We start from the raw sequence: 57,671 nt of genomic DNA, 5'->3' as shown, positions 1-57,671 counted from the left end.
TTTTTTACTATAGGACAACAAAACCCTGTTAAGTTTTGCGTCCAATCCACTAATTCGGCTCAGTTATTTAATTTTTCACTATAAAAGTACCTAGCAACGATTAATTATGGATTAATATTCCATTAATTGAAAGGGGGTTTTATAAGAAAAAAATAAAAAAAGCTGCTTATTTTCTCGAATTGGAATAAAATCGATGAAATACAAGGGAAAATGAAAAAACCAGCCGGTAAACTTGCTACGCGACTGGCTTAAATGATTCTAGATTTAATTTTGGTTTTTAATGAATACTTATTTTACCATTAGTTTTTTGACTATTTTGTTATCACCATCTTCTAGTGAAATAAAGTAAACGGCTTCGTTCAAACGTCCGGATAAATTCAATTCTTTGTGCGCCGTATCGGTTAAGATTTCTTGATGAATCACTTGCCCTAACAAATTGGTGATTTTAAGTTGGACTGCTTTCGATGCTTCAAAACCAAGAATATCTAGTGACAATGTGCCGTCTTTGTATGGATTTGGATAAACGGTAATGGATTTTGTAGCAGCATTAGTACGCTCATTCGCTACTGTTCCTAAGGTATTTGCTTTTCGTTGCGTACTAGGAGGTATGCTGGCATCCATAACTTGAATTGCGTCGATTCGTGTGGTGATGCTCGCTGTTTTAGTGTCATAAATGCGGAACCAATTCAGGGCGCTCATATTTGGAGTTCCCGCAATACTGGCGTCGGCCGTATTAAGAATGATTTGATTCCACCCATTAGCTAATCCACTCAAAGCCCAGCTTAATTCATTGACATCTGCGGCGCCACCGCTGCCTAATTCGACTCTAACGGTTCCGATTTTGGAAACATCTGACACATAATACCAGAAAGACAAGGCGCCATTGGCGATGGTAGTTCCTGAATTGAAAGGAGTAGAGAATACTTTTTTGAATTCCTCTGTCGTGCTGCCTATCATTTGAATGCAACCCGAGCCTTGTTTTTTGTCGGTAGTAAAATACGAAATAGCGTTAGAGCTTGCTGACCCCCAGTTGGTTATTGCGTCGCAAGTATCTAAATATTTGGCGACGGGAGCCACAGTCAATTCATCAATATTTCCGCCATTGCTGCCAATAGTGGTTAACCTGATGGTATTGCTTCCTGCAATCAAGGTTTGCGTGCTAGTGAGCACGGACCAAGTAGACCAAGATCCTGTGGCAGGAAAATCTAATGAAGCCACTTTTACAGTTCCATTTACTTTGAGTTCAAGAGGGCGGCCAGCAGTTAATAAGGAGTATCTAATACTTAAATCGTAGGATCCTGCGGTGGGGACGTTGACTGTCCATTGTAGATAGTCTCCTGTATTGTTGGTAAAATCAATGAAGCCACTGCCATTGTATCCTGTTTGATTGGTAGCAACAACGGCTCCACTATAAGCAGCGTTTTCAGCCTGAAGCACTTGAGGTCCGGCAATTACTGCAGTTACTGTAATTACCGAAGTATCCGTTTTGCTTCCATCCTGGGTTGTAACTGTTATCGTCGCCGTTCCAGCCGCTATAGCAGTGACCAATCCAGATGCATTTACCGTAGCCACAGCCGTATTCGATGAAGACCAGCTCACTGTTTTATTGCTTGCATTTGTGGGTGCAATAGTAGCGGTAAGTTGTTGGGTATTTCCGTCGATAATTGTTGCAGTTGCTGGAGAAACACTCACACTAGTTACAGGAACAGTTACTGTAATTACCGATGTATCCGGTTTGCTTCCATCTTGGGTCGTAACTGTTATCGTCGCCGTTCCAGCCGCAACCGCAGTGACCAATCCAGATGCATTTACCGTAGCCACAGCCGTATTCGATGAAGACCAGCTCACTGTTTTATTGCTGGCATTTGTGGGTGCAATAGTAGCGGTAAGTTGTTGGGTATTTCCGTCGATAATTGTTGCAGTTGCTGGAGAAACACTCACACTAGTTACAGGAACAGTTACTGTAATTACCGAAGTATCCGTTTTGCTTCCATCTTGGGTCGTAACTGTTATCGTCGCCGTTCCAGCCGCTATAGCAGTAACCAAACCTGAAGTTGTAACAGTGGCCACAGCAGTATTGGAGGAAGACCAGCTTACTGTTTTATTGCTAGCATTTGTGGGTGCAATAGTAGCCGAAAGTTGTTGGGTATTTCCGTCGATAATTGTTGCAGTCGCCGGTGTCAGGCTTACGCTTGTAACAGGAATGGTAGTAATTTTAGAAATGCTAATCGCTTTAGTAGCATTGGCACTAAGATCGGTTGCAACATCAACGATGTGGTAGGTAGTTCCATCAAATTCCTGCGTAATTGTTCCATTGGTAACAGTATACTCATTGCCTTTGGGTACAACAAACCGCACTTTTGCTCCTGTTATTGGGAAATCGAATTTATTATCAATTGTGGCAGTATTGGAAGTAACTGTACCCGTATTTGAACTGGAAAAGGATAAATTTAAGTTGGTTACCCAAGTCGATGGTACATCTTCGTCACCACTATTGAGGACATTAATCATCGCTGTAGGACCTGCAGGTTTTGTAAATGTTCCAGCGGAGTTGTTTACTTTGAAGATATTAAATTGAAAATGATCCCGTATAGAGTTCACAATGTAGGCGATGTTCGGGCTTCCTGTTGCTATTGCCCACGGATTTTCCGGTCCAGAATGATGCTTGTCTCCCGCTAAAACCAAATCAAGCGGTTTATAATCATTTATGAACTTATGTATTCTATCGTAACAATGACCCGAAGTAACTAAAAAATTTCCACCACTACCTGCGCCATCTAGCCAAGCTTTCGACTCATCTACTTCATATTGGTGAACGCCATTATTGGTTGCTGATAATCCCCAAGCATTATTTAAATTCATAAAGCGTGCATTTCCATATTTGAAATAATGAAATTGCAAGCCATAATAATCATTAAAGAAGTCTGAGTTTTCCTGAACGGTTCCTTGCGCATAGTCGTTGCCGTTTAATCCTTCGTGGTCGCCTGGTGTCATAAAAGTGGCAGCCGTTGCTTTGGCCATTCCTTTTGTGCCTTGCGTTGTATTGCCAATAAAATAATCAACTTCACGGGAAGGATTATTTCGAACATTATACATATTGTCACCCGTTTCAATGATGATTTCAGCGTCGATAATATTAGCAATATCAATCATTTTATCCTTTCTTTTCATTAAAAGGTTGGTGTCATAACCGTTTTGGTACAAATGCCCATCGGACCAATGCATAATATAATAATCGGATTTGAATTCTTTGAGCACTTTGACACCGCCAAAGGAAGTGATATTGCCAGACGAAGTAAGGAGTACTAAATCATAGCGGTCGGCTGGGGCTGTTGTCGGAACGGTTACCGTAATTTTTTGGTTGTATTTGTTGCCAGACAATGCATCGTACGTCCAATTGCCAGTTACCGTATTTATCGATGTGTTTAGGGTAATATAGGGACTTTTGAGTTCAATTGAATTCACGGTTTGTCCGCTGGCGGCATTAAACCAAACTTCAAAAGTTTGCCCGGTTTTTACAATGGCCGTTGTGGCACGCCAAGGATAAACAATATTTTGGCTCCAGCTTGAGGTTAAGAAACAAAGCAAAAGCAATGTAGAAGCATAAATTTTTTTCATTTTTTTTAATTTAAGAATTAATAGAAAAAAGAAACCCATAAATCGGAACGCTACTTTAGAATTCCTAATTTACGGGTTTTTAATGAATACTTATTTTACCATTAGTTTTTTGACTATTTTATTGTCACCATCTTCAAGTGAAATAAAGTAAACGGCTTCGTTCAAACGTCCGGATAAATTCAATTCTTTGTGCGCCGTATCCGTTAAGATTTCTTGATGAATCACTTGCCCTAACAAATTAGTGATTTTAAGTTGGACTGCTTTCGATGCTTCAAAACCAAGAATATCTAGTGACAATGTGCCGTCTTTGTATGGATTTGGATAAACGGTAATGGATTTTGTAGCAGCATTAGTAAGGCTATTCTCCACTGTTCCTAAGGTATTCGCTTTTCGCTGAGAAGAAGCTACTGTGGCGGAATTCAGTAGTTGAATCGCATCGATTCGGGTAGTGATACTCGCCGTTTTTGAACTGAAAAGACGGAACCAATTGATCGCATTCAAATTGGCGGTACCTGTTTGATTTGCGCTGCTCAAAGGCAAGCTAATTTCATTCCATCCATTGACTAAGCCGCTTAAGGACCAACTTAATTCATTGACATCTGCTGCACCTCCGCTTCCTAGCTCGACAATTACAGTGCCCGTTTTGCTCACATCAGAGATGTAGTACCAAAAGTTCAACAGCCCGTTGGCCACAGTAGTGCCGGAATTGAAGGCAGGAGAAAATACTTTTTTGAATTCTTCCGTGCCACTGCCTACCATTTGAACAGCTCCTGTTCCTTGTTTTTTATTCGTTGAGGTATAGGTCAGGGCATTGGCTGCAGCCGAATCCCAAGTACTCAACGCATCGCAAGTGTCTACATAAGGCGCTACAGAAAGTAAATCGATATTGCCGCCATTGCTGCCAATAGTAGTAAGTCTGATGGTATTATTTCCGGCGTTCAAGGTTTGGCTGGTCGATACGGTGGACCAAGTATTCCATAATCCAGTAGCTGGGAAGTCGAAAGAGGCGATTTTCGCTGTGCCATTTACTTTTAATTCGAGCGGACGTCCACCGTTTGGTAACGCATATCTAAAGCTCAATTCATAAGTTCCAGCAGTAGGAACATTGACCGACCATTGAATATAATCACCAGTATCATTTACAAAATCTACGAAACCAGTTCCTTTGTATCCGGTTTGGTTGGTGGCGAGTACAGCTCCGACATAAGTAGCGCTTTCTGCTTGGAGATTTTGCATTACATTCGACACGCCCGTAACGGTAATCACTGAAGTATCTGTTTTGGCGCCATCCTGAGTAGTTGCTGTAATGGTAGCAGTTCCAGGATTTACTGCAGTTACCAATCCCGAGGCATTGACCGTAGCCACAGCGGTATTACTAGAAGTCCAAGTTACCGTTTTATTGCTTGCATTGCTCGGTGCTACAGTAGCCGTAAGTTGTTGGGTAGCCCCATCGGTAATGGTGGCAGTTGCTGGAGTAACGGCCACACTAGTCACTACAACGATTGCGTTAACTCTAGAAAAATAATTGATGTCAGGTGAACCAGAAACAATAGTTAGCCTCACGGTGTGCAAACTGTTGTTTGCCGTGGAGTAATTTCCGGCATCGATTGTGGTCCAAGCCCCAGCGGTTGAAGCTAAGGATATGGTGGAAAGTGCTGTGCCATCTACCGAAAATTTAATAGATGCAGCTGCTGTTGATTTGTATCGGAGTTTGAATTTGGTTTCTTTCAATAGTGGTAATTCTCTCCATTCCATCCATTCATTGGCTTGGGTATCGGTTACATTCCATCCGCTATATTGGTCTGAACATTCTTCAACATCCAGATTTCCTGCTTTCAAAAATTTACCTCCAGTATTGGTGGCAGTGACATCTGAATTAAAGTCACAAGCTTCGGCTTCCACTTTGAGGTTAGTGGGATAGGGGTCGCTAGTGTATCTTCTCAAAATGTTGAGTCTTTGATTTGGATAATCGTAATAGTCACTGTCATTGCTACGCCATAAAGCGGCTCCCTCGGCTGAATCAGTAAAGCCCTCTACCAAGGTAGTTCTGGCTCCGGAATCCACAGTCGCAGTTAGGCCAGTTTTTAATCGCTTTCCATTATCTGTAGTGCCCATGCTCGGGTCTAAGAAAGCAGTTGTTTCGGTCGGTTTACCAAAGCCAGGGCAGAGAGCCCCTGCTTTTTTTCCATTCCAAGTTTCCAGCGTGTACGAGGTATTTCCCGCAGCCGAAAACCATCCATGAACCTGATCAACAGTAGCAGTTGATAAAGTGCTATCATTATCGAGCCAATCTTTATCAATGATAATATAGGGTACAAATCCAAATTCGGTCTGACATTTGGTTCGAATGTGATTCAGGATTTTGGAAAGATTCCCTTGTGTATTGCTCATCCAAGTAGGTTTTACTGACCAAAAAAAGATGGCCATTCTTCCATCTATTTTATAACGTTTGTTATCAGGAATTGCTGCAATCGCAGGTCTAAGATTGTAATCCCAAATGTATTTGTAGTTGGCCGTTACACTACAATCAAATTTGTTGGTTGTCGTGTTGTAATCAGTCCCACCAGATTCATTCCAATTTTTACTTCCGGTCCAAGAGTTGGGGCAGTCATCGAAAATAGCCAATTTGAAATTGGTTGTTCCCCGGGTGGTCATTGCAGTAACCATTTTAGCAATATGTGTGGGGTTTCCGTTTCCTCGATCGGGCGCATTGGGCTGATCTCCTCGGCTCAATAAAGCGATAAAATCAATTCCTGAATAATCAATTTCTTCGGCTAAATTTTCCCACCATTGGGTCATTCCTATCCATTCAGGGGTCGTGGTGCTGGGTAAGTTGTCTGTTACAATCGACTTGTTGTAAATGTAACCACGATGTCCACCATAAATTTCTTGGTATTGCCAACAAAAGGTAGCTCCTACATCTTGCGAAAAAGCAATGGGGATAGACATAAAAAAACCAATCATAAGCAAGCTAATCTGTAATCTTTGTTTTTTCATTGTGTTATAGTTTAAGTTAATAATTCATTTTTTTGGTTATAGTAATAGCATTTTATTAGTGTTTAATGTACCATCAGTTTTTTTACTACTTGAGTGTCGCCCGATTCGATACAAACAAAGTAAATGGCTTCGTTCAATTTGCCCGAAAGGTCTAAAACAGCCTGATTGGATTCGCGTATCGTTGTCTGGTAAATGGTTTGCCCAAGGAGATTTTGAACTTTGATTTTCAGCTCATTTTGAGTGTCAAAACCGTTTAATACCACTGTTAATTTACCCTCTTGATAGGGATTGGGATACAGATGGATGGTTTTTTTTTCAATGGATTCCGCTGGTTTTGTACCCAAGTTTGTCGCATTGGTGACTTGTAATTGGTCGATATTGCCGCCATTAGAACCGATAGTAGTTAACCGTATTTCGTTAGTTCCTGCATTTAATGCTTGGATACTGATTACATTTTGCCAATTAGACCATAGTGTTGTTGAGGGAAAAGGCAATGAAGCTACCACTACAGTTCCATTCACTTTTAATTGGAGTGGTCGAGCAGTATTGCCTAAACCATATCTAAAACTCAACTCATAATTTCCTGCTGTGGGTACGGTCACCGTCCATTTGATATAATCACCGGTGGCATTAACAAAATCCACAAAACCAGTTCCATTGTATCCCGATTGATTAGTGCCTAAAAGCGCACCTGAATAAAATGCATCCTCAGCCTGAAGCGTAATCAGTGTGGTTGGATTTAGTACGGTGATGTCTGCGCTGTCTGTTTTGCCTCCGTCTTCGGAAGTGGCGGTAATTTTTGTTGTTCCGATACCGACCGCCGTCACTAAGCCTTTGCTGTCAACCATTGCAATTGAAGGGTCACTGCTGGACCAAATTATTTTGGGATTTGTGGCATCAGTTGGCGCTACGGAGGCGGCTAATTGTACTGTCGTAGTGATGTTGATGCTGGCTAGTTTTGGCGTAACCGCTACAGAACTTACGTTGGTAATGGTATTGTTGACAGTACCTTGATAAAATAGTATGGGTGAATTAAGCCCTTCCTTCATTAGATATAAATCAATACCATTTGTTCCGTAACAAATCCCTTCGTAACCTCGCTCCTCCGGAATTCCTATTCTGCGGGGCTCTTTAACAAAAGCTTCGGCCCAAGTTTCATTTTGATTGCGAGTAAACTCAAAATTCCCATCCAACACAGTATGTATGATGGCATATCTACCATCGTTGGATATATCCATCCCCGTGGTAGCCTCGGCAATAGTGCCAAATTCTTGAATCTTTTGAGCGACTTCAGTTACGGTTCCACTAGCAACCGAGAGTGGCAATTGATGAACATAGCGGATTTTTTGGGTTCCCCCGTAACTTGTTTTGCTCACTAAAAGAATTTTTCCGCTTTGCACATCGACCGCCAGCGATTCGCAATTCTGCGCACCCGTGTCGTAGGTAAAGTTGATTCTTCTTTGAATTGGGAAGGAGCTTGGATAGCTGCCATCGGGATTCGGTTTAGGTTCCTCGATGATATAAAGGCTATATTGCGTTCTGGCAGAGGCGTTATCCCCAATATCGGCGATGATTAAATAGGAGGTACCGTTCAGTTGAAAAGAGGCAATATCCTCCCAATCGTTGGCCGAGGCATTGGCAATTGTACCTACCGTGAGTGTGTTACCCGCCTTGTCGACCAAGAAAATTCTTGGCAGATCTCCCGAGTCATTGTGTATCCAAAATGTTTCAGGACGGTTATAGGAACTGGCAACACCACTGATTTCATTGATTTCAGGGTCTTTGATTCGTGCCAATTCTTGAACGGGGGCATAATTTATAATCTGCGAATAAAGTAATGAATTGGTTAAAAGTAAACCAAGATGTACCGCTACGCTTGTGATGAATTTTTTGCTCATTTTTTGAAATTATTTTAAGTTTTATGCGTCATTTTTTTGAATGAAAAGGATTCAAAATCCCAAAAAAATAAGGTGGTAACAATTGATGCACCACCTTATTCCACTTTGACAAACCACTATTTCACGATCAATTTTTTTACTATCTGAGTGTTTCCAGATTCAATGGAAACAAAGTAAATGGCTTCGTTTAATTTGCCTGAAAGATTTATATCGGCACGATTGGATTGGCTTATTGAGGTGTGGTACACTTCTTGTCCAATGAGATTCAGGATTTTGATTTTTACCTCATTTTGAGTGTTAAAACCAGTTAATTCCACTGATAAATCACCGCCTTTGTAGGGATTAGGATAGACAGCCACTGATTTTTCTTTTTGATAAGCTTCGATGTCATTTGTACCAAGATTGGAAACATTGGTCACTACTAATTCATCGATATTGCCACCATTGCCTGTACCGACAGTCAATTGAATTTCGTTAACACCCGCTTTTAGTGCTTGTGTGCTACTTACCGTTTTCCAAATATTCCAAGCACCTGTTCCTGGGAATGGCATTGCTACAACTACTACTGTACCGTTTACAGATAGATTTAAGGGTCTGTTGCCACTTGCAACGGCGTATCTAAAAGTTAAATCATAATTCCCTGCTGCAGGTACTGCGACAGTCCATTTGATGTAATCGCCCGCAGCACCATTAAAGTCTGCAAAGCCAGTGCCGTTATAGCCTGCATTATTGGCGGCTATAGTGGCTCCTGATAAAAGGGCATCCTCCGCCTGAAGGGTGATTTGTGTCGAAGGGTTTACTACTGAAATCTCAGCGGTGGCGGTTTTTGCTCCATCTTCAGTAGTGACGGTAATGGTAGCTGTTCCTAGTGCAAGACCTGTTACCAAACCGAAAGCATCGACCGTTGCGATTGAGGTATTGCTACTAGACCAAGTTAGCTTGGTGTTCGTCGCATACGAAGGGCTAACTGCCGCTACTAATTGGAGCGTTTTGGTTTTGACTACGCTAGCTGCAGCCGGTGTTACGGCCACAGAGGATACATTTACTGGTCCTGTATTCAGGTTTGTTCTGGTAAAATAGTTAATGTCTGGCGAACCAGATGCAATGGTCAATCGAACAGTACGTGCGCTATTTGCACCGTTGATAAATGTTCCTGCGTCAATCGTCGTCCAAGCGCTATTGGTTGCCGGAAGTATTACTGTAGGTTGAGCTACGCCATCTATTGAGATAAAAATAGAAGCAGCAGCAGTCGATTTGTACCGGATTTCAAATTTATTTTCAGGAACCAAAGGCAGTTCTCTCCATTCCATCCATTCGGTGGCTTCGGTATTGGTTACAAACCAACCACCTCCTGTATCGGAACATTTTAATATATCCAGATTTCTGTTGAATGTTGCGCTGCTGTAGGAAAAAGAATTGCCACTATTTCCTGCCGTTAAATCATTGTTGAAATCACAAGCTTCCGTTTCCATTTTTAGGCTGAAAGGGTACGGATTTTTCGTATAGCTTCTTAAAATATTCAATCTTTGATTAGGATAGTCGTAATATTGCTTGGTCCCTTCTTCGTTGCTGCGCCATAGCGCCGCTCCTTCGGCAGCATCGGTGAAGCCTTCGACCAAAGTTAAATTGGCTCCTGCTTTCACCGTATTGTCCAAACCGTAGCGCAAACGGTCTCCTTGGTCTTTTACATTCATGTAAGGATACAAGGAACCATTGGGTTGTTCCACTGGCTTTACAAAGCTGGGAACACAAACACCCGCTTTGAAATTGTTGAGATTGGTCAGGGAAAATGAAGTTCCTCCTGCAGAGGAAAACCAGCCATGAGCCGCATCTACCATAGCAGGAGTTAAGGAAGAATCTCTGTCAAACCAAGGCGACATTACGATGAGGTAAGGTAAAAAACCAAAATCCGCTTGGCATTTTTGTTTGATATGAGCAATAATCTTAGAAAGGTTACCCTCCATATTGGACATCCAGGTATCTTTTACCGACCAAAAGATAATAACTGGGCGATTGTCTATTTTGTAACGCATATTATCCGGGATGTTTTCGAATGCTAGTTTTAGGTTGTAATCCCAGATGTATTTATAATTGTCGGCATTGCCACAATCAAATAACTCGTATTGGCTAGAGTCTTTTCCGTAGAGATTATAGTTACGGCTCGCCGTCCAAGAATTGGGACAATCGTCAAAAATGGCCAGTTTAAATTTGGCTGCACGGTCCTGCATATATTTTACCATAGTCTTAATATGCTTAGGGTCTCCCGCGCCCAAATCTTTAGTTTGATTGGGTTGCGTGCCTCTTGAAAGCAAGGCTACATAGTCCAATCCGGCATAATCCACCTCTTCGACCATATTTTCCCACCATTGATCCATACCTTCCCATCGGGCTTTTGGGGAAACAGCAGTAGTAGGTAGGTTTTCCGTGACAATCGATTGGTTATAGGAATGCGCATGCCCACCATAGATCTCTTCGAAATGCCAACAAAAAGTGGCTCCTATATCTTGCGAATAGGAAGAGAGTGTCGAAAATAGGCTAATTAGGAGCAAGGCTAATAGATAGTTAATTCTTTTCATTGTGTTGGGTTTTGTTGAAGTCTTACGACTTGAAAATCATTGAATTGTATTATGGCAAAGGAAAAATTGTTATTTCGTTGGTGCTATTGGGTTCTATATTGAGTTGAATATCGACAATATGGTACGATTGGCCATCGAAAGATTGTTCGATTTTGCCTTTAGAAACTCCGTATTTACTGCCCAAAGGCATCACAAATCGGATGCGCGCAGCTTCGATTGGGAAAGAGAAAGTATTGACTAGGCTGGCTGTGTTATTTTTTATTGTGCCCGTATTGGGTTGAACGTAGGTCAGTCGCAGTTTGGGTTTGTACAATTCAGGACGGTCAAAATCGCTTGGATTTTCGATATATTCTACTTGTGCAGTAGGGCTACCGACGGCTTCTGCAGTGCCTGTTTTGCTATTTATTTTATACAAATTAAATTCCAAGTGTTCGCGCATAGAATTCGATATGTACTGAATCGGTTTAGCATTGAATAGGCTCGGATTGGTATTGGCGATATGATGATTATGTCCAACTAAAACTAGGTTAAAGTTCACTTTTTTATCCAAATCCAGCAGTTCGGAATCGCGAATATGTGCGGCTCCCAACCTCAAATTTCCTGGACCTGCTTTTGTAAGCCAAACCGAGGCTTCTTCTATTTGCTTGGTCGGATCGAAGCCGATCCAAGCGTCATTAATTACGATAAATCGTCCGTTATTGTATTTGAAATTATAGGCTTGCAGTCCCCACCATTGGTTCCACCATTTTGATTTTTCAGGATAAAATCCTTCTTCAGGAACTTTATCAAAATCGGTATCGTGGTTTCCGACCACTGTAAAGGTTGCTGCACTTAGTTGATTCAGTCCTTTCAGACCCAATACTTTATTGCCGCTAAAAAGTTGGTTCATTCGGTCTTCGCTAGGACGGTATAAATTATCACCCGTATTGAAGATCATTTCGGGGTTGATGATATTAGCCATATCGACGATAGTCGAAAGTCGGTTTAAAGCTGTTTTATTTCCATTTTGGAAAGCATGAATATCCGAGAAGTGTACAATATAATAGGAGTCTTTGTAGTCCTTGATTACTTTAACGCCAGCCAATGATGTTGCTGGTCCCGTTGAGGTATTGAGAATAATATCATAGCGATCAGCAGGCGTTTTTTGAGGAACTTTGACGGTGATTTTTGTGTTGTAGGTGTTCAATGAGGTGATGTCATAAATCCAACGGCCTGATTGCAGGCTGTAAGTGGTGGCAACGGTGTTGTAAGGCCCTTGCAAACGTATTGACTTAATAGTTTGACCTGCTGTAGCATTAAACCAAACTTCGAAGCTATCGCCAGTTTTTACTATGGCTGTAGTAGCTCTCCAAGGATATACAATAGTCTGACCCCAGCTGGTTTCCGGAAATTGGAAACAGAGTAGCAGTATAAGTAGCGTAACATTTTTTTTCATAAGGATTGTCAAGTTGCCGTTGATTTGGTTTTTTAAAAAAAAGCGGTCTACACGTTGATGCTCGCAATTGTATGGAGATTCAAAAAACGACTACTCCATTTTTCTTTCCACTGATTCTAAAACTAAATCGTTTTCGTAATAAATTCAAAAATAATGGTAATAATTATCGCAAGTACAATTATTACCATTATGTATTGAAAGTTGTTATGTGACAGCTCCGTTTTGTGGGGAACTAGTTAATAATTACTTTTTTCGCAGCTGAACCCGCTGTAGTGTTTAACCTAACGATGTAAACTCCTGCGTTCAATGATTTTTCAATGGTAGTTCTTGCTCCTGTAGCCGCTGTTTTGGCTACCACTTGACCAAGTGTATTGTACACCGTGATCGACCCAGTGTAGTCGTTAGTGCTGTTTTCAACGGTAATTTGGTTGTTGGCATTGCGATAGACTAGGATAGCACTGTCAAGATTTTTTCTCAATCCTAGTACAGGATTTTTCTCTACTGAACCAGCACTAATATCAGTAGTAGAAGGACGTGTTTTGCCTAATTGGTCAGTAGTAATTGGACTTAAAAATGTTGATTTCCCGAAAGTAATCGCTGGTGATCCATCTCCTAAAGTATAATATCTTACTTTAAGATCGTCTGGATTATTTCTTACAAGCATCGCTTTCAAATCTGGAGTAAGAGTAGTAATGTAGTTATAATAAGTAGCATCAGTTATATTAGCTGTTGGTACATTAGCCGCAAGGGATGTTACAGCACCTATCATTGAATTTTTGACAGCTATATAACCAACAGTATTTTCAGGAGCTGTACCCGTTGCAGCATCAGCTTTAACCTGCATATCACTTGCAACACCTGCATCTGTTTTGTTTCCTTCTACGATACAATTACTCACAGTTAAATTACCATAATTTCCTGTTGCATTAGTTCCGAATGCAAAATATATTCCAGCACCAGCAGTAGAACTTCCTCCAGTAGTATTTTCGGTAATGGTACTGTTTACAATGTTCACATAGGCTGTATTAGGTGTTTTTGCACTCCAGTTGATGGCTCCACCATTTGCATTATTAGCAGTCACTTTATTACCTCTTATAGTACAATTGATGATGTTAATTTCAGGTTTTCCTGTTGGAGCGTTAAAACGAATGTAGAAAGCAGAACCTCCTGTAGTACCATTGGCTAAATTGTTAGTTATGGCACAACCCTCAAAAGTGATCTTTCCACCGTTACCAACGCTTTGGATGTAAATTGGACCTCCTTTTGTCCCTTCGTTTGCATTGAAAACACAGTTTTTGAAAGATGTAGCTTTTCCTGATCCATTAGAACCACCAATGTAAATTGCACCTCCACTTATCGCTGAATGCCCTGATGTTGTGTTTGAATCAAAAACTACATTTTCAGCAACAATAGCTCCATTAGTCATCAAAATAGCACCACCTCCCGCCGCAACAGTTGTGAGATCAGTTATTAGCGCTCCATTGATTAATTTTAGATTTTTTAAGCCAAGGGTAAAATCAGCAGTTAATTGAATAAATCTTGTATTTATAAAAGTTTGGGTATCCACTCCTTGAAATCCATCTGTATCCGATGAAGTCCCTTGGATGTTTAAGTTTTTTGTTATTACGATTCCAACTTTGTTCGTTGTTGAAGGACCAGATGTAGTTGTAGTAGCAGTATTTCCAGGATCATTAACAAAATCTATAAGCCCCGAAACCATTATAGTATCGCCATCTGCAGCCAATCCTTGCGCAACCGAGAATGATTTTACTGCCGTACCCATGCTCAGTCCATTATTACTGTCATTACCAGTGGCAGACAAGTAAATGGTACCCGCGTAGGTCATCGAAAAGAATCCACATAAAATCAGTGTGAATACCGCTTTCAAAAAGTAAGTGTTTTTCATAATTTTTGTTTTTTTTAGTTATTTAATAAATTAATTGAAGTCAAAATTAGAACTGAGGAATTAATTTCTACTTAAAAAAGGCTTAATCGGGGCGTTAAAATCAAAAAAAATGTAAATTTTAAATCGAATTTGAAACAATTTTTATTTGGAGTGCCGTTTATCGGCTTTTCCTTTTTTCTTTTGGTTCGAAATGGGAAATAATTTTGATTTTTATAACGGCTGGTTTTCCTTATTTTTTTAGAATTGGGACACGTAATGCGCTCGGTATTTTTTCAATTGTTGGCGTTTAAAACTTTCAAAAACCGAAATTGTAAATAAATAGGCCAAGCATACAATGACCACAATTAAACTGATAAGGGTATCATAGTTTTGGCTAATCAGTTCCATCAAGTATGGGATGAAAGCGCCTCCGGATACCGCCATCACGAGCAAACCCGATAATTCATTGGCTTTTTCAGGCATTTTGGTTAGTGTTATCGAAAAAATTAAAGGAAAGCAGTTGCCAATTCCGAAACCAAGCAGCACAATTGCAATCAGCCCGATGGACGGACTCGGCGCAAAAAGTAGCAAAACAATTCCGAAAAGTGCCAAAGATGAGGATGCGATGAGCAACATTCGCGCTGGAAACCTTACCAATAGAACTGTGCCAAGGAAACGACTTAGTAGTATGGCAGTAAAATAATAATTCAGACCAATACTGGCTTTTTCAACAGATAAACCAAAAACAAAATTCAAATAATTTTCAATACTGGAATACATTCCAACATCGGCCCCGACTGCGAGAAAAAGGCCTAAAACCATCATCAAAATCGCTGGCTTTTTGAGCAGGCCCAGGGTCGATTGGACCGAGAACCGCGCCCTCGTACCGCCTGTCTTTTCGATTTTTGTTGTACACAACCCCGCTATAGCTAACACAGAAATTAATGTGTACAAGGCAAATACGAAACGCCAATCGCCTAATTCGGAGGCAAAAAATGGTAAAATTACAAGTCCTATAACCAGCACAAGTACTTTGAAAAAATGTACTGCATTCATCAATCGCGGCAATTTTTGGATTCCAGCAAGCCCCTGTAGCAGTGGGTTGGCCGCCACTTGACCCATCGTGTTACCTATTCCCACCAATGTAAATGCCGTTACCAATGCCCTTATCGAATGTTCAAATATTGGAATGAGCATCCCCACGGCTGCGATTCCTATACCCAAACTCAGCATGTTTTTTTTACCAAGGCGGTGTTGGATTGCGGCTGCGGGCAAGGCTAAAATTAAAAACCATACAAAAATCAAGAAGGGCAGCAACGAACTGAGCGAATCAGCTAGTGCAAAGTCCAATTTGAAATGATGGATCGCTACCGCAACAATGTCCACAAAGCCCATCACCATAAAAGCGATTATGATAGGAAGTATCCCTTTCCAATTCCATTTTTTAGCCATATTTTGGGTGTTTTTAAAGTCCGTTATTTTGAAGTTGATGAAGTATCTCGATAGGGCATTTGGGCAGAAAAAGGTATTTCCTTGCGCAACATTTTTCCAGCTTGGCCTGTTAGCCACAAATAAGTGTCCGAAGGTTTTCCGTCCATCGTGATAAATTTAGCGGTCGTGCTTACCGGCGGCGTATCGCTGCATTTGAAAATGGCCGTTCCTTCATTGACCTCGTCAAACATCGCGATGTAGAGCATCGTCGCACCCGCTTTGATTGCCGTCGCAATTTGTTGCCAATAAAATCGTCCGCCCTGTCGGGGAATCGATCCTACCGGTTTGATGTCATCGGGAAATTCAAATTTGCTCAAATTGTGCCAGCTAAAACCGGGCGTAACGCAAGGCACATAATCCAATCGGTTCTCTTTACACCATTTGATGTCGCCCAGTATTAGGTCACGGTAGCGATCCATGTCATTGTGCAAAAGGGGAGAAAAACGTTGCACCGTCCAGGGCAAAACAATATCCGCTTGTTTGATTAATTCATGCAGGTAAGGATCCGAAGCGCAATCCGAATTTAAATCGCGCCAATAGGTGGGAACGCCTAACATCACGGCGCATCCCCCATATTTTGGGTCATTTTTCAAGAAGTCGATAAAGCGGTCTATTCCGATCTGGCGAATGTTGTACTCACGATCCGGAAAACCCAATCCCCAAATAGTCACCAGGGGCTTGCCGTTGTGCAAAATATAAGTGTTGGTACCCGATGGATTGGTCACTTTCAACGAATCGACCAAGTATTTCCAATCCTCGATGAGTTTAGAACAATCTTCACCCTGCGCTTTAAGTCCCGAAAGGTCATACATAACGCCTAAGGCTCGTTCGTATTTGGAGGCAGCAGCGATGGCATTTCGCAATACATTTGTCGCGCCTGTATGTCGCGCTTTTACATCAGTAGCATTGAAAAACCGCTGCATAAAAACACCATCGAGTTGGTATTCTTTCATCCATTTGAAATGCAGATCGACCGTACTCGCATCATCCGAACTAAAAAATCGAGCGGTAGAACCATCGGCCAATTTCAAGCCGGTAGGATAGGTTTTTTGATATTCGGAAACCTCGGGCCACATATCGATGCGCATTTTGGTTTCGTCGGGATACATAATTCCATCCTTCGGTGCGCGAAACCAACCTTGATAGCCAGCCATTAGTAGTCCTTTGTAATTGGGATATTTACTGTCTTTACGATGCTTGTTTTGGGCATTGGAACGAACAGCAAAAAGGAAGGAAGCGAGAAGAATGAGGATGATTTTTGTTTTCATTTTTACTTTATTTGGTACATTGTTTGCCTAGTTTGGGCTCTTTTCTTGATTGGTGTTGCTTCATTTTTGATGGATTAAAATCCATTCCAACAATATGTTTCGGGAGGACGGATTGAAATCCATCCTTATAATATGTTTCGAGCCTACGGCTCTTCGCCATAAAGTTCCTTCGGAACGACTTGTTTTGTAGCAACGGATTTCAATCCGTTGAAAAAATAGAATTCGTTACAAAGGAGTTCCCCGGGAACGGTGCATTTCGACTATCAACAGACCCTTATTCAGGGGTTTCACCCAACAACTAGAAAATCGATTTTTTATCAGACCTATGAGATCAGACCTATAAGGTTTTTAAAACCTTATAGGTCTTTATACGTCTTTTAGTTAGCTCTTCATTTGAATTTGCTAAAAAAATTAATTCGTAAACACGGTTTTGTTGATGGTATTGCCCATTTCAAATTCTAAAACACCGCCGTTGACCAGGTCTTGATGACTAAAAAATGGTTTTTTCAAGGGCACTCCATTGAGTTTGGCCGATTGAATATATTTATTGTTGGCGCTATTATTCTTGGTTTTGATTTGGAAGGTTTTGCCATTGGCAAGCGGAATACTGACGGTATCAAATAGCGGACGACCGATAGAGTAGGTGTTGTCACCCGGGCAAAAAGAGTAAAATCCCATCGCATTTAGCACATACCAAGCCGACATTTGACCACAGTCTTCGTTGCCTGCCAAGCCATTGGGATTGTTGAAATACAAGGTTTTCATGATATCGTCAGTTAGTTTTTGGGTTTTCCAAGATTCACCAACAAAGTTGTACAAATGTGTGATGTGGTGGCTGGGCTCGTTTCCGTGCGCATATTGACCAATCAATCCAGTGATATCGCTCGATACGGTGCCGCCTGTCAACGCTGAACTGGTCGAAAACAGCTTGTCCAGATTTTTGATAAAAGCGGTTTTACCACCCATCAGTTCGACCAAGCCTGCTACATCTTGCGGTACAAACCAAGTCCATTGATAGGCATTGCCTTCGGTATAATCATTGACATTGTGCTGCGAAAAGCGAGGGTCAAAAGGCGTTCTCCAACTCCCATCCTGATTTTTACCGCGCATAAATCCTGTTGTGGTATCGTAATAGGTTTTGTATCGTTTGGAACGTTCCATAAATAGGGTATAATCTTCTGTTTTGCCCAAGTCTTTCGCCATTTGCGCAATACACCAATCATCATAAGCATATTCCAGCGCTTTGGAAACCGACTGTTTTTCGAGATCCGACGGAATATAACCCAATTGTTCGTTGTACAATTTCGCTTTTGGCATCAGCCTATTGGCGACGTCTTCATTGGGAAAAAGGATGCCGCTGCGATTGTAGCTAGCCGCTTCTTTCATGGCTTTGTACGCTTTATCTACATCGAAGTTGCGAATCCCTTTATTGTAGGCATCGACAACAACGGGAACCGAATGGTAGCCGATCATGCAGCCGGTGTAATTGGCAACTAACTCCCACATTGGCAAAACTCCTCCTTCGTCATACTTGTGAAGCAAGGTATTGATGAAATCATTGGTTCGCTCGGGATCCAAAATGGTTTTTAGGGGATTGAAGGCTCTAAAAGTGTCCCAAAGCGAAAACACAGTATAGGAATTTTTGCCATTAGAGTTTTTTATTTTTTTATCCATACCACGATAGCGAAAATCGACATCGGTGAATAGGTTCGGACTGATTGCCGTATGGTACAGGGAGGTGTAAAAAATGGTTTTTTCATCGGTGGTGCCGCCCGCAATGTTGATTTTGCTAAGCTCCTTTTGCCAAAGTTCGTGCGCTGCCTTTTTGACTCCCTCAAAGTCCCAATTGGGGATTTCTTTTTCTAAATTCTGTTGAGCACCCCAATTATCCACAGCTGAAATGCCTACTTTGGCCAAGATTTGTTCCCCTTTTTGGATGTCAAAAGTTAAAACAGCCACCAGATGACTGGCTTTGGCAAGGTCTTTAGTATCTATTTTTTTTCCATTATCATAGAAAACACAAGTAAAGGGTTGGCTGAACTTAGCGTGAAAAAACAGATTTTGGTCTACGGCCCAACCACTCGATTTTTTGTAGCCTTGAATTTCAGTATTGCTAATGATGCGTATTTCTTGGTCTGGCTTTTTATCTTCATAAATGGTGTGTGCCAAATCAATGATAATACCAGAGGGACCTGCATTATAATAAGTATATTGATGAAATCCAGCGCGGGTCGTTGCGGTTAGTGCTGCTTTAATGTTATCATCTTTCAATAGCACACTATAATAGCCAGGCTCTGCCTTTTCATCCTGATGGCTGAATCGGGAACGGTAGCCTGAATCAGGATCTTCGGGAGTTCCTACTTGGAGTTTTGGCGTTCCTGTAAAGGGCATAAACAGCACATCGCCCAAATCGCTGATTCCTGTGCCACTCAAATGGGTATGCGAAAAACCCATGATAGAACTATCGGTATAATGATAGCCCCCGCAAGCATCCCATTCTAGGGTTCGCGTATCAGGACTTAATTGCACCATTCCATAGGGTAGGGTTGCCCCCGGAAAAGTATGACCGTGGCCTCCTGTGCCAATAAAAGTGTTGACGTATTGGGTAGGGTCTGTTGTTTTTGAAGTACTCTTTTTTTGGGCAGGGCAACTGCTCACCAAAAAGACGATTTGAAAAAGGCTGAGTCCTATTATTTTCTTCATTGTGACTTAAATTATACATACAAAGAAAAGATCAGGCAATTAACAATCGATTAATTCCAGATTAATAATGGCATAATAAATAATTAATTCAGGGATAAATGACTTTTATTTCAAGAAAAAAGAAATTAATGTTCTTGAAATTGTATCAGAAATTACGTTTTTGTAGCATTTGCAAATGAGGCCAAACGAAATTAAGTTTAGTGGTTCTACTGGAAATGTTGTGAACATTCATTTTATTTCAAACCATTGAGAACATTAAGTTAGCTTCGCTAGTTTCATTAAGCATACTCACAACCTTAATTTTCTTAATCTTAATGGTTTAAAACAGTGGTATTATATTTTATAATTGTTTTTTATTTTCACACAAAACCCAGTAGAAACAGCTTAGTTAAATTCATATAGGGTAACATCCTGATATAGTGACGAAATAAGATCAAACAAAAATTAGATTTTAACCCAATTTGCGAGTCAGCTTGTCACGCTGTAAGCGTCTCTACACTTGTGCTTGGCGAATCCTATGGACTGACAAATAGCCTACTATTTAGGACTATTTTATATGCGTTTTTGGTATGAGATAGTGTATTGGTATCTAATTGATTCAGGCGGGTTTAAGATATAATTGGCATAAAAAACCCTGCTCCAAGGTGGAGCAGGGTTTAGAAAAACAGGCGCTAACTATTAAAAAAACCTATTTTAAATTATTGTCGATTTTGCGGCGCATCGATCTGAATTTCAGGTAAACTAATACCAAACCTATTGCGGCCAAAACCCAAAGATAATCACCAATTGGGGCTGGGTCTGGATCAGCTCCTGGGTCTTCTTGTGCAAAAATTGGACTTGTAAATAGCATAATAAATAAACTAGCTAGGATATAAATTGTTTTTTTCATGGCTTATTGAATAATTAGTTTTTTAGTAGTTGCAGTTCCGTTGTTCGATGCTTTTAGGATATAAACTCCCGCAGACCAAGCTTTCGTTTGAATGGTGGTAGTGGTTCCTGGATTCGATTTTTGAGAATGAATCAGTTGTCCGTTTAGATTACTAATTTCAATTCTTGAAGCGCCATCGGTGGTATTTTGTCCGTTGGTGATGTTCACTTCAGCACGAGCAGGGTTTGGCCACAATTGAATTTTTGAATCCAATTCGTTTACGCTAACTCCTAAAGAACTAGCTGTTCTTAAATTGATGGCGAAACGAGCATTTCCTTGACTGGCTGGGTTGCTATCGATCGTAAAAACATAGTCAGTTCCTTGAGTCAAATCCGTATTGGTGTTCAAGTAAGTATCAACAAGAACTGCTTCAAAACCAGCTGGAATACTGTTTTCAGTTACTCTAACCGTATAATTCTTTTGAATACTGGAAGTTATTCCAAGCGGAATAGTTTGAGCCGCCAATTCCAATTCGGAAACCGCCATTTTGTTGGTTCCCGCGATGCTATAGGTGTCTAATATGGAATTCGGTAATTTTCCAAAATCGATATTGCTGCTACCATCAGTCGTTGCTCTGAATCGCAAGGCTAAAGCATCATAATAAATACCATCACTGTTTATTTCTAGTTTTAAGGAAGGGGTTGCAGCACCATTTTTTTGTGCCACTTTATGATTGTAGGTACCAGTTTGCAATGGAGTTCCAGTGAATATTGCTGATGTAGGAACGTTGATACTACCATCTGCAGTAGCTTGAACAAAAATCGCACCCATGGCAGGAATGACGACGTCAGTAGCGCTCCCAGCAGCTCCTGAAACAGTTGGAGTGTCATACCCTCCAGCTTTTACTTTTACATCTGTAGCAGCATTGTTCGGATTGTAGTAAGAAACGGTATTGCTTAATCCAGTACTTGCAGCAATTATACTGGAAACGCTCACAGGAGCTGTATAAGGATTGGCTAACAAGTAAAATTGACCTGCAGTAGTAGCGATTGAAGCAGGCGCGACATTAGCTGCCGTTCCTTTGTTCACCAAAGTTACATTCGAAGGTCCAGTAGCATAAGCAGGAGCTTCTCCACTAAGACCTGTAATAAATACTTTATACGCTTTTTGCGTATCCATAGAAGCCGAACCATCTGTACTAGTCCAAGTGTTGGTGCCAGAAACATATTCTCCTGTATAATTAGTACCTAAAGTAATCCCGCTATCTGTTGCTAAAGTACTAAACGTTTTAGAATCCAATGGATTGCTCAACAGCCTCCAGCCGCGTTGGTTGCTGCTCAAATAGCGTTGTAGTTGCACATTAGCAACGCTACTAGAACTCACTAAACTTGCAGAGCCCGAGCTAGTTGACTTAAGAGTTAAAATGCCGCTATTTGTAATTACTCCGCTATTGGTTAAAATCCCTGAAATTTCTATGTTTTTTAACGCTGGTATAACAAGTGTTGCTGTAGAATTTACTACTAAATTATTGTAATTTAAAAATGGGTTAGCTCCAGCAGTATCGCTGGAAAGCGCTTTTTGCGTTCCACTCGCAGCAGCATAGATAATAGTACCATTGTTGGTAAATAATCCACTTAATGATAAATTAGGAACTGCTCCTTTTAGTTCCAAAGTACCACCATTGTCGATGGTTATAGTCGTACCCAGATTGATAACTGGAGAAGTACCTGTTCTTGTTGAAGTTACAATAGCTCCATTTTTTATTGTAGTTGGTCCTGTACTTGACAGAGCATTCTTTGCATCGACTTTTCCGCTTGAAAATGTAAGCGGATTAAATCTGATTCCACTATTTAAAATTCCAGTTGCACCAGCGTCCAATGCAAATTCTGCGCCATTATTTGTTGAAACTGCATTCCATTCACCAGTAAATGTAATCCCTCTCGTAGCTCCAACAAATTTTATTGTGCTGCTGTTTGGCGGGGTGATCATAGCCGAGAGCGTACCGGTAGAATCTGTACCTAAATACGAACCGTCTGCAATTCCAGTAACAGCTGTCCCCGTATAACATCTAATTTTTCCATTAACATTGACCGTATTTCCTGCTCCAACTGCAAGAACTCCTGTGGTACCAGTTACTGTAGCGCTAATATGCAAACTATAACAAGATACTGAAAGGGCATCAACAGTGACAGTATGGCCTGATTGTATGTACACCGTGTTTGTTGCTCCAGGAGCAGCGGTTGCCTCAGCCCAAGCCCCAGCAGTTCTTGTTTCCCAGGTAGATGCAGTATTCCAAGTCCCAGTTGCTTTAGATCGGTAATCGCCGTCTGTAGCAATATCGGTTGCTGAGGGCGGATTTTGCGCAAAACATAAATTCAGACAAAATAAAAAGCTCAAACTGCACACTAGTAAGTTGAACTTTTTTCGATTCAGTAATTTTGATTTCATAACTTTTTGTTTTTTTTTAATGGTTAATTAATAAAATTGAATTAACTACACGTTAATAGGTTACAAATTACTCAGCGCACGATTAATTTTTAAATAATTAATACTCAAAATTTTATTAAAATTTTATTAATTTGAGGCATTAATAAAAAAAAAGGTAAAAAAAACAACTAATAGCAGTAAGGGATTAAAAAAGGAGGCTGTTCTAAGAATCTGCTTTTCAACTAATTCATTCCACAGCCTGAAGCCTATTTTATTTTGGAGAGCTAGGTTTGTTATAGCAATACAAAGGCTGTCATTCTGCAGCAGTATCCGAACCTAGTGCCAATCTGGCAAGAATAGCAAAGCACCTATAGTCCTAATGGGTATAAAAGACAGCTTCACAAAAAAGGATTAGCAGGAGTCAGGGTGAATACTAAGGTATATCTAGTCCTTCAAGATTACAAGGCCAACAGATAACCGATAATAGAAAACCAATAACCCATCACCTCAAACCGCTAGCCGCCCCACTATAAAACGTAATTATCTCGATTTTCTTAGGAGTCTAAAAGTATTGTCTTCCACACCAACAACAGCAAAACTTAAAAAATACAATTCCAGCCTCCAAACTCTTGAAAATTTGAGTTAAGTTGGTTACATTTGGGTTGCAAAAGCAAGTACGTTGCATTTTGCCACTCCTAACCCTCAACCTTAAACTTTAAACCTTAAACAATTTTAAACAACCCTCAACCACAAACCCGTAACCCCCAACCCGCAACTTCAAACAACCTTAAACCTTAAACAATTTTAAACAACCACAAACCACAAACCACAAACCCCCAACTCATAACCCGCAACCTTAAACCCGCAACTTTAAACTTTAAACAATTTTAAACAAACCCTAAACTATAAACTATAAACCACAAACCACAAACAATACAACCATGACCTTCGAGTTCAAAAACTGCATCCATAGCTTCAAGAAAGCCCAAAAAAAAGGCATCAAAACCGTAATGGCCACTTTGGTAGCCTTAGAAGGATCCTCCTATCGAAAGCCGGGCGTGCGCATGCTCCTCTGCGAGGACGGCAAGCATACCGGCGCCATCAGTGGCGGTTGCGTTGAAAAAGAAATCCAAAAGCAAGCCGAATCCGTATTTCAGACCAACCAACCCAAGATGATGACCTATGACGGCCGGTATCGCTTGGGTTGCGAGGGAACCCTCTACATATTGATAGAGACTTTCCATCCCGAGGAGGCTTTGCTTCAGGCATTCGAAAATGCAGTTGCAGGGCGAAAACCATTGCAAATCAAGACCTATTATGAGCGACAATTAGGCAACAGTGACCATTGGGGCTCCCAAATCTCCTTCGACACCAACAAGTGGTTCGCTTTGGCCAACACCTCCCAAGCCGAATCCAAGGCGAGGACTACCGCCTTAGTGCTCGAACAGCAACTGCAACCTTGTTTCCGCTTGATTATTGTCGGCGCCGAACACGATGCGGTGCATTTGTGTTTGCTAGCCTCGGTTTTGGGTTGGGAAGTAGTTCTTGTGGCAAGTGCCCTCAGCACCAAAACGCCCCTTGACTTTCCAGGTGTGCACCAACTCCTCAAACTCGAACCCAACGAAGTGCAACAGCAAGCATTTGACGAGCAAACGGCTATCGTATTGATGACCCACAGTTATGCCCGCGACCTGCAGTATTTATTAGCCATCAAGGATTGTCAAGCCGCCTACATTGGGTTGCTTGGCGCCAAGGCAAGAGGACAAAAATTAATCAATGAATTGGTAGAACAGCAACCCGAACTAGAGGAAGCCTTTTTAGAAAAAATCCACAGCCCAGCAGGACTTGACATCGGATCCATAACACCCCAAGAAATCGCCTTATCCATTTGTTCCGAAATACTGTCTGAAAGCAGGAAGCGGGAAGCGGGAAGCGGGAAGCAGGAAGTTAGAAGAGGAAGAGAACCCACAACCATAAACAATAAACCATAAACAATAAACCCAAAACTCCTTAACAGTTAACCGATTAATCAATTAACCTGAAACTTTAAACCTTAAACTAGATGGTAGATTCAGAAAATAGAAAATTAGAAGCGGGAAGCTGGAAGCAGGAAGCGAGAAGTTAGAAGAGGAAGAGAACCCACAACCATAAACCATAAACAATAAACCCAAAACTCCTTAACAGTTAACCGATTAACCGATTAATCAATTAACCTAAAACTTGAAACTTTAAACCTTAAACCTTAAACTTGAAACCTTAAACCAGATGGCAGATTCAGAAAATAGAAAATTAGAAGCAGGAAGCGGGAAGCCTGAAGCGGGAAGTTAGAAAAGGATGAGAACCCACAACCATAAACAATAAACCATAAACAATAAACCATAAACAATAAACCCAAAACTCCTTAACAGTTAACCGATTAATCAATTAACCTGAAACTTTAAACCTTAAACTAGATGGTAGATTCAGAAAATAGAAAATTAGAAGCGGGAAGCTGGAAGCAGGAAGCGAGAAGTTAGAAGAGGAAGAGAACCCACAACCATAAACCATAAACAATAAACCCAAAACTCCTTAACAGTTAACCGATTAACCGATTAATCAATTAACCTAAAACTTGAAACTTTAAACCTTAAACCTTAAACTTGAAACCTTAAACCAGATGGCAGATTCAGAAAATAGAAAATTAGAAGCAGGAAGCGGGAAGCCTGAAGCGGGAAGTTAGAAGAGGAAGAGAACCCACAACCATAAACCATAAACAATAAACCCAAAACTCCTTAACAGTTAACCGATTAACCGATTAATCAATTAACCTGAAACTTTAAACCTTAAACTAGATGGTAGATTCAGAAAATAGAAAATTAGAAGCGGGAAGCTGGAAGCAGGAAGCGAGAAGTTAGAAGAGGAAGAGAACCCACAACCATAAACCATAAACAATAAACCCAAAACTCCTTAACAGTTAACCGATTAACCGATTAATCAATTAACCTGAAACTTTAAACCTTAAACTAGATGGTAGATTCAGAAAATAGAAAATTAGAAGCGGGAAGCTGGAAGCAGGAAGCGAGAAGTTAGAAGAGGAAGAGAACCCACAACCATAAACCATAAACAATAAACCCAAAACTCCTTAACAGTTAACCGATTAACCGATTAATCAATTAACCTAAAACTTGAAACTTTAAACCTTAAACCTTAAACTTGAAACCTTAAACCAGATGGCAGATTCAGAAAATAGAAAATTAGAAGCAGGAAGCGGGAAGCCTGAAGCGGGAAGTTAGAAAAGGATGAGAACCCACAACCATAAACAATAAACCATAAACAATAAACCATAAACAATAAACCCAAAACTCCTTAACAGTTAACCGATTAATCAATTAACCTGAAACTTTAAACCTTAAACTAGATGGTAGATTCAGAAAATAGAAAATTAGAAGCGGGAAGCTGGAAGCAGGAAGCGAGAAGTTAGAAGAGGAAGAGAACCCACAACCATAAACCATAAACAATAAACCCAAAACTCCTTAACAGTTAACCGATTAACCGATTAATCAATTAACCTAAAACTTGAAACTTTAAACCTTAAACCTTAAACTTGAAACCTTAAACCAGATGGCAGATTCAGAAAATAGAAAATTAGAAGCAGGAAGCGGGAAGCCTGAAGCGGGAAGTTAGAAAAGGATGAGAACCCACAACCATAAACAATAAACCATAAACAATAAACCATAAACAATAAACCCAAAACTCCTTAACAGTTAACCGATTAATCAATTAACCTGAAACTTTAAACCTTAAACTAGATGGTAGATTCAGAAAATAGAAAATTAGAAGCGGGAAGCTGGAAGCAGGAAGCGAGAAGTTAGAAGAGGAAGAGAACCCACAACCATAAACCATAAACAATAAACCCAAAACTCCTTAACAGTTAACCGATTAACCGATTAATCAATTAACCTAAAACTTGAAACTTTAAACCTTAAACCTTAAACTTGAAACCTTAAACCAGATGGCAGATTCAGAAAATAGAAAATTAGAAGCAGGAAGCGGGAAGCCTGAAGCGGGAAGTTAGAAGAGGAAGAGAACCCACAACCATAAACCATAAACAATAAACCCAAAACTCCTTAACAGTTAACCGATTAACCGATTAATCAATTAACCTGAAACTTTAAACCTTAAACTAGATGGTAGATTCAGAAAATAGAAAATTAGAAGCGGGAAGCTGGAAGCAGGAAGCGAGAAGTTAGAAGAGGAAGAGAACCCACAACCATAAACCATAAACAATAAACCCAAAACTCCTTAACAGTTAACCGATTAACCGATTAATCAATTAACCTGAAACTTTAAACCTTAAACTAGATGGTAGATTCAGAAAATAGAAAATTAGAAGCGGGAAGCTGGAAGCAGGAAGCGAGAAGTTAGAAGAGGAAGAGAACCCACAACCATAAACCATAAACAATAAACCCAAAACTCCTTAACAGTTAACCGATTAACCGATTAATCAATTAACCTAAAACTTGAAACTTTAAACCTTAAACCTTAAACTTGAAACCTTAAACCAGATGGCAGATTCAGAAAATAGAAAATTAGAAGCAGGAAGCGGGAAGCCTGAAGCGGGAAGTTAGAAAAGGATGAGAACCCACAACCATAAACAATAAACCATAAACAATAAACCATAAACAATAAACCCAAAACTCCTTAACAGTTAACCGATTAATCAATTAACCTGAAACTTTAAACCTTAAACTAGATGGTAGATTCAGAAAATAGAAAATTAGAAGCGGGAAGCTGGAAGCAGGAAGCGAGAAGTTAGAAGAGGAAGAGAACCCACAACCATAAACCATAAACAATAAACCCAAAACTCCTTAACAGTTAACCGATTAACCGATTAATCAATTAACCTAAAACTTGAAACTTTAAACCTTAAACCTTAAACTTGAAACCTTAAACCAGATGGCAGATTCAGAAAATAGAAAATTAGAAGCAGGAAGCGGGAAGCCTGAAGCGGGAAGTTAGAAGAGGAAGAGAACCCACAACCATAAACCATAAACAATAAACCCAAAACTTCTTAACAGTTAACCGATTAACCTTAAACCTTAAACTTTAAACCCGTAACCCGTAACCCGCAACCCACAACCCGTAACCATAAATCCTAACCGATTAACCGATTAACCAATTAACCTTTTCCCAACTCCCAACTCCCAACTTCCAACTCCCAACTTCCCACTTCCATGAAAACAGCCCTCCTAATCCTCGCCGCAGGCGAATCGAAGCGAATGAACGGCATCAAGCAACTATTGCCTTGGAAAAACACCAGCTTATTGGGTCACGCCATTGCGCAAGCGCTGCAGGCGAAGGCCAGTCAGGTGTATGTAGTTTTGGGAGCTAATGCCAATACGATAGCGCCAACCTTGGCCCACTGCAACATCCAAATCATAGAAAACAAAAACTGGAAAAACGGACTCGGCAGTTCAATAGCAGTAGGAGTACAGTATATAAAAGAAACTCAAGAGCCTTACGACGCCATCCTCATCACTTTGGCCGACCAACCCTTGATAGACGCGGCTTACTACAACCAACTCATCGCAGCTTATACCGAAAAAAAAGCCAAGATCATCGCCTCTCAAACCAACAATAAACCTTGCGTTCCTGCGATGTTCGATGCCCAATACTTCAATCAACTTAGCCTGTTGAATCAAGACCAAGGCGCCAAAGAAATCCTAGTAACCGCCCAAAAAGAAGTATATCGCCTGCCTGCTACAGCCAACTTGATAGACCTAGACACCCCAAGCGACTATGAACAGCTATTTAATAATTTTGGAAAAGAATAATCAACTGACAACCTCCAACTTCCAACTTCCAAATCCCAACTCCTAACTCCCAAATCCCAAATTCCAAATTCCAAATCCCAAATTCCGAAGAGCAACTATCGTACATTCTAACCCACAACCGGGCCGAGCGTTAAAAAACAGTCCAGTGGACTGTTTTAGCGAAGGAGCCAGCCGGCGCGCAGGCCTAGTATAGCACTTTACCAGTTAACCTTTCCCTAACCGATTAACCGATTAACCGATTAACCAATTAACCTTTTTCCAACCTTAAACCCTAAACTTTAAACCATTTCAAACAACCCGCAACCCACAACCGGGCCGAGCGTTAAGAAACAGTCCAGTGGACTGTTTTAGCGAAGGAGCTAGCCGGCGCCTAGGCCTAGTATAGCACTTAACCCACAACCCACAACTTTAAACAACCTTAAACCTTAAAGGGGGCCAGGGGGCCAACCCTAAACTATTTGATTTTTATCCCTTTAGGTCCGGGAAAATCTTTACCTAAATACTCGTATAGGCGTCTTACTTTTGAACGCCAACTTATTTTTGCTTCAATCCAAGTTTTGCTACCATTGATGATTTGTATGGTATCGTTAGTATGCGAAGGAAACTTTGAATAGTCGGAATTATCATCAAATTTTAATAGTAGTTCTGGATTGTCGATTGGCGTGTTGTTTTTGCTTAAATCAAATATGGTTCTATGTTCTTCTTTGTTGAATTTAAGTGTTTTAACTTTTAAGTCTTCATATAAATCAATTAATGAAATGGTATCGGTTATGAAGTCCAAGTCATAAATATCTTTTTTTGTCGAACGGTTTGAGGTGCTGATTAATTTAAATAGACCAATGTCTTTTTTTGAAAGTAGATGTATTCCTTGATTGAATTCTGTCGCAAATAAATTTTTCATATTTTGAAGCAACTCTACTTTTATAGTTGATCCATCTTCAATATCAAGAAAAAAACGCAGAAAACAATATTAGTCGTTTATATCACAAGGATTGTCAAAGCTTTTTGCTTTTTTACCAAAGTAGTTTTTGACTTCATTTTCGATTTTTTTAAAACCCTCTTTGCCAATTATTCCATCATAAATGAAATCGAGATCATCTGAAATTCTGTGATTGAATTGTAGTGCAAGATTTGTACCACCGCCTAAAGTAAATTTAGATACCGTGGGTAATGTTTGTAATTCAATAATCGCTCTAATGATTGCAGGAGTAACGGCTCTCATAAATTAAAGTGAAAAACGTAGAAATGGTTTTACATTGTATCTTTGGCCAACACAGATACAAACTTTATTACTGATATTCTCTGTAGTTAATTTTAAGTATTTTACTATATCTTTAGTGGAATAAAGCGCTTCTAATTTTAGGATGTCAGTTTCAAATGTTTCGGGAGTGGTGGCAAACAAAGCCCTTGGAATGATAATATCCGCATCTCTAGAAAGATCCAGTTTACTATGATCCATATCCCAAAATAAGTGTTTTGGGAAAATTGTGGCTATGTTGACTGATGGTTTCACAATACAAAAATACTGAATTTAGTGATAAGTGGTACGCTACTACAATAAAGTTTAACTTCTTAGCCATCAATGGTATTTCGAAGAATAAGACAATCTAAGGGCTATGGGTGTGTTTTATAAGTTCTTGTTGTCAACAATTTTAAACAACCTTAAACTTTAAACAATTTTAAACCCTAACCGGGCCGAGCGTTAAAAAACAGTCCAGTGGACTGTTTTAGCGAAGGAGCCAGCCGGCGCGCAGGCCTGGTATAGCACTCAACCTTTTCCTAACCGACAACGAACTCCCCCTTTAGGGGGCTGGGGGGTAACCCCTAACCAATTAACCGATTAACCAGTTAACCTTTTCCTAACTAAATAACCTTTTCTAATCGATAACCCACAACCCACAACCCACAACCCACAACCCACAACCTTAAACTTTAAACCCGCAACCCACAACCTTAAACTTTAAACCTTAAACCATTTCAAGCAACCCACAACCTTAAACCTTAAACTTTTAACCCGTAACTCGTAACCCGTAACCCCTAACCCCTAACCCGCAACCCTAAACCCTAAACTCCTAACCAGTTAACCTTTTTCTAACCAATTAACCAGTTAACCAATAACGCTCCCTCTGCCTAAATCTATTATTGGAATAGCTTAATGTATTTATCAAAGGTGTATATCTTACCTCGTTTCCCGCCTGTTATTTCTTTTAAAATGCCCAATACAACCATATCATCGATTATTTTATAAGCAGTAGAAACAGATACCTGGGTTATTTTAGCTGCTTTTTGAGAGTCTAGTATTGGCTTTTGGTATAAATAATCGAGTATTTTTAAGATAGAAGTACTTCTTTTGCCTACTTGTTGAACGCTTTCTTCAATCTCTTTTTTCAGTTTTAAAATGGCATCAAAGGTTGAAATCCCTTTTTTTGCTGTTTCGATTACTCCAACCAAAAAGAATTTAAACCATTGTTTTAAATCATTTTTGGTTCTTACATTCATCAAATTGTCATAATACAGTTGTCTGTTTTTTTCGAAGAAATCAGACAAATAGAGTATCGGTTTTTTTAAAATAGTTTTGTCAACCAAGTATAACGTAATGAGCAATCTCCCTACACGTCCATTGCCATCAAGAAAAGGGTGAATGGTTTCGAACTGATAGTGTATTAAGGCTATTTTAAGTAAATCAGGAAAATAGTATTCTTCATTATGGGCAAATTTTTCTAAATCCCCCATCAATTCTGCTATCGAAGTATGCACTGGTGGAATAAAAGTAGCATCGTTAAGGCTAGCACCACCAATCCAGTTTTGGCTGGTTCTAAATTCTCCTGGCATTTTGTGTTCGCCTCTAACGCCTTGCAGCAAGGTTTTGTGGGTTTCTTTGATTAATCGGGAAGAGAAAGGCAAAGTTTCCAATTGTTTGATGGCAGTTTGCATCGCTTGGATGTAGTTTTGGATTTCTTCCCAATCGTCTCTTTTGTCCAAAACAATATCTTCTTCATCCATCAAGGCCTCTTCGATATTGGTTTGTGTTCCTTCTATTTTACTGCTCTGAGTCGCTTCTTTTACAACGTGCATACTGATCAACAAATCGATGTTCGGAATGTATTCTGAATACATATCTAACCTGCCCAAATGCCTATCAGCTTGCGACAATAGGCTTTGTACCTCCATATCATCTAGCAACCATTGCGTATTGATTAAGCTGGGTTGAAAGCTTTTGTAGTAGCCCTGACTTTGATAATTTCCTGATTTGTAATTCTTCATTTTACCTATATTTTATAACAAATATACTTCTTATTCTTAAAAACAAGCAAAAATAATAATAAGATAAGTTGTTATTGTAAAAAAAGTCAAAATACTAAAATAATAATCCTTGTTATTATAGAATTTTGTCAATCCTAAGAATCGATTATAACCGTACCACTTATCGCCTGCCTGCTACAGCCAACTTGATAGACCTAGACCCCCCAAGCGATTATGAACAGTTATACAATAATTTTAGAAAAAAATAATCAACTGACAACCTCCAACTTCCAACTCCCAACTTCCAACTTCCAAATCCCAAATCCCAAATCCCAAATTCCGAAGAGCAACTATGGTATATTCTAACCCACAACCGGGCCGAGCGTTAAAAAACAGTCCAGTGGACTGTTTTAGCGAAGGAGCCAGCCGGCGCGGTGGCAATCAATAACATTTACCCCCCCCCAATCAACCCATTACCCGCTTGCCAGTTCCCCCTTTAGGGGGTTAGGGGGTAGGGCAAGGAGCCAGCCGGCGCCCAGGCCTAGTAAAGCACTTTACCAGTTAACCTTTCCCTAACCGATTAACCGATTAACCGATTAACCTTTTTCCAACCTTAAACCCGCAACCCGCAACCCACAACCTTAAACCTTAAACCCGTAACCCACAACCCGCAACCCGTAACCAATTCCCCCTTCGGGGGCTAGAGCGCTCTCCTGATCATAAATAGGTATTCCTGAACAATTTCTTTGATTTCCCCATACCGATCCGACTTTTCATTGGAAGAATCTTTTAAATACAAAGCCCTGTTGATTTCCAACATAATCGATTGTACTTTTTTCTCTTTCTGGTAAAACGCCAAGGGTACAATCGATCCACTATAAGGTGTGTCAACACCCAAAGAGAAGCCTTTTTCTTTGAAGAAGCTGACCGAAGCATCAATAAACTTTTGGGGGGTATGAAAAGCATCCGTGCCAATATTGAAATCAGGTCGAAAAGGCGATCGATCCAAGGACCGTTGCAAAGGAATATTAGGAAAGGAATGACAATCGACAATCGTGGCACAATCGAATTGGGCTAACTGTGTTTTGACCTTGTCGGTGAATTGATGGTGGTGTTTCCAATAGTATTCGTTCAGAATACGCTCACGCAAAGGGGCCGATACCTGCCGAAGTGTCGCTCCAGCATCCGTTTTCTCATATAAAACGCCCATACCGAATGGCGCCATGACCTCTTGGCTATCCTCTGAAAACCGTTCCGTATCGCAAAAAATTCTCGAGAAAGGCGCTTTGATACTGCAATCCAGCTCATTTTCGAATAAATCATCGGTGTACCAATCGGTCAACCGCAAAATTTCCTGATCCAGTTGGTCTTCCGACACACAATAGCCTTCTATTAAAGGAATTAGGGTGGAGGAATGCGGAATGTGTAATAGTAGATTTTTCATAAACGATTCTTTTTTAATTAGCGGTTGGCTGTAATTATTTAACACGTCTATTCGAGTGTTTTTTGTGGAGTAAAACGGAACAAAAAATGTATCGAGAATCGTTTTTAACCCGTTGGGTGTAATTCAATTTAATTTTTTTAAACACATAGAATCATAGTTTTTTATTAATTTTATTAAGACGCTTCGCTTGATTTTAGTAAATCATAGCTATGTGAACCCAAGAACTGGGCTATCCAACTCTTTTTTCTATGATTCTATGCGTTTCAATTTTACTATTTCTAAAAATTTAATAATTTCACCCAACGAGTGTTTTTAATAAATTTTTCTTGTTCTCGATACGATTTTCTGACGAAATCGGACTGACGAAAAATTACCATCAAAAACTAATTACACCCAACGGGTTAAATAATTCTTTTTTAAATAGCGGTTGTGCGAAATTCAATTGGTAAATTTTTTAACCACATAGAGCTATTTTTGTTGACATTTATAAAAGGCGTTTCACTTTATTTGAGAAAACATAGCTATGTGAACCCTAGACCCGAGTACCGATAATTATTGGGATGAACAGGCAAAGCAATAGTGGCTTTGGCTGCAAATGTTTTACAGACTACTGAATTCATAACGTAACAAATTAAAGTTAACTTTTGTTAGGTCGTGAAATGAAGATAAAAAGGATGGTTTCTCAAATCATTTGAACGACTGTTCCGCATACTAAGCCACCGTGTCTTGAGGGGATCGGTTGGCATCCCGATGTACTGGGATTCCTGATGCTGATGCAAAGATTATAAAAAAGATTTTAAATGTGCAACACTAGTCTTGTTTTGAGATGGAAATAAATGGACTGTTTTATTTTTTTTCGGTTTCTAAAATCATATTCAAAAATGAAGTTGGCTGTAAAAAATAGTTCGGGTTTTCTTCTAATTTCTCTTTAATCAAAATCAGACCACCGTTGGTGTAAGATTCCATAGTTTTAATAAGAGTTTTCACAGCATCATCTTCATCTAATTCTCCTTTTTCGAGTGCTACCAGATCAATGCTTGTTTTGGCTACAAGTGCAATAAACATATTTTCTTGTAAGTTGGTAAAGTCTTTGCGAATAGGAGAACTTTTACTACCCCAGAATTGAATTGCGTGCCTAAAATTAGTTTTCTTTTCTCCATCAGAAATTGGAGTAAATTCATTTTTGTAAAGTCCTAAGAAAAAGGCAAAAGTATATAGTTCATAGTTGGTACTGAAATTTTTACCAAGATTGATTTTCTTCTCACCTTCTGCACCAAATTTTTGAGACAAAGAATCAAATAATGATTTGTGTACTTCACTATAATTTGGAATTTTTTCTTTCCATTTTTCAAATAAATTTTTCATACTATAGATTTATTACTAGGGTATTAATGGTAGTTAAATCGTTTTTATTAAATGGCTCTTCAAGCTTAACCCAAAAAGCTTTATCTCTCTTGACTGATTCAAAATCTTTTTTGACAAATAATTTCTTTGTTGTCTTGTCTCGGTCTAGAAAATTCTTAGTAACTAGAATTTTTTGATTTTTTGTCTCATAAACCAAATTCAGAAACTGAGCAGTCTTGTAATCCCCAAAAGAAGAAGTTGGTGCGTCAAAAATTAAAGGATAATACTCATTTTTTGTTTCAAACGCTAACTCAGAAATTGCAAAAAGAATAGAAATATACATTGATGTTTCAAGCGATTCGTTTGGCTTATAAAGAGGCCTGCCATTTTGCATTAATTGCACTTCAACAGTTGTTTTTCCTAATCTATTTTTTTTATATATGGAAATTTCTCCAGTAAATGAATCAATATTAATTATCTCTAGAAATCTGTTTGATTTAGTTTGAAGCTTCAAAATAAATTCATCAAATTTATTCTCCTTGGTATCTATAAAAATAGTTTCAATGTCACGCAAGATGTTTCTTGTTTTTAACAAGAAAGAGTTAGCTGAACTCGTATCAATTTTGTCTTTTTCTTCCTTTTTTGCTTTTATGTCAGATTCAAAACTTTCCACTTTAGTTGTGTAGTCCACTTGGTCTTTATTCCTATTTTTAAGGTCTTTTTGCCAAGCATTGTAATTTTTAAGAACATCAATCAGTTTTTCTGCTGCAATACTTGAATTCCCTAAAATTCGGTCTCTCTCTGTTTTTTCTTTATCTAATTGTTCGTTGAGTTCTTCAATGTCTTTTTTTCGGTTATCATTAAATTCAAATAGGTCCTTAATTTTGGTTCTTATTAATCTAAGATTTTTAAGGTTATCTTCGTGACTAATACTCAAATTATCAAGCCTATTTGTATAATCATATTTAAAAAGAGGTTCGTCTTTATTGGGTTCATTATCTTCTGTAACTTGACTTTCTAAATACGTTTTAAGTCTTTTCATCATAAATTCGTATGCCTCAGAACCTTTTGTAGCTTCCCGATTGCAGACTTTACAGATTTCATCATTTAGCATTTCTTCCATTATAGCTTTTGAAGGAATGTTATTAGGAAGAGGAATAGCATTGTTTAATAATTCTGCTTTGGCTTTTTTTACGCCTTCTTTAATCCCTATTTGTTTGTCAAACTCTGATTGAAGTTCTCTTCTGGATTTGCTGTGTGAGGACACTTTTTCTGCAAACTCTTTATGTAATGATTCGAAATTTACTAGAATCCAATTTTCATCAAATAAGGAAGTAGTGTAGTTCTCATCAATCCTTCCTGTTAAGTAAGAAATTTTTTCTTCAATTTCTTTTATTCTTTTGTTGAGTGTATCTAAAGCATCTGCATTGCTCACGTGACTTTCTGCTAATTGTAAATTTCCTTCAATTTTTCTGATTTCTTCTTCAGTGGAGTTCAAGTGAACTAGATACTTTGCTTTCTCTCTCTCCAAATAAATAATATCGCCTTCAAGTTTTTTATAAAGTGATTCATTCTTTTTGTCAAGTTTTGAAGAATCTTCAACTGCTTTTTCTGCTTTATCACGCAAAAAAGCTCCCTTCACAGAATATTTATCGTAGTGCTTTGCCTCAGAAAATAGATTAATAAGGTTTGCTAATGCACTATCACTTTCAAAAATATTGAGTTCCGCTTCACCCTTGAACATTGAATATTTCCGAATTTGAAACGGGAATATTCTGTCCAAAAGTGCTTGACCATCAACTTGTGTTCTTTCACCCGAACTATTTTCGGAAATGCCTTCAATCATAAAACTTGAAGTCGAACACTCATTTGCTTTTTCTTTTTTTGCGACGAAAGATTTTGTTATTATACTTTTCTCTCCATATTGTTCTACGGTCATTGCGACCCTTACACGAAAACTATCTCCAATTTCCGTTTCATTCAGCTTTTTTGCAGAAACTAGTATATCTAATTCTCTATTCTCCCCATTGAAAAGCCAATCAACTGATTCAAAGAATTTTGTTTTTCCTTCTCCATTTTCACCAAGAATAATGTTTAAGCCTTCCGATAATTCAAAGGTATTGGTATCATAATAACAGAGGTAATTGTCGATTTGTATTCTTCTGATTATCATAAAGCCTCGTTTAAAAATTGAGTAACTTGGTTTCGTAATACCGAATCCGTAACTGGTGCAATGCCGTCTAATCCTTCTACAATCAAGGCAATTGCCTTAATGATAGGTTTGTCAGAGTTAAGAGCTTCTCTAATTGTAGAAGGCAAATCTTCTTTATTGAATTCATACTTGTTTTCAAGCAGCTCGTGTGTTAAAAAACTTTTCAGTATATCGTCTTTTCTTGCCATAAGAATAAATTTATAAGTCGTTAAGGTTTAGGGTGTAGTAATCCAAAATGCTTTTAAGTGTTTCGTAAGTGTCAGTTTTATTCATTGCTAGATTGGCAAAGTCAACCACGCGTTCAAGTTCTTTTTTCACTAATCCCTTTTCCATTTCAAAGGTGCTTTCATCTGAAACTTCTGGGACAACTACTAAATCGTGAATGGTTGCGTGTATTTTATCTTTGTGTAATCGCAAAACTCTTCCCCTTCTTTGGATAAATTGTCTTGGATTTCCAGTACTCGCACAAAATATTGCTAGTTCGGAACGTGGCACATCAACACCTTCATCCAAACATTTCATTGAGGTTAAAACGTGAATTTTACTTTCTTCAAAGTTTTTCAAGATTTCTTCTCTGTTTGTAGAATTTGCAGTAAACTGTTTCACCATTACAGAATCATCTGTTTGGCTAACCGCCTTTGTATAATCGTCAATTAATCTGTTTTCTTCATCTGTTTCAATACTGTAATCCGTTTCGTCAAAACTAGCTTCAATGCCTTCAGGAACGTAGATTAAAGTGTATTTCAGATTCTTCCGTTTATCAAATTCAATTCTTAAAACCGCTTTGAATGTTTCTAATTTATTGGCTGCTTTGTGAATGATTCGTTTTCTTTCAAGGAGTTTTTTCTCGATTTCAGGAGTGCTTCTAAAATTGCCTGTTTCTTTATCGAACAATCCCATTCTCAACAGTTGAAGGGAAAGTTCCTTATACTTTTCCATCTCTTGCTCTGTTAGCTTTACAATGTGCGGGTGATAGGTATATTTACACAACCAACCGATATTCAATGCTTCTTCCATAGAATACGAAACAATGTAAGGTGGTGCATCATTAAAAAAATCTTGAATAGCTTGATTACCTGTCTCGTCAAATTTTCTATTTGGTGTTGCAGATAGTCCAATCCTTTTTTCAAGATGAATGTTTGGCAACAATCTTAAAAGTCCTTGTGAACCCAAATTGTGTGTTTCATCTGCAATTAAAATAGTGTCCTTAGGAAGTTGAGTAAAGTAGCTTTGAAACTTTGGTCTTGGTAATGAAGCATAAGTAACAATGACTATATACGAAGTGTCTATCAGTTTTGAAGCAGTATTGAAAAACGCAAGATTCCTATCCCAGTTCTCTTTTGAGCTGACAGTAATAATATTTTTAAAATTGAACTTAGCACATTCTTTTTTCCATTGTTCAACCAAAGCTGTTGTTGGAACTGTTATAATGGCTCTATAAATTCCAGTTTTCTTGTATTCGTTCAGTAAACAGTTGAGCGAAGTAATCGTTTTACCTGTTCCTGTTGCCATAGCAAACATTCCTTTAAAATCATTGGCAACCCAACTATTATACGCATTAATTTGATATTCTCTTGGACCTTCTGAATAAGGAAATCTTGGTGCTCTTCTTATAATTTCAATGTCACTGAAAAGCTTGGTAATTGTTTTTTTAAGCTTGGGGTTTGAAATCAAGCTTTGTTTCTTTTTAAGGAGTTGTTCTTCTTGAACCAACAATTCATTGATGTCTTTCTTGCCAAATTTATTTTTGAGAACAACTTCAATTTCAGTCACAGGGATGTAATCAACGTCTTCATCTTTCTCAGTGAAATAGTCATCAATGAGTTTTAGTTGTTTTTTTATCAATTTGTTTGACCTGCCATTCTTCCAACTCAAAAAAGCCTCCAATTCCTCTAAGTTTTCAGACAACCCATATAGTGTAAAATTGCAAGAAGCCTTGTAACCCACAGAATCTTGACCATCACTAAAAACGCCTGATTTATAGTGGACAATTCCTTTTCCGTTTTTAGGTTTGATAACTTTTATTTCAATCCGTTTTTCAGAAATCATATAAGCTAAACATTCAAAAAAGTGAATATCGTATTCGTCCAGCACTCTTCCAAGTGAAACGACGTCCGTTAAATCGAAGACTTTACTTATAGATTTATCATTTGCTTTTTCAACGGCTTCTTTGTCTTTTGATGAAAGCAAATGATTTATTACCATTTTCATTTTACCGCCTTTACTGATAAAAGTGGCAAAGCCAACAGAAAGTAAATTTATAGCAGATGAACTGAAATAACCCAACAACAAATTAAACTCACTGCTATTGGCCAATCCATCCAAATAGAATTGCAAGGGTTCGTTTTCTGAACCCTCCTTTTTTGTGTAAATTTGTGGCACTAATGCATATACTATATGACAAATTCAGAAAGATTTCCAGAAGCTTGGAAAGTATATAATGACTGTGTTCGTAAATGGGAAGAAACGGATTTAATAGAATATCCAGAAGGATGGAAATACGGAATACCAAACCCTAAAAATCCAAAGGAATATTTGTATTCAAATTGCCCAGGAAAACTATTTATGAAGTTTAAGAATCTCTTTTATCAAAAGGATGAAATTATTGGCCTAAGAAAGTTCTTATGGGAACTGGAAATGATGGAAGGGAAGATTACTACTAGAGAATATGAATCAAATATGGAATTTATAAATCGATTTTAACATTGTTTTTTAATGCAGTTTTATGTTGGAAAATCAGCTCTTTTACCCTTTCTGCTTGTGTTTTATTGGCTGCAACAAAATTAAAATCCGAATCAAGAAATAAATCAATTACTTGATTGTCTTCCCAATTTTCTTTCATATGATTTACTATTTCAAGAATTAATAAATCTTTGAAATCAGACTTGTCAAAAGAAACTAAAATCGCATTTGATGTTTTCATATTGTTTTGAATTTAGTTAATACCAATGTAATCTATAGGAAAATTATCAGGTGCTAAAAAAGGATTCTCCAAAGAGAATTTCACTGCATCTGCCTTACTGCTATGAATTTCCGTTTCAAAAGAATTTTCAGAATCTTTGAAAGAAATCCAAGTTGGGAGTCTATTATCTACTTGTTTAACAATAATTCTTCCATTGAACCACCATTCATTTAGTTCAATTTGAACGGGTTTAGTATTTCCAAAATTATCCTTCATAATCAATATTTCTGTTTGTTAGGAATCACACCTCTAACACCTCCTCTTGGTTCTTCAACATCTCCTTTATATCTAGGAATTAAGTGAATATGAACGTGATTAACAGTTTGACCTGCTTTTTCACCGATATTTATGCCAATGTTAAACCCATCTGGATTGAATTTTTTTGAAACAATTTCTTTCACTCTGTTCAACATAAACATACAAGCAGCTTGTTCTTTAAAAGTTAAGTCGAAATAATCGGAACAATGTTTTTTGGGAATAACTAAAGCGTGTCCATCATTTACAGGATATTTATCATAAATGGCATAAGCTGTTGCAGACTCAACGATAAGTTCTCGTCCAGAATCGGGATTACAAAAAGGGCAATTTAGGTTTTCGGTTCTTTGTAGTTGATTGTAATGCTGATATTCATAAATCTCGCAATTTTCATTTTTGAAAAATGATTTTGAATTTAGAATAACATTGCATTGATAGGTTTTCTTCTGATGGACTTTATGCATTCTAAAGCCTTCATATTGCAAATCTCGCCTTACGGCAATATAAACTTTTCCCGTTGGTTTTATCAATTGCGACAATTCCATTAAAACGGTTGCTTGTTCTTCTGGCATCAATACATTCAAAACATAAAAGCAAATAATGGTGTCAAACTTTTTACTCGGATAATCTGGAAAATGAAATTTGTCGTAACCTTCAATATTTATTTCTTTTGCTTTTAGCAATTTAACATCACTTCCATAACCGCAACCAAAATCCAAAACATCACCAACTAATAAATTTTTATTAAGCAATATTTTAGCAGGAAAAGAAAGTGTTTCTCTTTCCTTTGCAGTTAAGTGGCTATTTGGGTTTAACTTTTGCATTATTTCATAAATTCAAAACCGTTATTGGAAGCAATTGACACTAAAGGCTGTATAATTTCTTTAAACTTATCGTGATTAATACTGTTTTCCTCAATATGTAAAACGGTCAGATAATCTTCAAGTAATTTATTCTTAGGCGTTCTTCTTCTTACAATTTCATAAGCATTTTTTTGTAATTGATAGAACGGTTCAAAGTATTTCTCAAGAATAGGTAGTCTATTGCTTTTTGAGCTATTAAAAGATTTATCTGCTGGAATCAGGTTCCAAATTAAATCGTGAGATACAAATGAATAAGGTATAAAATGTTCAACTGCATAATTTCCCTTTATTAATTTTTCTCCCGTATAAATACAATCTACCGAACCCAATTCATCCAAAACAACATCCCAAAATTGAGTTCTTTGTTTATTTAATCCGTTTCTGGTTGCTGGTTTTATTAGTTTATTGGGAATATCGGGCACATTCGGATTCTTAGATTGTAAAAACAAAGCCAAATTCCAAAAGCAGAAATCCTTTAATACTCTTGCATTAGAAATTAAATAATTAACCCAATAAGGATTTATCTCAATGTAATCTTGATGCAAGGCATACAAACTTTTTGATTCAAATCTTTGAGATTCAGAATAAATTCTTTTTTCTCTCATTGAGTCTGTTTCATTTTCTATTTTCGGAAACCAAGGACTTAAAAACCAATGTGGGACATTTTTATTGAAATGCCATAGTAGTTTTTCTGTATCTATATTTTTTGTTGTAAAAAGTTTTTGAAAAACTGTTTCTCTTTTCTCGTCAATTGTAATGGATTCAAAACTATTTATCGAGCGAATAGCATCTTGTATTAAATCTTGTTTCCCGAATGATACATTAAAATAGTTGACAGTAAACCAAGAATTAGAAATCATCCTTGAGAATAATTCCCTTTTAGTAACTTTTAAAGCTCCATTTTCAACAGCTTGTAGAATTGAAAGAAGCCAGTAAAATTTATAAGTAGCACTGGTTTTATTGAAACAAGCAGCTAATAAATTTACAGGTAATTCTTTTGATTCTGGTAATTTCATTTTAAACCTAATTTATATCGTTATGCCGCTATTTGCGTTAGGGATTGCAGTGGAAATCCTTTTGTCCCGAAGGGCAAAAGATTGGAACGGAAAGCCCGACCCGATAGGGGAACGCCCAAATAATTATTCAGAAGAGTTGTAATATCAACAACTTCCGAAATCTTATTTCCTGCCTCAATCAATGCAGTTTGAATATCTAAATCCGTTCCTTCAAACAGAATGAATCGTTTTGAATGGGAGCGGTAGCGGATTATGTTCTTAGTTTCGAGGTTTTTTATTATTTCCTTGGCATCTGTAACTCCGCAAGCTGTTTTCAAATAGTCAATCGAAAAATTCAAATCTAAGATTGAACCACTTACTGAGAAAATATTCAAAAGCCCAATCGTTTTAACTGCTTTGATATAATCATTGATATCTGAATCAAATGCTCTTTCCACCTCTTCGATTGATGAGCGAATGGAACTCCAAGCAGAAAAGTCGGGGTTGTATTTTGAAGTTAAAAACGAATAGAAATTGAAATTTAGATAATCGTAAACATTTGATAGATTGTAAAATGGATTTTCCTGTTTGTTATATTTCGCTAAACCTGTATGGTCTGACGATTCAAGAAAAGAAAACAATGAGCGTTCATTTTGTCCATATCGCTGCAATGAAAGTGTCAAAATATTGGCAGAAAGTATATCTAAAGGATATAATTTTGAAGCAATTTCTTTGAGAAAATCTTTGTTGAAGTTAAAGGCTTTTGTTCCGATAGTGAGCTTCAAACATTTATCAATTTCTGATTTTGAAGTCTTCGTTTCATAGTTTTCAGCAACATATTCTGATGCCAAAAACAAAAGTTGTTCAACAGGTTCGTTAAAAGTGATTTCACGGAAACGACCTTTTACTTTAATCCATTCTTGTTGTTGAGTTTTGCTTAGTGAATAAGCATACGATTCTAAACTTTGGTGAACAGTAGTTATGAGTACAATATTGTGCTTTGGATTATTACAGAATTCAGCCAATTGCTGAACAAAGTATAATTCTTTTTCAGGGTTGTGTTTGCTTGCATACTCTAAAAATTTACCAAACTCATCTATCAAAATAAATAAAACCTTGTTCTCTTTTCCAATAGAATGGTATCGGTTGAATATTTCAGAAAGAATACTTTCTTGTAGATTCTTGTTTGTTTGAACTTCAAACGCATCTGTAAACTGTTCTATAATGGAAGAGTAGGAACCAATAAACTTAACAAAATCAAACTTAGGGTTTACGAGGAAATTCGGTTCAAAATATCGTTTTGTTCCTTTGATACTCTGCTCAAATGCTAAAAGGAAAGAAGATTTTCCCGTACCATAAGTACCAACCACATTAAACGAGCGAATGCCTTTTTTAAAGTCATTAACTATTTGGCTAACAACTTGTCTAGCATTAGGAGTTGGGATGTAGTTAAAATCCCTATCAGTGTCCCTAATAATATTTACCGATGTTGTGAAATTATTTGCCATAATATTTATCTAAAATTGTGTAAGCGTCTGCTTTGTTTTTGAACTGCAATTCCTTGATCCCAGCTTGGTCAGTAAAAGTGATGTCTTTGAAATTATCAACTAAATCTGAGATTTTATTCATCAAACCGGAACGATTTAAGGCGAAAATTGAACCTGGACTGTTCAGGTCAAATTCCAAAGAATTCAAGCTAATTGATTTCCCATAGTTTGCATTGTCAAATATTGTATATAAAACAATTGATTCTGGAAGATTGTCTCTTTCTGTATTTTCAATGTAAAATTGTTCATCCTTGCCTTTTCCTGTTGTCTTTAAAAGTTCTATTTCTGACAGAATTCCTGAAAAACTATCCTCAACATCTTTGCTTTCAGGGTCGCTTTTATAAAGATTTGCGAAGACAATAAAGTCTTTAGCAACCGTGTTTTCATTTAAATTCAAATTGGCATTACTTTCCCCGATTCTTTTCACATAGTTCACAAAGGTTTCTTTGTTAAAGAAGAGTTTCTCTTTTCTGAATTCGTTAAAAATGATGGAATAAATAGAAGCAAAACCATTTTTCACTAATTGATAATGCAGAAGCCAGAGACTTGCTTCATCTTCCAAATAAGGGTCATAACCAGTTTCATCATCAAATAATCGTTTGCCAAATTCGGTTGGAATGTCTTTGTTGTCAATAACATTGAAAGCTTTCAACCAAAACCGAATGGATGAAACCATATTTTTTCCAACTCCAAGACGAACAACCGCATCTTCGTCATTAAAATTCTTTCCTTCTTGTACGTAATCATATCCCTTTTTAAGCCATAATTGTCGGCACTGAAAGGAGTCGTGTCCTGAGAATGTATATTTTGTTATTTCAGTATTTTCTAATATCATCCTTTCTTATGAAAATCCATTTTTAAAGTTACAAAGTAACCAAATTATTGCATGTAATCGAATTTAAAATATCATTACTTATCAACCTGTTATTTTAGTGCCTCAAATTTAGTAATTTGACTTTTACCCTTTTGAAGTAGAGAGACAAACTACCTTGTAAAAAGCAATGTAAATATGAGTTATTGGAATAATGTAAAACAAAAAAGCTGCTCAAAATATTTCACTTAATTGCATATTTTGAGTTATATTTCGTTATATTATTCCTATGTTTTTTACTTCAAATATATACAACTTTGATGATTATTTAAATAATAACTTATTAATTTTAATTTTTTTGTTACCTATATATAATAAAATATCTTTCAATTTATAAACTTACTTTTTTTCAAAAAAAACTCATGCGAATCGGAAACAGTAGTACTTCCCATATGCGCTAAATTTCCTGCATTTTTTTTAAAAATATACACAGTGTTCTTTCATTATAAATCAATTTTTTCATTATATATAAAAGTTTAGATTAAACAATATTCAAATGTAAACTTAAGTTTATCCACTATTTTACGTCTTTCCACATTTGAGCGATTTTTTATTAAAAAACAGTAAAATACCTTTAAGTTTTGATTTGTACATTGACACAAAGCCCATTTTTGGGGCCAAATAGATTATAATTAAAAACAAGATTAAAATTATTCGTTTTACGATATTTATACTATTGTTTTTTAATATTTATCTGTTTTTTCTGATACAAAATAAGGCCTTCGTTAATAAGTTATGGCTTTTAATGTCAGTAATACCAACGATTTTAATGACTTTTCAACAAGGTATATACAAGTTGTATATATATCATTTATATTTACCTAACAATTCGAACACGAATAGCGGGAACTATTCGAGGCTTTCGAACATTTAAATTTGCTCAAAAAGACGGGTTACTAGCTGCTTTTTTTGAGCTTTTTTTATGCCCAAAATGTAGTAAAACGAGTAAAAAAACATCCAAATTTTAGCAAAAAACACCTCAATTAGGACGCTTTTTTCGTGCTTGTATAATCCAAAAAAGCTATTTTAAGTCAAATTTTATCCCATTTGAAGTTATTTTCAACTCGTCCTGACGACATGACTAGCTCGTCAGGACGAGTTTTTGGGTTCGTCAGGACGAAGCAAAAGTTTCGTCAGGACGAACTGACGAAAATTTTCGTGAAAAAAAGCCAAAAAAAAGCCTCGACTGCGGGAACAATCGAGGCTTTCGAACATTTAGATTTGATCTAAACGGCGGGTTACTAGCTCGCTTTAAGGTAACTTAGATTACCCATTAAATGGCGCAGTTTTTTTCCAGGACGGAAAATAATCCTGCATTTAGTCACATTGGCAGCAGACACCTCTTCTGGAGTCTCTTTGCCTTCGGAACTAATACTCACTTGGAAATTACCCAAGCTCCCTAATTTAACGATTCTGCCTTGTTTCAGCTCATTGATGATGTTGTGTTCCAACGATCTCAATACTGCATAACAATCAGTATCTGTTAAAGTACTCTGATAGGCAATCATCTCTGCGAGTGCTTCCATATCAGTTTCTCCGTTGCTTACTGCAGCGGCATAGAATTTCTCAGGGGCTACCATGTCCTGAGGATTTTTTCTTGGTAACGTCTTAAATTTAATCGGCATAATTTTTCCCGTATTAAATTGAACAAAATTGATTTTGTCTTAGTACTCTGATTAATAGAGCCTTTTTGACGAAATCAAAGATAAAGCGTCCAATCGGAATTAAAAAGTCAAACTTATTCACAATTGGCTTGAGTTTTAAACAAATAGAAATGATTTGAATGTTTTTTATACAAAATGTAAATAATTGTAAATCAATATTATAAAAATCAGCACCTAAGGCTTAGGTACTGTAAAATATAGGATTTCTTTTTTTCGTGGAGAAAAAATAGAATACTATGTTGCAAGAATATATTTTTTAACAGTATAGTTGTCTCTTATTCGAAAAAATCAGTCGATAATTAACCCGGTGCCGCACGAATCCTTTCGTGTGGTTTCTTTCCCCCAGCACCAAACACCCAGCACCCAACATTTTTAATTAAATGGGTATAGCAAAAAAATGCGCTTAACATGTACCATCGTACATAAAAACACCTAATTTTAGGCCCATACTAAGCCGTTAGCGCTCATTGTACAACGACACACCCAAAGAGCAATCACATGATTAAAACACTTTCCATTTTCAGTATAGCACTTTTGACCACGTACGCAACCTTTGCAAAAGCAGTGGTACACAAAGCTGCAATCGCTTGTAGTGTCGATACCCTGACCTTATACGACCAAAGCAGACAGCGCAAAATTCCGATCGCCATTTACAACACCAAGTCCGACAGAACAGCCAAACAAAAACTGGTGATTTTCAGTCACGGCTACGGACAAAACAAAGGCGGAGACTATTTGGCCTATTCCTACTTGACCGAGTACTTAGCTGCACAAGGCTATTTTGTGGTGAGTATTCAACACGAATTGCCAACAGACAGTTTGATACCCTTGACCGGAATTCCACAAATCGTCCGACGCCCTTTTTGGGACCGTGGGGCCGACACTATTTTATTTGTAATCAACCACCTCCAAAAGACCAATCCAGATTTAGATTATAAACACCTTACACTGATGGGGCATTCCAACGGGGGGGATATGACCGCTCTTTTTCCGCAGAAATACCCCAAGATCGTAGCGAAAATAATCACCCTCGACAACAGAAGAATGGCATTGCCCAAAACAAAAAGCGTCAAAGTATATTCCTTACGCTCCAGCGACCAACCCGCAGACGAGGGCGTTTTGCCCACAGCACAAGAAAGTAAAAAGTATCGCATAAGCATCGTGAAATTAGCCAATACCCCCCACAATGACATGGACGACAACGCAAATGCAGCACAACGAAAAGAAATTCAAAAGTATACACTAGCCTTTTTGAAGGACTGAGAAAAAACGAAATACCATTCAAAATCACTCGAAGTGACTTGTGGGTAAAGAATAAAGTCACTAGTACGTCAGTTCGAGTGATTTTTAAAGCCAGATAAAAATGATTGTATAACTTAAAAGTTATGCTTTAAAAATTGTATCGAGAACCCTAATAAAATTGATCATTAAATGAAACAATCTTATGTGTACATATTAAAATGCTCTGACGATTCTTATTATACAGGAGTCACAAGCAATTTAACACAACGACTTTTTCAGCACCAAACTGGTTTTTATCCTGATTGTTATACAGCGAACAAAAGACCTGTTGAATTAGTTTATTATTGTGAATTCACAGATATTAATTTGGCAATAGATATCGAGAAAAAAATAAAAAAATGGTCTAGAGCAAAAAAGGAAGCATTGATAAATGAAGAATATGACAAACTTCCTAATTTAGCAAAGAAAAAGTTTTAAAGACGTTTGATGCTTTGAGAATATTTCCGATTTATAAGGCTTCTCGATACAATTTTTATTGTAACGCTGTCGCCTTACCATAAAAATCACTCGAAGTGATGTAGAGATAAATACAATGATAATCGATAGTTCGTCAGTTCGAGTGATTTTTAAAGCCAGCTAAAACTTGATTGTATAACTTAAAAGTTATGCTTTAAAAATTGTATCGAGAACCCTAGCTGTCAAAAGGCTTCTCGATACAATTTTGAATAGTAAAGCTGTCGCATTACCATTCAAAATCACTCGAAGTGACGCGTGGATAATTAATAAAGTCAGTAGAACGTCAGTTCGAGTAATTTTTAAAGCCAGCTAAAACTTGATAGTATAACCTAAAAGTTATGCTTTAAAAATTGTATCGAGAACCCTAATAAAATTGATCATTAAATGAAACAATCTTATGTGTACATTTTAAAATGCTCTGACGATTCTTATTATACAGGAGTCACAAGCAATTTAACACAACGACTTTTTCAGCGCCAAACTGGTTTTTATCCTGATTGTTATACAGCGAACAAAAGACCTGTTGAATTAGTTTATTATTGTGAATTCACAGATATTAATTTGGCAATAGATATCGAGAAAAAAATAAAAAAATGGTCTAGAGCAAAAAAGGAAGCATTGATAAATGAAGAATATGACAAACTTCCTAATTTAGCAAAGAAAAAGTTTTAAAGACGTTTGATGCTTTGAGAATATTTCCGATTTATAAGGCTTCTCGATACAATTTTGAATAGTAAAGCTGTCGCATTACCATTCAAAATCACTCGAAGTGACGTGTGGGTAAATAATAACGTTACTAGTTCGTCAGTTCGAGTAATTTTTAAAGCTGGATAAAACTTGATTGTATAACTTAAAAGTTATGCTTTAAAAATTGTATCGAGAACCCTAGTAGTGAAAAGGCTTCTCGATACAATTTTGAATAGTAAAGCTGTCGCATTACCATTCAAAATCACTCGAAGTGACGCGTGGATAATTAATAAAGTCAGTAGAACGTCAGTTCGATTTGATTTTTAAAGCCAGCTAAAACTTGTTTGTATAACCTAAAAGTTATGCTTTAAAAATTGTATCGAGAACCGTTAGTAATGATAATTCTTCTATGCTGTTCTCCTGAGTTGATCGCAGGACAATTTTCTTGCCCAGGCTTCGGGAGAAAATCACTCGAACTTTCGAAAAATTAGCATCAAAAACTAATGAAACGCAACGGGCTCTTTTAACTAAAAATTAATATCTGTTTGCCTTCCGTTCTTTTTAAAATAATGTACTTTTAAAACTTATGAAGAACACCATCAAAAAAGGCTTTTATTTCAAGACCTACGAAGCACCATTTCAGTCTCCGTTCGATAAACTCTTTGCGATATTCAAGGAGTTAATTACCCATACTTCGGGCGATTTTGACGAAGCCATTGATTGGTTGCGGGAATTGGACAAGGAATACAAACTCACCGATTCCGCCTACACCATCGATGATTTCATCGAAGATTTAAAGAAAAAAGGATACATCCGCGAAGAACTCAAAGACGATGGAACTTCAGGAATGGGAATAACGGCCAAAACGGAAAGAGCCATTCGTCAGCAGGCACTTGATAACATTTTCGGCAATCTAAAACGTTCTGGTAGCGGGAACCACAAAACAAAACATACAGGAAACGGCGACGAGCATACCGGAGAATTTCGGGAATTTCATTTCGGAGATGGCTTGGAACGCATTTCCTTAACCGAAAGTTTACGCAACGCCCAAATCAATAATGGGGTGGCCGATTTTAGGCTGACCGAAAATGATTTGGTCGTCGAAGAAACCCAGTACAAATCCCAAATGAGCACGGTTTTGATGATCGATATCAGCCACAGTATGATCTTGTACGGCGAAGACCGAATTACGCCAGCAAAGAAAGTAGCGATGGCTTTGGCCGAATTAATTACGACGCGCTACCCCAAAGACACCTTAGATATTTTAGTTTTTGGCAACGATGCTTGGCCCATTGCCATTCGAGATTTACCTTACCTCAAAGTAGGTCCGTATCACACCAATACCGTGGCGGGCTTGCAATTGGCGATGGATTTACTGCGTAGAAAGCGCAATACCAACAAGCAAATTTTTATGATTACCGATGGCAAACCGAGCTGTGTCCGCGAAAAAGACGGCACCTATTATATGAACAGCAACGGACTCGACGAATACATTGTCGACAAATGTTACAACGAGGCGCAGCAGGCACGCAGGTTGCACATTCCCATCACGACTTTTATGATTGCCCGAGATCCCTATTTGCAGCAATTCGTCAATCGTTTTACCGAAGCCAATCAAGGAAAAGCCTTCTACACCGGACTAAAAGGCCTGGGCGAAATGATTTTCGAAGATTATGAAACCAATAGAAAGAAACGAATAAAGTAACAAGTTAATTTTAATTATTAAATTCCTAGAAATGAAAAATGGAAACGCATAGAATCATAGAAAAAAGCTCTAGATAGCCCAATTGCTTCGCCTGTTCGCTAGCGCTCGAGTCTTGGGTTCGCATAGCTATGTTTTCTCAAATAAAGTGAAACGCCTTTTAAAATCACAATAAAAATATTTCTATGTGGTTAAAAAACTTTAACAATTGAATTTCACCCAACGGGTCAAGCTAATTTTAATTATCAAATTCCTAGAAATGAAAAATGGAAACGCATAGAATCATAGAAAAAAGCTCTAGATAGCCCATTTCTGAATCACATAACTATTAATTACTATCATAAAGTGAAACGCCTTATCAAAATGAAAAAAACTATGTATCTATGCGTTTAAAAAATAAATACATTTTAATAAATAATCAATGAACAAAATAAAAACACTTGGGGAATTAAAAAAATCAGGATACCAATCCAAAAGTATCAAAGACGAATTGCGTCACAATTTGCGAGAGAAAATCAAGTCAGGTCAGCCCACTTTTGAGGGAGTTCACGGTTTCGAAAACACCGTAATTCCGGAGTTGGAACGTGCTATTTTGTCTCGGCACAATATCAATTTATTGGGGCTTCGTGGTCAAGCCAAAACCCGACTGGCACGCAAAATGATTGAGCTATTAGACGAATACATTCCGTTTGTAACTGGCTCTGAAATTTGTGACGATCCCTTGAATCCAATTTCTCGTTTTGCCAAAGATGCAATTGCCGAAAAAGGAGACGAAACGCCCATATCTTGGCTGCATCGAAGCGAACGCTTTTTTGAAAAACTCGCCACTCCCGATGTTACCGTTGCCGATTTAATAGGCGATGTCGACCCAATCAAAGCAGCGAATTTGAAATTATCCTATGCCGATGATCGTGTGATTCATTTCGGAATGATTCCCAGGGCGAATCGCAGTATTTTTGTCATCAACGAATTGCCCGATTTACAAGCCAGAATCCAAGTGGCTTTGTTCAATATTTTGCAGGAAGGCGACATTCAAATTCGGGGTTTCAAATTGAGGATGCCCCTCGATATGCAGTTCATTTTTACAGCAAATCCAGAAGATTATACCAATCGTGGTAGTATTGTAACGCCTTTGAAAGACAGAATTGGTTCGCAAATCCTAACGCATTACCCGGAAACCATCAAGATTGCCCGCACGATTACCGAGCAAGAAGCCAAATTGGATGCCGCTCAAAGTGATTTGGTGTACGTACCTTCCTTGGCCAGAGATTTATTGGAACAAATCAGTTTTGAAGCTCGTGAAAGCGAATTTATTGACAACAAAAGTGGCGTGAGTGCAAGATTAAGCATCACCGCTTTCGAGAATTTATTGAGCACCGCCGAACGTCGTTCGCTGAAATCAGGTTTAGATAAAACCAGTTTGCGATTGTCCGACTTTATGGGAATTATTCCTTCTATAACGGGTAAAGTCGAATTGGTGTACGAAGGGGAGCAGGAGGGAGCGGCTATTGTGGCACAGCATCTAATTGGCGATGCGATTCATACGTTCTTTCCCGGCTATTTTCCGAAAATTGAAAAACTCGAAAAACAAGGAGAAAAAACGCCTTATTCCGATATCTTAGAATGGTTTTTTACGGAAAGTGGTTTCGAACTGCAAGACGATTGCTCCGATGAAGAATACAAAACGATTTTGGATGGCATTGCGCCTTTAGACATCTTGGTTAAAAAATACCAACCACAACTCAAAAAAGAAGACAGCTATTTTATGAAAGAGTTTATCCTTTGGGGATTGGTGGAGTACAAAAAATTGAGCAAAGACCGCCTCTCCGAAGGCTATCAGTTCAAAGATTTGTACGGCAGTTATATTAGTAAACTATAAAGTGTAAAGGGGCAGATTTTTTCTGTCCCTTTTTTGTATTAGTAGTTTATAGCACTTAATATTAAACCGTTGGTTGAAATTCAATTTGAAAAGTTTTTTAACCACATAGTTCCGATAGCTATCAGAACAGAGATTTTGTGATTTTTAAAAGACGTTTCACTTTATTTAAAAAAACATAGCTATGTGAACCCAAGACTCGAGCGCTAGCGAACAGGCGAAGCAATTGGGCTATCCAATTCTTTTTTTTCTATGTTTCTATGCGGTTTAATTTTTTATTTAATCAATAATTGAAATTTTATTAATTGCAACCCAATGGGTTTACTATTATATTTAGCTCATTTGTCGGAATAAAGTAAAACCGCTCTTATTTCTTCCGTTTTTTTGGGGCAGCGATCAGTAATGCGGCTACTGATGCCTGCCATTTTTTAAGGGTAGCTTCGTAAATTTCTCGGTATTTGGCAATAATAGCTTGATGCCTGAATTGAAAGTCTTCATTCATTTCATAATTCCAGTTCTGATCTCTGAAAACTGTTTCGAAATTGAATACATTTCCCGACAACATTTTATAATCTTCGACTAATTCGTGATTCACTTTCGAGTGAAGTAAGTGTTTAACCTCTGATTCATAAAAGGCTAATGCTGTTTCGTTTATGGCAAGTCCTTTTTCGATCCAATGCTGTTCCAAACAATCGTCTTCGTATTTGAAAAAATCGGTAATCAGTTTATCCGCAAACCAATCAGGCAATTTGACATTTGGTTGGATTTCATTGTAATCGGGACTCAATTGCGAATTGGGAATCATCGACGAATTGAATAAATACCATTCCGAATCCATAATCAGGTAGATCAGTTTTCGGGTTTTGAGTTTGGCTAGCCAAGTGCGATAGCGTACTGGACTTTTCGGAAATAAACCGGGATCTATGACCATTTTACGGACTTTTGTGCCAATACGTACTTGAAGTATAGGAGCCACGTGAAAGCCCCAATCTATTCTGCCCCCGGGAGATATGTTTTTTTTGTCGGCAAAGGAAATGAGTTTACTGCTTGAAGAGGAATAAACTACTGGGGCAAAGGCCCAAATCTTGGCACATTGATATCCTTTTGATGCTAACAATAAACTGATATAATGCGTGATATTGTGACAATTGGCTTGCTGATAACCAAACGGAATGTCTGATTTCAAAATAGCAGCAAACAAAGCGTTAGCTGTATCCAAATCGATTACTGAAGCTTTGCGAGCCGTTAAAAGGGGATGTTTTCTTTTGATGCTATTTAATTATCTTAATTATTGAACAGGTATCACATCGACTTCAACTTTTACTTTATGCTCGCCAGAGCTAAAAATAATTCCTTTCAGAGGCGATAAATCGGCAAAGTCTCGACCATAAGCCGTTACAATATGGCGTTGCTGCGGAATCATATTGTTGGTGGGGTCAAATTCGCACCAGCCCATTTCAGGAATGTAAACCGATATCCAGGCGTGGGAGGCATCAGAACCTTCTAGTTTGGGTTTGCCTTTTGGCGGTAGGGTTTCGATATAACCGCTGACATATTTGGCGGGAATCCCCACACTTCGCAAACTGGCAATCGCCAAATGAGAGAAATCCTGACAAACGCCTTTACGTTCCTTAAGTACCGTCTTCAGTGGGGTATTCACATTGGTAGAACCTGATTTGAATTGGAACTCGGTATATATTTTTTTAATTAAATCTAAAACGGATTCAAAAAGTGACTTTTCAGGAATCAGACAGGTTTCGGCAAAAGCTTTAATTTCGTCGTCCCAACTGATGTATTGACTGGGTAATTGGTATTGTAAAACCTCATTTTTGAGTTTCAAATCGGTTTGGAATTTAAGTCTAGCTTCTGCACAAGTTATGGTATTAAAAAGCTGCACCGCGTTATGCAATACTTCCACTTCACTCGAAACGGTTACTTTGAGTGATTTGTGTGATTCGTGTAGCGAAAAATAATGTTGAATGTTCCCAAAATAATCAGTCCGGGAGTATATTTTAGAAGGTTTAGGTTCAATATCGATCTTGAAATTGCGGCAAATTTGGTTGCCCGAATTTCGGGGTTGAAGACACAATATGCTTTGATAATTGTGAACTTCATTGACGTAAGTATACAGGGTTTGATGTTTTAATCTATATTTCATCAGTTTCTATATTTTCAAGGGTGTCAAAAACAGAATGTTGCATCACCGAATGGTTAAAATACAAACTCGCTAAATTGTTGGATACATTACAAATCAATTCAAAAACCCGAGCCAAAGTAGCGTCCAATTCAGGACGAAACATCGTGAGTTCATCCTCTTTGATCAGACTATCGGCATCGATGAGCTCGACAATAGTGCTGGCTTCCAAAACTGATTTTTCGGCTATACTCAAGCGATTGGGGTCGTTGGTTTTAGGTAATTTTGACAAGTATTCCGTCAAAGTATCTAATAAAAAGGAAAGGGTAAAAGGCAAGTTTTTTTCTAAAAACACCATATTGATTACGGCTTTCAGACTCAAATGCGATTTGTAAATATTGCGGTATTGTGCCAATAAATGATGGTTTTCTAAAATGGCTTCCATCAGAAATGCCTCTTCTTCCTCATTTTTTTTGAAATTCAAGGTCGAGCGAAAAACGGAAATCAAAGATAAAATGCGTTCCACATTTTTCCCCGATTCCAACAAATAAAAACCATTGTCTCTGGGCAAGGTTTCGTAGATGTTGCCATAAAACGAAAACAGACGAATGTGTAATTTATCTAAACCGTGATTGACATAGTTGATGTTATTGGTATTGGTGTTTTTCAGCGCAAAAAGGCTGTCTTCGACCAAGTTGATAATGCGGCGCGTATCGTGATTCCATTTTTCACTTACTTGATTGATGGTGTTCAACAGCGATTGAATGTTGTACACCACGGAGCCTACTTTTTTAGGATCATTAATCAAAAGCAGCAATTCGGCAATAGGGTCTTCAAAAATGGCTTCATTATCAAATACTTCTCCCTCTTTGGCTTCTTTGCCCACAAATCCTGGGTAGGTTTGGGTTAAATGGGTCAGCGATTTCAATAAAACGACCAAAAACTCCGGTTGTGTATTGCCGTGTTTGGTCACGTTTTCGTTGAGCCTATTGAGAATAATTTTCAAAAAGCTTCGCAACGCCATCGTTCTTTCGCACAATCGTCCTACCCAAAATAAGTTCTCGGCATTACGGCTGGTCAAAGAATTTTTTAGCTGATTGTTGGTGTATTTGCGTTCAAAAGTTCTTTCTTGGTATTCGATTGGCGTATCCGAAATAATCCAAGTGTCTTTGGAGATTCCTCCAAAACGGTTGGATATTTCAAATTTCCCTTTGATAGCAGAACTTCGTGTTAGTCCTCCTTGCATCACTTTGTAATCTTCGCCGTCTGCAATCAAAAAAGCGCGTAATGCAGCAAATCGGGGTTCGATTACGCCATTGATAAAGGCGGGGGTGGTGCTCAAACTGACTTCTTCTTGGGCAACAAAATCTTTGGGATTTTTTAGAATCAATTGCTTCAAGTTCTCGAGTTCCTCTTCAGTCAAAGCGCGGCCATAAATAGACCTAAAACCTTGTTTTCTATTGGTTTTCTTGATGATTAACTTGGATAAATTTTCAAGAACAAAATGCAATTCTTTGGTTTGTCCGCACCACCAAGTGGCTACTGATGACATCAATAAAGGTTCTTTTAAAAGAAACTTACAGGCATTTTGCATAAAGGCCATCAAACCGTAATTCTCTAAAATACTGGTTCCGGGTGGATTGACCACAGCCACATTTCCCAAGCGAATGACTTGTAACAGACCTGGAATTCCCAACAAAGAATCGCGACGTAATTCCAATGGATCGCACCAATTGTCATCCAATCGTTTGATGATGACATCTACACGCTCCAATTGGTCTATCGATTTAAGCCAAACAAAACCATCGCGCACCAACAAATCATTGCCTTGCACTAAAGTATAACCTAGGTAGGAGGAAATATAAACGTGTTCAAAATAGGTTTCATTTCCAGGACCTGGAGTCAAGAAAACCACATTTGGATTTTCATTGCTATTGCTTCCAATAGCGTCCACTGTTTGTTGAAATTGACTAAAATAGGGCGAAAGTCGTTTTCGGTATATTTTTTTATTGAGTTCAGGGAAAATTTTACTCATTACAATTCGATTCTCCAAGGCATAACCTGCACCTGAAGGAGCTTGGGTTCGATTGTCCAAGAGCCACATTTTCCCGTCGGGGCCACGGGCTAAATCTACCGCATAATTGAGTAAATGTTTGTCGTGTTTTTGTCGAATGTCGAAACAAGGTAAGAGAAAACCAGAATTGTCAAAAACCAATTCGGCAGGGATAATTCCGTTTTTGATGAGGGTTTGAGGGCCATAAAGATCTTTCAGGATTAAATCCAATAAGCGAGCCCTTTGTTTTAAACCTTCTTCAATGGTTTTCCATTCCGATTCGTGAAGGAGAAAAGGTATAGGGTCCAATTTCCAAGCGCGATTCGACTCTTTATTCGAATCATACACATTATACGTAACGCCGTTTTCTTTTAACTTTTTTATAATTTCTTCGTTACGCAATTTCAATTCATCGATGCCAATAGATTCTAAAGTATCGAAAAGTCCCTGCCAATACGGCTTTATTTGGCCATTTTGGTCAAGCACCTCGTCGTACGAATTGATACTTTCTTTATAAGCTTGGAGCAATCCCAATGTAATATCTTGAATCATTTTTGGTTTGGAATGAATTACATATTTAATCTTGCAAAATACTATTTTTAATGCAAACTACAATTAAATAAACGATCTCCTTTACAACTTTTTTATGCAACCCGTTGGGCACCATTACATCTAAGCGTCAGTTTGAGTGTTTTTTGTGGAGAGAAACGCAGCAAAAAATGTATCGAGAACCCTATTAATGAAATTTTTTCTCTTCAGTCATCCTAAGATATAATTTTAATGGTAAAAAAAGCAATATAAAAGGCCGGTTTTTGAATGTTAGCACTTTTAATTCCCCTCTTCAGAGGGGTTAGGGGTGTGTTTTCATAAGGTGTTGCTATCTGCTGAATTCTACTATTTACAGCATTTGTTAAAAAATAAATTTGTTCGTTTTGGTTTCCTTCGTCGAAATGCCAAACAACTAAACTTAATTTCCTTAACTGCCTTAATGGTTTAAATTGATATGTTTCGTTTCAACCAGCCAGATTTTCAAACTGCGTTTCATATTTATTTCATTATACAAGCCTCACAAACTTAATTTC

At 38.0% G+C, this 57,671-nt stretch carries 39 protein-coding genes; 9 read left to right on the top strand and 30 right to left on the bottom strand.

The window, feature by feature from the left end; all coding sequences use genetic code 11:
* Positions 1 to 288 precede the first annotated feature (288 nt).
* The 11 genes from E1750_RS03200 to E1750_RS03150 all read right to left on the bottom strand — a co-directional run bounded on the left by E1750_RS03200 (position 289) and on the right by E1750_RS03150 (position 23,187).
* Positions 289 to 3,618 (bottom strand): Ig-like domain-containing protein, encoded by a 3,330-nt coding sequence (locus tag E1750_RS03200; protein ID WP_227873951.1) that lies wholly within the window; start codon positions 3,616 to 3,618, stop codon positions 289 to 291.
* A gap of 90 nt (positions 3,619 to 3,708) precedes the next feature.
* Complete coding sequence (locus E1750_RS03195) at positions 3,709 to 6,615, bottom strand: DUF5010 domain-containing protein (protein ID WP_133275378.1); 2,907 nt, start codon at positions 6,613 to 6,615, stop codon at positions 3,709 to 3,711.
* A 62-nt stretch (positions 6,616 to 6,677) separates the two neighbouring features.
* Positions 6,678 to 8,513, bottom strand: a complete 1,836-nt coding sequence (locus E1750_RS03190) for an Ig-like domain-containing protein (protein ID WP_133275377.1) — start codon at positions 8,511 to 8,513, stop codon at positions 6,678 to 6,680.
* Positions 8,514 to 8,629: 116 nt separating this feature from the next.
* Entirely contained in the window at positions 8,630 to 11,089 is a 2,460-nt protein-coding gene (locus E1750_RS03185; protein ID WP_133275376.1) for a DUF5010 domain-containing protein, read from the bottom strand.
* A gap of 49 nt (positions 11,090 to 11,138) precedes the next feature.
* The gene (locus tag E1750_RS03180; RefSeq protein ID WP_133275375.1) at positions 11,139 to 12,524 is read right to left on the bottom strand and encodes a metallophosphoesterase family protein; all 1,386 of its coding nucleotides are present in this window, start codon (positions 12,522 to 12,524) and stop codon (positions 11,139 to 11,141) included.
* A gap of 232 nt (positions 12,525 to 12,756) precedes the next feature.
* The gene (locus E1750_RS03175) at positions 12,757 to 14,430 is read right to left on the bottom strand and encodes a T9SS type A sorting domain-containing protein (RefSeq protein ID WP_133275374.1); all 1,674 of its coding nucleotides are present in this window, start codon (positions 14,428 to 14,430) and stop codon (positions 12,757 to 12,759) included.
* Between the two features lie 237 nt (positions 14,431 to 14,667).
* A complete protein-coding gene (locus E1750_RS03170) occupies positions 14,668 to 15,861 on the bottom strand; it encodes an MFS transporter (RefSeq protein ID WP_133275373.1) in 1,194 nt (397 codons plus the stop codon).
* A 23-nt stretch (positions 15,862 to 15,884) separates the two neighbouring features.
* On the bottom strand, positions 15,885 to 17,168 hold the full coding sequence (locus E1750_RS03165; RefSeq protein ID WP_133275372.1) for a glycoside hydrolase family 71/99-like protein: 1,284 nt from the start codon (positions 17,166 to 17,168) through the stop codon (positions 15,885 to 15,887).
* Between the two features lie 411 nt (positions 17,169 to 17,579).
* Positions 17,580 to 19,871, bottom strand: coding sequence for a GH92 family glycosyl hydrolase (locus tag E1750_RS03160; RefSeq protein ID WP_133275371.1), 2,292 nt, complete (start codon positions 19,869 to 19,871; stop codon positions 17,580 to 17,582).
* A 688-nt stretch (positions 19,872 to 20,559) separates the two neighbouring features.
* On the bottom strand, positions 20,560 to 20,760 hold the full coding sequence (locus E1750_RS03155) for a hypothetical protein (RefSeq protein ID WP_133275370.1): 201 nt from the start codon (positions 20,758 to 20,760) through the stop codon (positions 20,560 to 20,562).
* A gap of 3 nt (positions 20,761 to 20,763) precedes the next feature.
* A complete protein-coding gene (locus E1750_RS03150) occupies positions 20,764 to 23,187 on the bottom strand; it encodes a T9SS type A sorting domain-containing protein (RefSeq protein ID WP_133275369.1) in 2,424 nt (807 codons plus the stop codon).
* 920 nt (positions 23,188 to 24,107) lie between these two features.
* Between E1750_RS03150 and E1750_RS03145 the strand changes: the two genes are divergently transcribed.
* Together E1750_RS03145 and E1750_RS03140 are read left to right on the top strand one after the other, a co-directional pair.
* Positions 24,108 to 25,157: an XdhC family protein gene (locus E1750_RS03145; protein ID WP_133275368.1), complete on the top strand. Its 1,050-nt coding sequence runs from the start codon at positions 24,108 to 24,110 to the stop codon at positions 25,155 to 25,157.
* A gap of 3,222 nt (positions 25,158 to 28,379) precedes the next feature.
* Positions 28,380 to 28,979, top strand: coding sequence for a nucleotidyltransferase family protein (locus tag E1750_RS03140; RefSeq protein WP_133275367.1), 600 nt, complete (start codon positions 28,380 to 28,382; stop codon positions 28,977 to 28,979).
* Positions 28,980 to 29,433: 454 nt separating this feature from the next.
* Here the strand turns inward: E1750_RS03140 and E1750_RS03135 are convergent, their stop codons facing one another.
* From E1750_RS03135 to E1750_RS03095, 9 genes are all read right to left on the bottom strand, one after another.
* A complete protein-coding gene (locus E1750_RS03135) occupies positions 29,434 to 29,880 on the bottom strand; it encodes a hypothetical protein (RefSeq protein ID WP_133275366.1) in 447 nt (148 codons plus the stop codon).
* A gap of 69 nt (positions 29,881 to 29,949) precedes the next feature.
* Positions 29,950 to 30,201, bottom strand: coding sequence for a nucleotidyl transferase AbiEii/AbiGii toxin family protein (locus E1750_RS03130; protein ID WP_133275365.1), 252 nt, complete (start codon positions 30,199 to 30,201; stop codon positions 29,950 to 29,952).
* Between the two features lie 3 nt (positions 30,202 to 30,204).
* On the bottom strand, positions 30,205 to 30,492 hold the full coding sequence (locus E1750_RS03125; RefSeq protein WP_227873950.1) for a DUF6922 domain-containing protein: 288 nt from the start codon (positions 30,490 to 30,492) through the stop codon (positions 30,205 to 30,207).
* A gap of 626 nt (positions 30,493 to 31,118) precedes the next feature.
* Positions 31,119 to 32,243, bottom strand: coding sequence for a Fic family protein (locus E1750_RS03120; protein WP_133275364.1), 1,125 nt, complete (start codon positions 32,241 to 32,243; stop codon positions 31,119 to 31,121).
* Positions 32,244 to 32,922: 679 nt separating this feature from the next.
* A complete protein-coding gene (locus tag E1750_RS03115; protein WP_133275363.1) occupies positions 32,923 to 33,666 on the bottom strand; it encodes an N-formylglutamate amidohydrolase in 744 nt (247 codons plus the stop codon).
* Between the two features lie 846 nt (positions 33,667 to 34,512).
* The gene (locus E1750_RS03110) at positions 34,513 to 35,031 is read right to left on the bottom strand and encodes a glycoside hydrolase family 15 (RefSeq protein ID WP_133275362.1); all 519 of its coding nucleotides are present in this window, start codon (positions 35,029 to 35,031) and stop codon (positions 34,513 to 34,515) included.
* A 1-nt stretch (position 35,032) separates the two neighbouring features.
* On the bottom strand, positions 35,033 to 37,183 hold the full coding sequence (locus tag E1750_RS03105; protein WP_133275361.1) for an AAA family ATPase: 2,151 nt from the start codon (positions 37,181 to 37,183) through the stop codon (positions 35,033 to 35,035).
* On the bottom strand, positions 37,180 to 37,410 hold the full coding sequence (locus E1750_RS03100) for a hypothetical protein (protein ID WP_133275360.1): 231 nt from the start codon (positions 37,408 to 37,410) through the stop codon (positions 37,180 to 37,182). Before E1750_RS03100 ends, E1750_RS03105 begins: the two co-directional genes overlap by 4 nt.
* Positions 37,411 to 37,420: 10 nt before the next feature.
* Entirely contained in the window at positions 37,421 to 39,604 is a 2,184-nt protein-coding gene (locus E1750_RS03095) for a DEAD/DEAH box helicase family protein (protein ID WP_227873949.1), read from the bottom strand.
* Between the two features lie 15 nt (positions 39,605 to 39,619).
* On the opposite strand from E1750_RS03095, the gene E1750_RS03090 reads away from it, so the two are divergent.
* Positions 39,620 to 39,925 (top strand): hypothetical protein, encoded by a 306-nt coding sequence (locus tag E1750_RS03090; RefSeq protein ID WP_133275358.1) that lies wholly within the window; start codon positions 39,620 to 39,622, stop codon positions 39,923 to 39,925.
* Here the strand turns inward: E1750_RS03090 and E1750_RS03085 are convergent.
* Genes E1750_RS03085 through E1750_RS03060 form a run of 6 tightly spaced genes read right to left on the bottom strand, consistent with a single transcriptional unit; the run spans position 39,909 to position 44,679 of the window.
* On the bottom strand, positions 39,909 to 40,145 hold the full coding sequence (locus E1750_RS03085) for a hypothetical protein (RefSeq protein WP_133275357.1): 237 nt from the start codon (positions 40,143 to 40,145) through the stop codon (positions 39,909 to 39,911). The genes E1750_RS03090 and E1750_RS03085 overlap by 17 nt on opposite strands.
* Positions 40,146 to 40,157: 12 nt before the next feature.
* Entirely contained in the window at positions 40,158 to 40,400 is a 243-nt protein-coding gene (locus tag E1750_RS03080; RefSeq protein ID WP_133275356.1) for a hypothetical protein, read from the bottom strand.
* A 2-nt stretch (positions 40,401 to 40,402) separates the two neighbouring features.
* Positions 40,403 to 41,263: an HIT family protein gene (locus tag E1750_RS03075; protein WP_176582350.1), complete on the bottom strand. Its 861-nt coding sequence runs from the start codon at positions 41,261 to 41,263 to the stop codon at positions 40,403 to 40,405.
* Entirely contained in the window at positions 41,263 to 42,318 is a 1,056-nt protein-coding gene (locus E1750_RS03070; protein ID WP_133275354.1) for an HNH endonuclease domain-containing protein, read from the bottom strand. The genes E1750_RS03075 and E1750_RS03070 overlap by 1 nt, the downstream gene beginning before the upstream one ends.
* Positions 42,319 to 42,338: 20 nt before the next feature.
* Positions 42,339 to 43,805 carry a hypothetical protein gene (locus E1750_RS03065; RefSeq protein ID WP_133275353.1) on the bottom strand — a complete coding sequence of 489 codons (1,467 nt, stop codon included), beginning with the start codon at positions 43,803 to 43,805 and terminating at the stop codon, positions 42,339 to 42,341.
* Positions 43,795 to 44,679 (bottom strand): DUF4007 family protein, encoded by an 885-nt coding sequence (locus tag E1750_RS03060; RefSeq protein ID WP_133275352.1) that lies wholly within the window; start codon positions 44,677 to 44,679, stop codon positions 43,795 to 43,797. The genes E1750_RS03065 and E1750_RS03060 overlap by 11 nt, the downstream gene beginning before the upstream one ends.
* Before the next feature lie 1,083 nt (positions 44,680 to 45,762).
* Between E1750_RS03060 and E1750_RS17715 the strand changes: the two genes are divergently transcribed.
* On the top strand, positions 45,763 to 45,945 hold the full coding sequence (locus E1750_RS17715) for a hypothetical protein (RefSeq protein ID WP_165697999.1): 183 nt from the start codon (positions 45,763 to 45,765) through the stop codon (positions 45,943 to 45,945).
* Between the two features lie 11 nt (positions 45,946 to 45,956).
* On the opposite strand, the gene E1750_RS03055 is transcribed toward E1750_RS17715, so the two are convergent.
* Positions 45,957 to 46,340: an HU family DNA-binding protein gene (locus tag E1750_RS03055; RefSeq protein WP_133275351.1), complete on the bottom strand. Its 384-nt coding sequence runs from the start codon at positions 46,338 to 46,340 to the stop codon at positions 45,957 to 45,959.
* A gap of 537 nt (positions 46,341 to 46,877) precedes the next feature.
* Here E1750_RS03055 and E1750_RS03050 point away from each other — a divergent pair.
* The 5 genes from E1750_RS03050 (at position 46,878) to E1750_RS03030 (ending at position 52,405) form a co-directional block, all read left to right on the top strand.
* Positions 46,878 to 47,642 (top strand): alpha/beta hydrolase family protein, encoded by a 765-nt coding sequence (locus E1750_RS03050; protein WP_133275350.1) that lies wholly within the window; start codon positions 46,878 to 46,880, stop codon positions 47,640 to 47,642.
* 168 nt (positions 47,643 to 47,810) lie between these two features.
* Positions 47,811 to 48,098, top strand: coding sequence for a GIY-YIG nuclease family protein (locus E1750_RS03045; protein WP_133275349.1), 288 nt, complete (start codon positions 47,811 to 47,813; stop codon positions 48,096 to 48,098).
* Between the two features lie 423 nt (positions 48,099 to 48,521).
* On the top strand, positions 48,522 to 48,809 hold the full coding sequence (locus E1750_RS03040) for a GIY-YIG nuclease family protein (RefSeq protein ID WP_133275348.1): 288 nt from the start codon (positions 48,522 to 48,524) through the stop codon (positions 48,807 to 48,809).
* A 601-nt stretch (positions 48,810 to 49,410) separates the two neighbouring features.
* On the top strand, positions 49,411 to 50,529 hold the full coding sequence (locus E1750_RS03035; protein ID WP_133275347.1) for a vWA domain-containing protein: 1,119 nt from the start codon (positions 49,411 to 49,413) through the stop codon (positions 50,527 to 50,529).
* Positions 50,530 to 50,947: 418 nt separating this feature from the next.
* Positions 50,948 to 52,405 carry an AAA family ATPase gene (locus E1750_RS03030; RefSeq protein WP_133275346.1) on the top strand — a complete coding sequence of 486 codons (1,458 nt, stop codon included), beginning with the start codon at positions 50,948 to 50,950 and terminating at the stop codon, positions 52,403 to 52,405.
* Between the two features lie 364 nt (positions 52,406 to 52,769).
* On the opposite strand, the gene E1750_RS03025 is transcribed toward E1750_RS03030, so the two are convergent.
* The 3 genes from E1750_RS03025 to E1750_RS03015 form a co-directional block, all read right to left on the bottom strand.
* Positions 52,770 to 53,621, bottom strand: coding sequence for a protein-glutamine glutaminase family protein (locus E1750_RS03025; protein WP_227873948.1), 852 nt, complete (start codon positions 53,619 to 53,621; stop codon positions 52,770 to 52,772).
* A 69-nt stretch (positions 53,622 to 53,690) separates the two neighbouring features.
* Complete coding sequence (locus tag E1750_RS03020; RefSeq protein ID WP_133275344.1) at positions 53,691 to 54,560, bottom strand: transglutaminase family protein; 870 nt, start codon at positions 54,558 to 54,560, stop codon at positions 53,691 to 53,693.
* Complete coding sequence (locus E1750_RS03015) at positions 54,550 to 57,141, bottom strand: circularly permuted type 2 ATP-grasp protein (RefSeq protein WP_133275343.1); 2,592 nt, start codon at positions 57,139 to 57,141, stop codon at positions 54,550 to 54,552. Before E1750_RS03015 ends, E1750_RS03020 begins: the two co-directional genes overlap by 11 nt.
* Between the last annotated feature and the right edge of the window lie 530 nt (positions 57,142 to 57,671).

This window comes from Flavobacterium nackdongense, from assembly GCF_004355225.1.
Lineage (GTDB): Bacteria > Bacteroidota > Bacteroidia > Flavobacteriales > Flavobacteriaceae > Flavobacterium > Flavobacterium nackdongense.
The sequence above is the reverse complement of the archived record's forward strand: the minus strand, read 5'-3'. Positions and strand labels throughout refer to the sequence as shown.

Coding starts and splice junctions, on each gene's coding strand:
- E1750_RS03170 (WP_133275373.1), bottom strand. CDS start 15,861: ATGGCTAAAAAATGGAATTGGAAAGGGATACTTCCTATCATAATCGCT.
- E1750_RS03130 (WP_133275365.1), bottom strand. CDS start 30,201: ATGAGAGCCGTTACTCCTGCAATCATTAGAGCGATTATTGAATTACAA.
- E1750_RS03015 (WP_133275343.1), bottom strand. CDS start 57,141: ATGATTCAAGATATTACATTGGGATTGCTCCAAGCTTATAAAGAAAGT.
- E1750_RS03140 (WP_133275367.1), top strand. CDS start 28,380: ATGAAAACAGCCCTCCTAATCCTCGCCGCAGGCGAATCGAAGCGAATG.
- E1750_RS03090 (WP_133275358.1), top strand. CDS start 39,620: ATGACAAATTCAGAAAGATTTCCAGAAGCTTGGAAAGTATATAATGAC.
- E1750_RS03145 (WP_133275368.1), top strand. CDS start 24,108: ATGACCTTCGAGTTCAAAAACTGCATCCATAGCTTCAAGAAAGCCCAA.
- E1750_RS03020 (WP_133275344.1), bottom strand. CDS start 54,560: ATGAAATATAGATTAAAACATCAAACCCTGTATACTTACGTCAATGAA.
- E1750_RS03035 (WP_133275347.1), top strand. CDS start 49,411: ATGAAGAACACCATCAAAAAAGGCTTTTATTTCAAGACCTACGAAGCA.
- E1750_RS03075 (WP_176582350.1), bottom strand. CDS start 41,263: ATGCAAAAGTTAAACCCAAATAGCCACTTAACTGCAAAGGAAAGAGAA.
- E1750_RS03155 (WP_133275370.1), bottom strand. CDS start 20,760: ATGAAAAAAACAATTTATATCCTAGCTAGTTTATTTATTATGCTATTT.
- E1750_RS03160 (WP_133275371.1), bottom strand. CDS start 19,871: ATGAAGAAAATAATAGGACTCAGCCTTTTTCAAATCGTCTTTTTGGTG.
- E1750_RS03115 (WP_133275363.1), bottom strand. CDS start 33,666: ATGAAAAATCTACTATTACACATTCCGCATTCCTCCACCCTAATTCCT.
- E1750_RS03085 (WP_133275357.1), bottom strand. CDS start 40,145: ATGAAAACATCAAATGCGATTTTAGTTTCTTTTGACAAGTCTGATTTC.
- E1750_RS03200 (WP_227873951.1), bottom strand. CDS start 3,618: ATGAAAAAAATTTATGCTTCTACATTGCTTTTGCTTTGTTTCTTAACC.
- E1750_RS03050 (WP_133275350.1), top strand. CDS start 46,878: ATGATTAAAACACTTTCCATTTTCAGTATAGCACTTTTGACCACGTAC.
- E1750_RS03105 (WP_133275361.1), bottom strand. CDS start 37,183: ATGATAATCAGAAGAATACAAATCGACAATTACCTCTGTTATTATGAT.
- E1750_RS03065 (WP_133275353.1), bottom strand. CDS start 43,805: ATGGCAAATAATTTCACAACATCGGTAAATATTATTAGGGACACTGAT.
- E1750_RS03195 (WP_133275378.1), bottom strand. CDS start 6,615: ATGAAAAAACAAAGATTACAGATTAGCTTGCTTATGATTGGTTTTTTT.
- E1750_RS03185 (WP_133275376.1), bottom strand. CDS start 11,089: ATGAAAAGAATTAACTATCTATTAGCCTTGCTCCTAATTAGCCTATTT.
- E1750_RS03190 (WP_133275377.1), bottom strand. CDS start 8,513: ATGAGCAAAAAATTCATCACAAGCGTAGCGGTACATCTTGGTTTACTT.
- E1750_RS03180 (WP_133275375.1), bottom strand. CDS start 12,524: ATGAAAAAAAATGTTACGCTACTTATACTGCTACTCTGTTTCCAATTT.
- E1750_RS03110 (WP_133275362.1), bottom strand. CDS start 35,031: ATGAAAAATTTATTTGAAAAATGGAAAGAAAAAATTCCAAATTATAGT.
- E1750_RS03070 (WP_133275354.1), bottom strand. CDS start 42,318: ATGAAATTACCAGAATCAAAAGAATTACCTGTAAATTTATTAGCTGCT.
- E1750_RS03060 (WP_133275352.1), bottom strand. CDS start 44,679: ATGATATTAGAAAATACTGAAATAACAAAATATACATTCTCAGGACAC.
- E1750_RS03175 (WP_133275374.1), bottom strand. CDS start 14,430: ATGAAAAACACTTACTTTTTGAAAGCGGTATTCACACTGATTTTATGT.
- E1750_RS03150 (WP_133275369.1), bottom strand. CDS start 23,187: ATGAAATCAAAATTACTGAATCGAAAAAAGTTCAACTTACTAGTGTGC.
- E1750_RS03045 (WP_133275349.1), top strand. CDS start 47,811: ATGAAACAATCTTATGTGTACATATTAAAATGCTCTGACGATTCTTAT.
- E1750_RS03100 (WP_133275360.1), bottom strand. CDS start 37,410: ATGGCAAGAAAAGACGATATACTGAAAAGTTTTTTAACACACGAGCTG.
- E1750_RS03135 (WP_133275366.1), bottom strand. CDS start 29,880: ATGAAAAATTTATTTGCGACAGAATTCAATCAAGGAATACATCTACTT.
- E1750_RS03165 (WP_133275372.1), bottom strand. CDS start 17,168: ATGAAAACAAAAATCATCCTCATTCTTCTCGCTTCCTTCCTTTTTGCT.
- E1750_RS03040 (WP_133275348.1), top strand. CDS start 48,522: ATGAAACAATCTTATGTGTACATTTTAAAATGCTCTGACGATTCTTAT.
- E1750_RS03030 (WP_133275346.1), top strand. CDS start 50,948: ATGAACAAAATAAAAACACTTGGGGAATTAAAAAAATCAGGATACCAA.
- E1750_RS03120 (WP_133275364.1), bottom strand. CDS start 32,243: ATGAAGAATTACAAATCAGGAAATTATCAAAGTCAGGGCTACTACAAA.
- E1750_RS03080 (WP_133275356.1), bottom strand. CDS start 40,400: ATGAAGGATAATTTTGGAAATACTAAACCCGTTCAAATTGAACTAAAT.
- E1750_RS03055 (WP_133275351.1), bottom strand. CDS start 46,340: ATGCCGATTAAATTTAAGACGTTACCAAGAAAAAATCCTCAGGACATG.